The sequence below is a fragment of the Rodentibacter trehalosifermentans genome, from assembly GCF_002000545.1.
In the GTDB taxonomy this organism is placed as follows: Bacteria; Pseudomonadota; Gammaproteobacteria; order Enterobacterales; family Pasteurellaceae; genus Rodentibacter; species Rodentibacter trehalosifermentans.
This window is the reverse complement of record NZ_MLHL01000021.1, coordinates 1-57671: the sequence shown is the minus strand read 5'-3', so window position 1 is coordinate 57671 and position 57671 is coordinate 1. Positions and strand designations below refer to the sequence as shown.

Genomic DNA, 57671 nt, shown 5'->3' with positions numbered 1-57671 from the left:
TATCCTCCGATATGGGGAGAAAATGGGTAGTGGATTGTTTACGTTATTGGGTGGAACAATGCCACGTGGACGGTTTCCGATTTGATTTAGCGAGCGTACTTGGGCGTGATAAACCCGATTTTAATGCTTCAGCCCAACTTTTTGCGGATATTGCCAATGAGCCGGGTTTACAAAAGGTTAAATTGATTGCCGAGCCTTGGGATATTGGTGATTACGGCTATCAAGTGGGTCATTTCCCAAGCTATTTTGCCGAATGGAATGACCGTTTCCGTGATGATCTCTGCCGTTTCTGGTTGTGGAAAAGTGGTGAACCGGGAGCGTTTGCACAACGCTTTGCCGGCTCTAGCGATTTATTCCAAAAAAACGACCGCTTGCCCCATTGTTCACTCAACTTTATCACCGCTCACGATGGTTTTACTTTGCAAGATTTAGTGAGCTATAACACAAAACATAACGAAGCCAATGGTGAAGATAATCGGGATGGTCGCAACGAAAATTACAGTTACAACCACGGAGTGGAAGGTTCAACGGAAAACTTACCCGAGCCGCAAAAAAGTGCGGTGGAAAATGACCGCACTTTTGCCCAAAGTGGTTTACTGATGAGTTTGTTGCTTGCCAATGGTACACCAATGTTGCTGGCGGGTGATGAATTCGGAAATACTCAATTCGGTAATAACAATGCCTACTGCCAAGATAATGAGATCACTTGGCTGAAATGGGCTGATTTTAATCAAGATTTATTTGAACTCACCAAAAAAACCATTGCATTACGCAAGCAAATGGTGAGTTTAACGCAAGATCAATGGTGGTCGGTTGATAACGTGCAATGGCTCAACATTCACGGTCAGCCGATGAGCCTTGAAGATTGGCAAGATCGAGAAACCAAAGCATTACAGGTAGTTTTAGATAATCGTTGGCTTTTGTTGGTTAATGCCAAAGCCGAGGGGCAACGTTTTTGTTTGCCTCAAGGGAAATGGAAGACCCGAATCGGTACAAATAATTTGGCACTCGCTGCACAGCACGCCGAGCTTTCTGCGATGGGATGTTGTGTGTTGAGTAGTGAATAACAATAATATTATGGAGATCTTTATGAAAACTCGCGACTTAAACAAGTATGACCTGGTCAAAAATACCTTAGTATTGATTTTAGCGGGAGGACGGGGTTCGCGTTTACATGAATTGACCGATAAACGAGCCAAACCGGCACTTTATTTCGGCGGTAACCGCCGCATTATCGACTTTGCCCTTTCTAACTGTATCAATTCCGGTTTAAACCGCATTGGCGTCGTCACCCAATATGCCGCTCACTCTTTGCTTCGCCATTTGCAAACCGGTTGGTCATTCCTGCCGCAAGAACGCGGGGAATTTGTGGATATGCTCCCTGCCCGTCAGCAAATTGATGATTCCACTTGGTATCGTGGCACAGCGGATGCTGTGTATCAAAATATGGCGATTATTCGAGATCATTATCGTCCGAAATATGTGCTGATTTTGGCCGGCGACCATATTTATAAACAAGATTATAGTGTGATGCTAATGGATCACGTTAATAGCGGGGCGAAATGTACCGTCGGTTGCATTGAAGTACCACGTTCGGAAGCTCACGAATTCGGTGTGATGGCGGTGAATGAAAACTTAAAAGTGAAAGCCTTTGTGGAAAAACCAAAAGATCCGCCGGCTATGGTGGGTAAGCCGGATGTTTCCCTTGCTTCCATGGGAATTTATGTCTTTAATGCCGATTATCTTTACGAGATGCTTGAACGCGAAGTGAATACCCCTGAAACCAGTCACGATTTTGGTAAAAACGTCTTACCAAGATGTTTGGAAGAAGAAACCCTCTATGCTCATCCGTTCAGCCGTTCTTGTATGGGGCGCAATACCGAAGGCGAAATTTACTGGCGTGATGTGGGCACACTTGATAGTTTCTGGCAATCAAATATTGACTTGGTTTCCGAAAATCCACAGCTTGATATTTATGATCAAAGTTGGCCGATTCGTGGTAATCCGATTCAGGCGTATCCGTCCAAGTTCTTTTATAAACATTCCAAAGTGCATCCGGTCGATAATTCACTTATCGGTGGAGGCTGTGTCATTACCGATGCATCAATCAGTAATTCTGTACTATTTGATCGTATTAAAGTGGAGTCTTTCTCAAAAGTAGAACATTGCGTGGTATTACCTGAAGTGACGGTTGGTAAAAATTGTGTGCTGAAAAACTGTATTATTGATCGCCATTGCGATATTCCGGACGGCATGCAAATCGGCGTGAATTTAGAAGAAGATCGTAAACGTTTCCGCATCAGTTCAACCGGTAAAGTAATTTTAGTCACCCCGAAAATGCTTAAGAAACTGGAGGGGGAAGAAATTGCCTCAGAACCACATTTGGATTAACAGGTAGATATGCCGTGGGTATCAACACCCACGGTTAAATATCATCATTCCCTTTGGGGTATTTAAAAGCGCGGTCAATTTTCACCGCACTTTTGCAAGTCACCGACATTATGTCGCTGTTGCACAAAGGAAAAATATAGGGATGCACTGCGTGCGTTCTTTATAAAATCTAATGATTTCAATATGTTAAAGATGAACACACGCAGTGTGTTCTTACAAACTATTATGGAAAATGAGATGAAAATATTACACGTTTGCTCGGAATTTTATCCGTTACTAAAAACAGGCGGATTAGCGGATGTGCTGGGGGCATTGCCACAAGCACAAAATCAAATCGGGTTGGATGCCCGCATATTATTACCTGCGTACCCCGCTATTGCGGCAGGTATTCCAAATACACAAATTGTTGCAGAATTTGACAATTTTGCAGGGCACATTGTTTTGCGTTATGGAGAATACAATGGAGTTGGTATTTATTTAATTGATGCCCCTCATTTGTATCATCGTGAAGGTAATCCTTACCACGATATTTATTACAACGATTATGGCGATAACTATAAGCGTTTTGCCTTGCTTGGTTGGGTTGGCGCAGAACTGGCGACAGGCTTAGACAGTTGGTGGCGTGCGGAAGTGGTTCACGCTCACGATTGGCACGCAGGTTTATGTGCCGCCTATTTATTCAATAAAGGCCGCCCGGCAAAATCCGTCTTCACTATTCACAACTTAGCCTATCAAGGGCAATTTTCTTATCATCACTTATATGAAATTGGCTTGCCTTCCGGAATGTTCCATGTGGACGGCTTGGAGCTTTACGGACAAATTTCATATCTCAAAGCAGGGTTGTACTATTCTGATGCGGTGACGGCGGTAAGCCCGACTTATGCAGAAGAAATTACCACACCGGAGTTTGCCTACGGATTGCAAGGTTTACTTGGCGGACTAAAAGCAGAGAATCGCTTAGTGGGCATTTTAAACGGTGTGGATGAAACCATTTGGCATCCGAATGTAGATGGTTACATCCAACATCATTACAAATTGAAATATATGGCAGGCAAAAAGAAAAACAAAGCCGAATTACAAGCCTATTTCAATTTACCGCAAAATGAAAATATCCCAATCTTTGTAATGATCACCCGTTTAACGGAACAAAAAGGCGTAGATTTGCTGATTGAAAGTGCGGACGAAATTGTCAAACAAGGCGGGCAACTGATGATTTTGGGGTCAGGTGCACCACATTTGGAAGCCGGTATCCGTCATCTCGCTGAAACCTATCCACAACATATTGCAGTGAAAATTGGTTATGATGAAGCCCTTTCCCACCTGATGGTCGCAGGCGGTGATGTCATTCTTGTACCAAGCCGCTTTGAACCTTGTGGGCTAACCCAACTTTACGGCTTGCAATATGGCACGCTTCCTTTGGTTCGCAAAACCGGTGGATTGGCTGATACCGTGGTGGACAGCACATCCGCTACGATAAAAGATCGCACAGCAACCGGTTTTGTGTTTGACAACGCAACACCTGAAGCGCTACGCCACGCCTTGCAACGTGCTTTTGCCCTTTGGCAAAAACCGCGTGCTTGGTCAATGGTTCGCACCGATGCAATGGAACAAGATCTCAGCTGGCAAAAATCGGCGAAAGATTATTTGGCATTGTATCAACGGCTATAATTTACTATGTTGGTTTCCAACAAATGGTTTACGCATACAGTGTTTGAGGATTTTTTTCTCAAACACTGTAATTTTGGTTGTTTTTTGTATAAGAATGACTAGAATTTAGGCGTTTTTGTGGGGCTAATTTTAGCATCAATGAATAGGGATATTTGAAAAGTGCGGACGTTTTTTATGATGTTTTTAAAAGTGATCGCCATTAAATGGAGTTTTATTGTTTGATTATCCCCCTCTCACTACTGTCATTTCTACTTTTTATAGAGGTTTAACGTTATGATAATGGATAATTTTGATTCTCCATTTCTTTATAATCGTCCTGAATTGGATATTCAGGCATTAAAAAAATCTATCGTTTATAAATTAATTTTTTCTATCGGTCGTTCACCGCGCGAAGCCAGCCAACGGGATTGGCTCAATGCAACATTATATGCGGTGCGCGATTTGGTTACTGAGGGCTGGATCAGTACCGCCCGTCAAGCCCGTGCAGACGATGCCCGTCGGGTTTATTACCTTTCTATGGAATTTTTAATCGGTCGCACGCTTTCCAATGCACTGATTGCAGAAGATGTTTACAGTTTAACGAAAGAAGCGTTAAATGAATTAAATGTTGATTTAGAAGAAATTATTGAAAAAGAAGTGGATCCGGGATTAGGAAACGGGGGTTTAGGTCGTTTGGCTGCTTGCTTTATGGACTCTATCGCCACACTTTCTTTACCGGGTATGGGCTATGGTATTCGCTATGAATACGGGATGTTCCGCCAAAAAATTGAAAATGGTCAGCAAGTAGAACGCCCGGATGCGTGGTTGGAAAAAGGTGCACCATGGGAATTTTTGCGCCCGTCAAAACGTTTCCATGTTGCTTTTGGTGGAAACATTCATTTTGAAGGCAAAAAATGCGTGTGGAATCCACAAGAAAATGTGACCGCACTTGCCTACGATCAAATGATCCCGGGTTATAAAAACGATTCTGCAGCGACCTTGCGTTTATGGTCTGCCCATGGCGGAGAAAATTTTGACCTTGCAGAATTTAACCGTGGGGAACATTTGGCGGCGGTAGAAGCCAGAGCTGCCAGCAAAAACTTATCACGGGTGCTCTATCCTGATGATTCCACTTGGAACGGGCGTGAATTGCGTTTACGCCAAGAATATTTCTTAGTATCCGCCTCATTACAAGATATTATTCGCCGTCACAAACGCACCCACAACAGCCTTGAAAATTTAGCGGATAAAGTGGCGATTCACTTAAATGATACTCACCCTGCATTAGCCATTCCCGAATTAATGCGTGTATTAATTGATGAAGAAGGTTTTGAATGGCAAAAAGCATGGGATATGACCTGCCGTATTTTCTCTTACACTTGCCACACTCTGATGTCTGAAGCATTAGAAACTTGGCCGGTTGAGATGATGGCGAAAATTTTGCCTCGCCACTTGCAGATGATTTTCGACATTAACGATCATTTCTTAGAATATGTACGCACTTATATCACCACGGATAATGAATTTATCCGCCGTGTGTCGCTTATTGAAGAAGGGCATCAACGTAAAGTACGTATGGGATGGCTATCCGTGGTTGGTTCACACAAAATCAACGGCGTAGCGGCAATTCACTCTGACTTAATGGTGACTTCGACCTTCGCAGACTTCGCACGCATTTATCCGGAACGCTTCACCAATGTCACGAACGGCATTACTCCTCGCCGTTGGCTGGCGGTAGCGAATCCACAATTAGCCGCATTATTCGACAAATACATTGGTACGGAATGGCGTTGTGATCTCAGCCAAATCAAAAAATTAGAAACTTTTGCCCATGAAAAAGCATTCAAAGAAGCAATTGCCGATATTAAATATGCCAATAAGGTGAAACTTGCCGATTATGTGAAACACACGCTGGGTATTGAATTGGATCCGAATGCGCTATTTGACGTGCAGGTAAAACGAATCCACGAATATAAACGCCAAATGTTGAATGTGTTACACATTATTGCACGCTACAATGCCATGATTGCCACCCCTGAAAAAAATTGGCAATCTCGTGTATTTATCTTGGCAGGAAAAGCCGCCTCCGCCTATTATGCGGCAAAACAAACTATCCGCCTGATTAATGATGTTGCGAATGTCATCAACAATGACGAACGTTTGCAAGGCCGCTTAAAAGTGGTGTTCATCCCAAATTACAGCGTAAGCCTTGCCCAACTGATTATTCCTGCGGCAGACATTTCCGAGCAAATTTCCCTTGCCGGCACGGAGGCCTCCGGTACAAGTAATATGAAATTCGCACTCAACGGCGCATTAACACTGGGTACGCTTGATGGTGCAAACGTAGAAATTTTGGAAAATGTAGGCGAAGAGCATATCTTTATCTTCGGTAACACCGTAGAGCAAGTGGAACAATTGCGCCGTGATGGTTACCGCCCGTTTGATTATTATCAAAACGATGCAGAATTACGCACCGTGGTAGATCAAATTACCTCTGGTGTATTCTCGCCGGATGAGCCTCAACGCTATTTATCGTTGTTGCAAGGTCTGCAATATCACGATTATTATCAAGCCTTTGCCGATTTCCGCAGCTACGTGGAAGCACAAAATACGGTAGATGAGAAATACAAGCAACGTGATCAATGGATTGAAAGCACCATCCAGAATATCATCAATATGGGTTTCTTCTCATCGGACAGAACGATTCTTGAATACGCCAAAAATATTTGGAAAATCGAACCGATTAAAGTCAATTAAAGCAAAACTTTAATGAGGCACCAAAAGTGCGGTCAAAATTGACCGCACTTTTTCTTTTACGCCTTATTATCTTTCTTCGTCTCAACCTCCATCAGAGATGGGCATTAGCAGTGGAATAATAAAAAGTGCGGTTGATTTTTTTCTTATTTTATGAACAAAAATTTGTTCAAATTTCATTCTTCATTGACTAAAAAATGTGATCTTGATCGGATATTTGAATATTCGCAATCGTTTTCCATTGACAGAAAAAAGGCTTTTTGCAATGATCCAAACCGCCTATGTAGGCGGCTTGACATTTTAAATAATGAAAAGTTCAGTCTTGGTCGTTAACAAACCAATAAGGAATAACAATTATGAAAAAAACACTAGCAGCATTAATCGTCGGTGCATTTGCCGCCTCAGCAGCGAATGCGATAGATGTCTATACAGACAAAGATACAAACCTTGAGCTATACGGCAGACTTCAAATCATGTTAGAGAAAGGTAGCAAAAAAACTACTGACGCTAATGGCTCTTCTACAAAAAAATCACAATCTGCATTACGTAACGCTGGTTCACGTTTCGGTTTTAAACTTAAACACAATTTAGATAACGATTTCTACGCATTAGGTCGTGTAGAATTCCGTTTTGACGATACCGAATCTCGTGATAAGTTCGGTAGCATTTACGCCAAACGCGCTTATTTAGGTTTAGGTAGCAAGCAATATGGTGAATTAACATTTGGTCGCTGGGTAGTTATCGCCGATGATTTAAGCCAATCCCATGACTATGAATATGGAATCATTCCAAAGGGCGATTATATCCCAACTGATGGTACTGGGGTTGTTCGCTATGACTATTTTGGAATTGATGGCTTACAATTAAGCGCAAACTATAATTTTGGTCAGAAACATGATGCAAAAGGTCGCGATTTGGCAAAATTAACAACGCCGGAGCCCTATCTCAAAAGTGCATTTGGTGTGGGTGCAATCTATGCGGTAGATAATTATGATCTTCGTTTTGCTTATGGTCATACCAACTATGAAACTGGCGTTGCAAATGAGACTCATCGCAAAGATGGCTTCCTTACCTCGTTAAGCTATAAATTTGGAGATTTCAAATTAATCGGCGATTTCGGTTATGCTCATGAAAAAGATTCAGGTGTAAAAATTGATAAATACTATGTTGCACCGGGCTTTGAATACCAAGTGCTTCCAAAATCAAAAATCTATGGTAACTACCTATACGAACATTCAAAAGCAAAAGAAGACAGCAAAGAAAAGAAACACGGTTTCTTACTTGGTGTTGACTATAAATTCCATAAACAAGTTCTCGTGTATGTAGAAGGTAAATATGAACGTACTAAAGAGTACGACTACAATGCCAATGGTGGTTATGACTACAGCGGTAAAAAAGATGACAAAGCTATCGGTGTAGGTATGCGTGTAGTTTGGTAATTTGAATTTGTTTTCAAATCTTTAACAAGGCGAATCGAAAGATTCGCCTTTGTTTTTTCTATTTATTTATGTTGTATGGTGAATGAATGAGTGCAATACCTGAATTTTTTGTCAAATTCATCATATCCCGTTTCTTTTAATAGCATATTATGCCCTCTTCAGTTGATTGGCGTCACAAAAACAATATCCTAGTTAATTAATAACCAAAAACTATGCGATAAAAAACCGCACTTTCGTTGCCAAAAGTGCGGTTGAATTTTAAGGTATTTTTATATTAATGAGCCGGTTTCGTTTCGTCTTCTTCAAAAACCGGTAATGGTTTGTGTTCCGTTGCCACATAACTATAAATAACCGGAAGAACAAACAAGGTGAAGATAGTGCCGATAGATAAACCAGCTACGATCACAATCCCAATACTAAAGCGTGATACTGCCCCTGCTCCTGTTGCATAAAGCAATGGAATCAACCCTGCCACCATGGCGGCTGTCGTCATTAAAATTGGACGTAAACGCACTTTAGCGGCGGCGGTGATCGCATCAATACGGTTTTTACCGTGCAATAATTGCTCTTCTTTCGCCACTTCACACATCAAAATACCGTGTTTGGTAATCAAGCCCACCAAGGTAATTAAGCCCACTTGTGAGTAAATATTCAAGGTTGTGCCTGAAATACCAAAGAAAGACAAGAAGTTCAGTGTCAATAATGCCCCACTCACGGCCAATGGCACAGAGATCATGATCACAAGCGGATCACGTACTGATTCAAATTGAATCGCTAATACCAAGAAGATGATAATGACCGCCAACGCAAAGGTCACCACCAACGCATTCCCTTCTTGCACTAACTGACGGGATTCCGAACGGAAATCGTAAGTATAGCCTTGTGGCAAGGTGGTATCCGCCTGCTGTTGTAGCCATGCCACAGCATCCCCTGTTGAGGTTCCCGGCATAGGTACGGCTTGAATGGTCGCTGCATTTAACTGGCTAAAACGTGGTAAAGAAGTCGGCTGGGTTTCCAATTCCATACTAATCAAGCTGCTTAATGGCACAGATTCACCATTACTTGCCGTGAGGTAGTAATTTTTAAAGCTTTCCGGCGAGAGGCGATCATCACGTTTAACCTGTGAGATCACTTTATAAGCCCGTCCGTCAATATCCACACGGGTAATAGTAGCACCGGAAAGGAAGCTTCCTAAGGTATTACTAATTTGCTGCATCGTAATGCCATAGGTACCGGCTTTTTCTTTATCCACTGAAATCGTCATTTGCGCGGTGTCGTATTTCAAATCAAGATTGGTATAAACAAACTTGCCTGATGCCCGCATCGCTTCTAAAAACTTCTCAGCCGTATTGGCTAGCGCGTTATAATCCTGTGCCGTTTTCAACACGATAGCAACCGGAGGGCCTTGTTCCCCTGTATCAATTTCAGGGAAGTTAAAGGCAGAGACCGAGACTTCAGGAATGGATTTTGCCTTGGTATTCAACTCGTTCATAATTTCCGGTTGTTTGCGTGAACGGTCTTTCCAATCCTTTAATGTCACAATATTAAGAGATTGATTAGAACTTGGTGCACCCGCAATACTCATACCAAACCACACTTCCGGGGTATCCATAACGGTTTTCATATAAGGTTGCATCGCATCTTGGATATAATCCACGTTCACATTAGAAGGTGCAGAACCAATGGCGATAAATGCCCCTTTGTCCTCATTAGGTGTTAGTTCACTGGAAAGTGAGTTAAAAAGGAACGGCAGTATCGCAAAAATTGCCACCGCAAACGCCACCATGGCTTTGCGATTTTGCATCACAATATCCAACATATAGTTATACACATTATTCATTTTAGATAAGGTGTGCTCAACTTTACGTTCCATCCAAGTTGGCTCGGCATTAGATTTCAGCAATTTACTGGTCATCATCGGCGAAAGGGTTAACGCCACAATACCGGAAATAAAGACCGAGCCAGCCAAGGTGAGGGCAAACTCTTTAAATAATGTACCTGTAATACCGCCCATCAATGCCATTGGCGAGTAAACCGCAATCAAGGAAATGGTCATGGAAATCACGGGTAAGGCAATTTCACGCGTACCAATAATCGCAGCTCGGAATGGGGTTTCCCCTTCTTTAATGTGACGGTCAACGTTTTCCAATACTACAATCGCATCGTCCACCACCAAACCAATGGCAAGAATCAACGCCAATAATGTCATCAAGTTAATTGAGAAATCTAAACTTTGTAACATCATTAGCACCCCGATCAAGGAAATCGGAATGGTGATAACCGGAATGATAATGGCACGCAGTGAACCGATAAACATCAAAATCACTACTAATACGATAACGGTCGCTTCAACAATCGTTTTAACCACTTCATTGATGGAACTGTTAATCGCAATGGTACGGTCGTAAAGAATATCCGATTCCATACTGTCCGGAAGCTGTTTTTTAATGCTGTCATAAAGCGGACGGATTTTTTCCGCCACCGTCAACGGGTTGGCAGAAGAAGTTGGATTGATCCCCAATACTACCGATTCGCCACCGTTTGCGGTCGCCCGTGAATTATCACTTTCTTTATTAAGTTCAACGGTGGCAATATCACGCAAACGCACTAAATCATCGCCATTAGAAGCCACAATCAAATTGCCTAACTGCTCGACAGATTTTGTGGTGGTTTCCACCTTATTACGATAACTCACATAATAACCGTTATCACTCCCTGCTGCTGTTTGAATGTTATTGGCAGAGAGTGCCGACATTACCTGTGAAGCAGAAAGATTTTGTCCCGCCATTTTTTGCGGATCGAGCCAAATACGCATCGCATATTCTGCCGCACCAAAGATTTGGACTTCCGCCACCCCTTCAATGGTAAAGAACTGAGGCTTGACGACCCGGTTAATATAGTCCGTCACTTGGCTTGAATCTAACTTGTTAGAGCGGAAACTAATATACATAATCCCCGTTCCCCCTGATGAGGAAGCCACTGTGGGATCTTCAATACCGCTTGGCAATTCCGAACGCACCGCATTTACTTTTGCTAATACATCCGCCAATGCCCCTGCCGGGTCTGTATTTAATTTCATTTTAACGGTGATCGTAGAAGAGCTTGGCGCACTTGATGAAGACATATAGTCAATATTATCAGCCTGAGCAATAGACTCTTCCAATTTAGAGGTCACGAAAGCTTGGATCAGATTCGCATCAGCCCCCGGATAAGCAGTGGTTACGGTAATCACCGTGGTTGTCATTTTAGGATATTCACGCACTGCTAATTTCGACACTGCCTGCAAACCTAAAATAATGATAAGCAAACTAATCGAAATCGCTAAAACAGGGCGACGAATAAAGATATCAGTAAATTTCATTCGTATTTCCTAGCCTATTAAAGATTGGTTTTCTTCGCAGGTTCCGTTCCACCAACGATATCTTTCTTAATCCATTCAACAAGGCTGCCATTACCAATACCTTGTTGACCACCGGTAATAATTTTATCCCCGACTTTGACTTCATCGCCTTGTAACTGGGAGTAAATACCTTGACGGTCTTTAGTAAATACCGTGATTTGTTTTGCACGATAGAGGCTGTCTAATTTCGGGTTATCGGCAAATTTTGCTTTATCTTCATCTGATAAAGGCTCAAGTAAATAAGAAATTTCACCGTACATGTTATAGCTGACCGCAACTTGTGGCACCACGATTTGATTGGTTTCTGTCGGTAAAGCAATACGCAAACGAGAGAACATACCGGAAAGCAATTTCGCCCCATCTTCAGGATCAAAGGTTGCTTGAACATCTACTAACCCTGTTGATGAATTAATTGCCGGTTCAATTGCCGTAATGCGGGCAGAGAAGGTTTCGCCTTGGCGGGCATCGGTGGTTGCCGTTACACGTTGGCCAAGATGCAATCTATCCAACTCATTTTGTGAAATGGCAAAATCAATTTTCATCGAACTGGTGTCTTCGACACGAACAATTTCCGTACCGATATTCACATATTGACCGACATTGACTTTGACAATACCCGCTTTACCATCAAATGGCGCCACAATTTGACGACGTTCAATGGTCGCTTTTAAGGATTCGATATTCGCCACTTGCGCATCATAAGCCGATTTCGCATTATCGACTTCTTGGCGGGAAACCGCACTGCTTGATAATAAATTGGCATAACGTTGATAGGTTTGACGCAATGCAGGAAGCTGAGCTTGCGCAGCTTGAAGGCTTGCACGTTCCACCGAACTGTCAAGTTCGACCAATAAATCACCTTTTTTAACAAGCTGTCCGTTTTGCACCAACACCTTCGATACCGTTCCGGCATTTTGCGCACTCAGCATCGCCCCTTGGTTTGGGCGCACAAGCCCAGTGGTATTGATCACCGGTGTCCACTCACTTGCCTTCACTTCCACGGCTGTCACCGGGCTTGAAGCCTCCAGCATATTGGCAATGGCCTTACCGATCATAATGCCCCGTAGCACATTAAAACCGATAACACCGGCAAAAATTAAAACAAACACTACTAAAATAATTTTCATAAAGAAAACATGTGAGCGTTTCGGTCGGGTTGTTTGAGTTTGACTCATTTGTTTAAAACTCCGTAATACAAAAAATAATGCTTATTTCTGAATTGCCCGCCAAGAGCGTTCAATCACAGATTCTAAAATTTCATGAGTGAGTTCCACATTTAAAAACTGAATATCCGATGCCATCGTCATTGATGTTTTTAAACTCAGTTGGAAAAGCACATCATCAGGTAGATCAGCTAATTCGTCCGCTGCTTTCGCCTGCAAACAAAAACGATCCCAACAACTATTGTCAATTTCCCGACAAAGGTCGGCAAAGTTGGGTAAAGATTGATATTGATTCAAGTTCGATAAAACCGTGGGATTTTCTTGTAAAAACAGCCAGATATTCCACCACATTCTTCGATACTGTTGAAAAAAGGATTCCGATTCGTCAAAATCCTTCTCTAGTGCTGCGACAAAGAGCGCAAACACACGCCGAGCAAATTGTTCTAACAATTCATCTTTATCTTTAAAATAAAGATAAATCGTTCCGACTGCAATCTTGGCTTCTTTTGCCAATTTTTGCATCGAAAGTTGGTTCAAACCTTCTTTTGCCATTAGGCAATCTACTGCTATAAAAATTTGCTCGGCAAGATCTAACTTAGCGTGCCGCATATATAAAAAGTCTTAGGTTTAAAAATAAAAAGGGAACATTTAAGCCCCAGAATGAACGAGCGTTCATTTTAGAGATTTTTCATTTTTTAGCAAGTTAAAAACACAAAAAAGTGCGGTCATTTTTCACCGCACTTCTCTTTATCACAATTAGACCGAGTATCCCTCGATTACACCACAATCTACATCCCGATAATCACACAACCTGCCACAGATTTTGCTTTATCCTGTGCCTGAGAAGCCGCATCTCGACTTGCAAAGGGGCCAACACGAACCCGATTCCATTCACCATTGACCATCACTTGCGCATTAATACCGGACATCACTAAACGACCCTGTAAATTTTCTGCTTGAGCCCGGTTTTTAAAAGCGCCACATTGCAAACCAAAGCGTTTCCCCTCACCGGATCCCGCGGTTGCAGCCGGTTTGCTTTCCTCTGTTTTGGTTTCTGCTTTTTTCGCCGTCTCCACCTTCACCGGTTCAGGCTTTTTCACAGGTTCTGTTTTCTTCGTGGTTTCCGGTTGTTTTTTCACTTCTTGTTTCGGCGTCTCTGCCTTTGCCGTTATGGCTTGTTGTTGGGCTTTTTCAGCCTCTTCTGCTTTACGTTTTTCTGCTAATTTACGCGCTTCCTCCGCAGCTTTTTGTTCTTTTTCCATTTGAATTAAGACTTGGCGCTGCTCTTCCGTTAAACGCATATTTTTTTCGACACTCGAAGGCTTATCATCCACTGGAACCGTGCGGGTTTCCAACGCTTTAATATAGCTCCACACCTCTTCCGGTCGATTTGGTAACACACTTTTGGGTGGTGTTTTTTCAGGCTGTTTTACCTCTGAAACAACAGGGGCAGGGGTTTTGGTTTTTAAAAAATAAAGCCCAATCCCAAAAGCAAGCAATACGCCTAATGCGATGCCTATCAATACATTTTTATTTGTTGCCTTTTTTTTCTTATTTGAACCACGGCGGGCTGCAAAATCTCGATGTGCCACGATAAATCCTAAACGTTAATGATGTTTAACTCTGCTGAAAATTTGCCAAGTTTACTGAAAAATATGGAGATTTTCTAGCTAAAATCCTGAGGATCCACATCTAAAATTAACCGCACTTGGCTATTTTTTTCTAAATCTGCCTGTTGATACGCCAGCAATACCTTTTGTAGCGCTAGGCGGGAGGGGTGTTGTAAAAGCAATTGCCAACGAAATTGTCCGGCTTTTTTGCTCAAAGGGGCAGGCATTGGCCCTAAAATTTGTAATCCCTCAATGGTTTTGGCTTGAAAAAAATCCGCAATCTTAATTAAACATTCCTCCGCCAGTTCACTAAAACGGGCCTGTGCTTTAAATAACGCTTGAAAACTAAAAGGCGGTAATCCCATTTTGTGACGCAAACCTAAGGTTTCTTGTGCAAATGCCGAATAGCCTTCTGCCAATAAGGTGGTAAGTAACGGGTGATCCGGATAATGGGTTTGCAACACCACTTCCCCTTGTTTCTCAGCCCTACCGGAACGGCCTGCGACTTGAACATAAAGCTGTGCCAAACGTTCTTCTGCACGAAAATCCAAGGAAAATAGCGCACTATCAACATTAACTAAAGCTACCAAGGTTACATTCGGAAAATGATGCCCTTTTGCCAACATTTGCGTACCAATTAAAATTTGGCTTTTTCCTTGTTGAATGTTCTCTAAATAATCTTCTAATGCCCCTTTTCGAGATGTGCTGTCTCGGTCTATACGCGCCACCGAATAAGCAGGAAATTGTGCTTTCAGGGTTTCTTCCAACTGCTCCGTACCAAGCCCTGTCGTCACTAAATGGGTTGAACCACAATCGCCACACTGACGTGGTATCGCTTTTTGCGAACCACAGTGATGACAACGTAATACCCGTTGATGTTGATGATAGGTATAAGGTTTTTCGCAATGAGGACATTGTGCAATCCAACCACATTCGTGGCAAAGCAAAACCGGGGCAAATCCCCGACGGTTGAGAAATAATAAAACCTGATTGCCTTTTTCAAGGTGATGCTTCATTCGTGTTAATAAAGGTTGCGATAAACCGTTTTGTACCGATTGATTTTTCAAATCAATAACAAACTGACGAAGTGCCGTTGCATTACCCGCTCTTTTTGACAAAACCAAATGTTTATATTTACCGTTTTGTACATTATTAATGCTTTCTAAACTTGGCGTTGCCGAGCCCATTAATACAGGAATATTCAGTTTTTGAGCCAGCACAATTGCCAGATCACGGGCATGATAACGCCAGCCGTCTTGTTGTTTGAAAGAACTATCCTGCTCTTCATCCAAAATAATCGCACCCAAATTGGCAAATTGAGTGAATAATGCCGATCTTGTCCCTATCACCACCGCACTTTGCCCTGTTTTTGCCCGATTCCACACATTAAGTCGTTGGGTATCATTCAAATGGGAATGAAGCACATCTATTTCCACATTAAAACGGGCTTTAAAACGTTGAACGGTTTGCGGGGTTAAGCCAATTTCCGGCACCAATACCAACACCTGCTTGCCGGATTTCAATATTTCTTCAATATATTGCAAATAAATTTCTGTTTTGCCTGAGCCTGTTACCCCTTCCAGTAACCACACATTGAATTCACGTTGAAACATCAATTGACTAAAGGCTAAGGCTTGCTGTTTGTTTAAAGTCAGACGGTTATCGACATTCACTAAGGGTTTATCACCCAAAACACTTTGCCAGCTTTTTATTTCCTCCGGCACGACGATCTCTTGGATAAAATGTTTAGCTTTTAATGCCGACCAAACAGAAGAGCTCACCTCGCCCTCGCCTTTTTCCCAATCCTTTTCAAACAAATATTGCAAGACTTCCGCTTGTTTTTTCGAACGTTTGAGTTCATCACGCCACAGGGCATGTTTTCCCTCCTCCGTGATACGCCAAAAAGTGCGGTCATTTTTCACCACATTTTCACCGTTACGCAATTTCACCGGCAACGCCTGAAACAGCACTTCGCCCAATGCGGCTTGATAATAATTCGCCGCCCACTGTAACCATTGCCAACTCACCGGGGAAAATAGGGATAGCGAATCCAACGGTGCAATAATTTCCTTTAATTTTTCCTTCGGTATCGTTGTCGTTTCCGACAATTGCACAACAATCGCCACTTTTTTTTGCCGACCAAAAGGCACAACCACACGGGCTCCCACCTCCAAAGAAATGTCATCGGGCAGCCAATAATCAAACAAACGGGGAAGCGGCACAGGCAGTGCGACACGGACAATTTTCATAATCACCTTCAGGAAAAAATTTGGCGTATTATACGGGAAAAGATAAGGATTTCGTGTATAATCGCCGACAATTTTACACATTCATTTTGTAATCAAAAACTTATGATATCAACCTTTGCCGACCAAAAACGTAAAACCATAGAAACCGCTGAATTTACCGAAGATGGGCGCTATAAACGCAAAGTACGCAGTTTTGTGTTACGCACGGGGCGCTTAAGCGAATTTCAAAAAACCATGATGAATACGCATTGGGGAGAATTAGGTTTAGATTATCAAAACACGCCTTTTGATTTTGCCCGTGTTTATGGTAATGCCAATCCGGTGATTTTAGAAATCGGTTTCGGTATGGGGCAATCTCTTGTGGATATGGCCTATGCCAACCCGGATAAGAATTATCTTGGGATCGAAGTACATACGCCGGGTGTGGGTGCCTGTATTGCCTACGCCGTGGAAAAAGGGATAAAAAATCTTCGCGTGATTTGCCACGATGCCACGGAAATTTTACGAGACAGCATCGCAGATAATACCTTAGGCGGGTTACAACTTTTTTTCCCCGACCCTTGGCATAAAGCAAAACACCATAAACGCCGTATTGTTCAACCGCACTTTGTCGAAAACGTAGTAAAAAAACTGAAAGACAATGGCTTTATTCATATGGCAACAGATTGGGGAAATTATGCCGAACAAATGCTTGAAGTACTCAGTGCCAATCCTCATTTGACCAACACCTCAGAAAACGCAGACTATATCCCGCGTCCTGATTTCCGCCCCTTAACGAAATTTGAGGCGCGTGGCCATCGTTTAGGTCATGGCGTATGGGATTTATTCTTTACGAAAAAATCAGTTTGATTTTATAACGGCATCTGTGAAAGACGGATGCGCCATTAAATTTCTCACAACCCTCTAAATAGGAGAACCTCAAAATGTCTAAATCTTACAATCAACGCCAGCGTAAAAAACTTCATCTTGCCGAGTTCCAAGAATTAGGCTTTTTGGTGAATTTCCAATTTGCTGAAGGCACTTCAATTGATACGGTAGATGAAGTTGTTGACCGTTTTATCACCGAAGTGATCCAACCAAACGGGTTGGCTTATGAAGGCAGCGGCTATTTACACTGGGAAGGATTGGTGTGCTTGGAAAAAATCGGTAAATGCGATGAAAGCCACCGTGAAACCGTAAAAAAATGGCTTGAAAGCAACGGCTTACAACAAATCGAAATCAGTGAATTATTTGATATTTGGTGGGATTACCCTGCTTCAAAAGCCTAAGTTTTTTAACGAAAAACAGCATAAAACGGTCACACCTTTTATGCTGTTTTTAATTAACGGTATGAGACCGTAAAATTAATAAAAAAAACGACCGCACTTTACATCAGGTTTCATTTATCCCCTAAGGCTTGCCCCAATACCTGACTTATTCTTATGAGAGGGGAAAAAAGACAAATTCCCGACATTGAAAGGTCACACTTACGGTTGCGTTTAAAGGTAAATCCGCACTGTCATAAACAATAAGATGAATACCGTTAATCGCAATTTGATAGCGATAGTATTGACCTAAAAAAAGTTTCTCAACAACACGCCCCTCACCTGCCTCATCTAATTTGAGCAGAATTTGTTCCGGTCGAAGTAACCATTCATACCGCCCAATGGCATAATCCATTTCAGGAAAAAGATGATAAGTCCCAATCGGACTTTTAAGATGTTGTCCCCCTTGAATTTCACACTCAAGATAATTGGTGCTGCCGAGAAAATCTGCCACAAAGTGATTAATTGGCGTGTGATAAAGCTGAGTCGGTGTGCCGATTTGCACAATTTTTCCTTGATCCATCACCGCAATTTTATCGGCAAAAGCAAAAGCTTCTTCTTTGCTGTGTGTCACAAAAATAGCCGCCACTTTTTGATTTTTTAAAATCTGTTTAATTTCCTGAATCATCGCATAACGTGTTTGGCTATCGATGTTGGAAAAGGGCTCATCTAATAAAAGTAACGCCGGTTTACAAGCTAAAGATCTCGCAATAGCGACCCGCTGCTGTTGCCCACCTGAGAGTTCATGGGGAAAACGTTGTTCAAAGCCTGCCAATTTCACAACATTCAGCATTTGTTGGGTTATGATTTGCTGTTCATGTTTCGTCAATTGACCCAACCCAAATTGGATATTTTCTGCGACGGTTAAATGGGGAAAGAGGGCATAATCTTGAAAAATCAAGCCGATTTTACGTTGCTCCACCGGAATAGGGTTCATCACCTTTCCTGCAAGTTTTACCCAACCTTGTGAACTTGGAATTAACCCGGCAATGGCTTTAAGTAGCGTTGTCTTACCACAGCCGCTTGCACCGAGTAAACAAACAATCTCATTTTCTTCAACATCAAGATCAAGAGATTTTAAAATCAGGTTTTGTTCAAACCTGCAGCTTAATTGCTGCACTTCAAGTAATTTCATTTAACGCTCTTTTTGTGATTGAGAAATCAGCGAGCGAGTGAGCCAAATCACAGGGATTAAGCCAACCAGCACCAAGATAATTGCCGGCATTGCTGCCCGCTCTAGCTGTTCATCCGAAGTAAAAGTGAAAACATAGGTCGCCAGCGTATCAAAATTGAAAGGACGAAGTAGTAATGAAGCATTCAGCTCTTTCATACTTTCAATAAAAACCATTAACGCTGCCGTGATCATTCCCTTAGAAATGAGTGGAATATGAATCTGCTTAAACATAGTTACCCCACTTTTTCCCATAGTTCGGCTTGCCATATCTAATGTCGGGGAAACATTTTCCAAACAGGCACCAAGACTTCCAATTGCCATCGCTAAAAAACGAATGGTATAAGCCAACACTAAAGCAAAGATCGAGCCGGAAAAAATAAGCCCAATGGGTTTTAATGCCAAGCTTTTGAGCAAACCATGCAGTTGATGATCCGCAAAAGTCAACGGAGCAAGCAAGCCAATTGCCAACACCGTCCCGGGAATAGCATAACCAAAACTCGATAAGGAAAGGGAAAGTCGGGTCATTTTGCCAAAAAATGGGCTATTTGAAGATAACCGGTGGGCAAAATGTAACAACAGGGCGACACATACCGTTGTGACTGCCGCAATCGAGGAGACCTTTAAACTATTGAGGGCAAATTGAATAAAATCCCAATTCCAAGATTGTTCAAAATAATCTATCGACCAGAAAATCAATCGGCCGAATGGAATAAAAAATGCGATAGCCAATAGCCCCCAGCACCATGCAAATGCCAAACCGCCACGCCAGCCGGTTAATGTTTTAGCTTGTGTTTTTTTCTCATAACCCCGTTGATAGCTTTTCTGTTTACGGCGACTATATTGTTCTAGGCTGATAAAAAGAAAAATCATCAGCAACATAAAAATTGAGATACGGCTTGCCGTGCCAAGATCGTGAAAACTCAGCCACGAATCGTAGATGGCGGTGGTTAATGTAGGCAACGCAAAATAAGCAACAGTGCCAAAATCGCCTAGGGTTTCCATGGCAACCAATGCCATTCCCACGGCAATAGCAGGGCGAATAAGCGGAAAAGTAACACGGCGAAAAATTTGCAAAGGCGTAGCACCTAGCATTTTTGCACTCTGCTGCAAATTTTCCGATTGCTCTAAAAATGCCACACGCACAAGGAGAAAAATATAAGGATACAACACTAAGGCAAGGACAAAACAGGCGCCATAAAGCGTTCTAATTTGAGGAAACCAATAGTCTTGCGGGGTTTGCCAGCCAAACATATGGCGCAATAAGGATTGAAAAGCACCCGAATAATCAAGTAAATCCGTATAAAGATAAGCGATTAAATAAGCCGGCATCGCAAGGGGTAGGCAAAGTAACCACTGTAATGAACGCTGTCCCCAAAACTGAAAATTAGCCACCAACCATGCCGAAGGGAGAGCGAAAAATAACGCCAAGGCGACAGTGCCTATGACCAATAATACGGAATTAATCACATAGCGACCCAGCATCGTGTTCCAAAGATGAATCAGATTATCCGTCTCACCCTCTAAGGCATGGTAGGCAATGGCGAGCAAGGGTAATAGAATAAAAAGTGCGGTCAAAATCGCAAATAATTTCCAAGCTAGATGACGGGTCATTTAAAGGGGTTTCCCATACAAATTCGTGATTTAGCAATCCGAAACAAATATTATTAGCGCAAAAAGAAGATTGATTAAGAATAAATCATTTTAGGCAGTAAAACGAGCCTTAACAAATTTTTAGAAAATCTCATTTTGTTAAAAGCCCGTTTTATTTTAATCAAGAAAGCTTAATCATTAAAATTCATCAAATTTGACTTCATCGACTAATTTTAACGCTTTCTCATAATTTTTGGCGATGGTTTCTAATTTTAAGCTATCCGGAGTGAATGTCCCCCAGCCTTTTACTAAGTCGGAAGGCTCAACACCTGCTTTAACCGGGTATTCGTGGTTAAGCTGTGCATAAAGTTTTTGGGCTTTTTCACCACTTAAATACTCCACAAGTTTTATCGCATTTTCTTTATTTGGTGCATATTTTGCCAATGCGACACCACTGATATTGACATGTGTGCCATATTTTCCGGCCGGGAAGTTGATCACGGCAGCTTCAGCCCAAGCTTTTTGTTTTTCATCGTCTAACATTTTACCGTAGTAATAGCTGTTACCGAGTGAATAATCACAAATTCCTTCTTTAATCGCTTTCACTTGGTCACGGTCGCCACCTTGCGGTTTCTGGGCAAGATTTGCTTTTAAACCTTCTAAGAAAGCCTTGGTTTTCGCTTCACCATAATGTTCAATCATAGAAGCAAAGAGCGAAACGTTATAGGCATTTTTACCTGAGCGCACGCAAACTTTGCCTTTAAATTCCGGTTTGGCTAAATCTAAATAATCAAAACCCGCCGGTAATTTTCCTACCCGATCTTTAGAGGAATAAATCGCTCTAGCACGGGTGGTTAAACCATACCATTTGCCCTCAGAATCACGATATTGCGCCGGAATATTTTCATCTAAGATCTTAGAGGTGAAAGGTTGTGCCAAACCTTCATTAACAATTTGCATGACACGGGAAATATCCACGGTTAATAACACATCTGCCGGACTTAATTCACCTTCTTGTTTGACACGTTCCACCAAACCTTTGTCAGCAAAAATCACATTGACTTTAATGCCCGTTTCTTTTTCAAAGTCTTTAAGCATCGGTTCAATAAGATAAGGTTGACGATAAGAGTAAACATTCACTTCATTGGCTGCCAATGCTGAAGCAGAAAGCAGTGCAGAAAGAGAAAGTGCAAAGGTGGTCAATTTTTTCATGGGGTTTCCTCCGTAAGAAAGGGGTGATTGTGTGTTAATAATGTGGGGATTCTAAAAGGTTATCCCACTCCCGTCAATAATAATTATTCTCATTTTAATGTTGAGGTGGTATCAATCCTCTGTCATTCTTCCCTTTATGAAAAAAATAAGCGGCGCTATTTCGCCGCTTATTCATCAATCATACAAAGGAATTATGCCGGATAAACCGGAAGACGTTTACAAATGGCTAAGACTTTCTCTTTCGTTGCCTCAATCACCTGCGCTTCGTTTTCTTTACCAAGCGCATCTAAAATATCACACATCCAACCTGCTAAATCACGGCAATCTTGTTCATTAAAACCACGACGGGTAACAGCAGGGGTTCCCACTCGAATACCGGAAGTCACAAAAGGTTTTTGCGGATCATTTGGCACAGAGTTTTTATTCACGGTAATATTGGCTTTACCTAATGCCGCATCAGCGGCTTTACCGGTTAAGCCCTGTTTGATAAAACTCACCAAGAACAGGTGGTTTTCCGTACCATTTGAGACCACATCATAACCACGTTGTTTAAACACCTCGACCATCGCTTTTGCATTTTTCAATACATTGGCTTGATAGACCTTATATTGCGGTTCTAGGGCTTCTTTAAAACATACCGCTTTTGCTGCAATAATATGGACTAATGGGCCGCCTTGGTTTGCCGGGAATACGGAAGATTGTAATTTTTTATAGATTTCTTCATCACCACAAGAAGAAAGAATTAACCCACCACGAGGTCCACCTAAGGTTTTATGGGTGGTTGTGGTGACAACATGGGCATGAGGTAACGGGTTTGGATAAAGACCTGCTGCAATTAACCCTGCAACATGAGCCATATCCACAAACAAATAGGCCCCGACTTCATCGGCAATTTCACGCATTTTCGCCCAATCCACCACTTGAGAATAGGCGGAGAAACCGGCAACAATCATTTTTGGTTTTGCTTCCAATGCTTTTTGACGCACATCTTCATAATCAATTAAACCGTCTGCGGTAATACCATAAAGCACCGAATTATAAATTTTACCGGAGAAGCTCACTTTTGCACCATGTGTTAAATGTCCACCATGTGCCAAGTCCATACCGAGGATGGTATCACCTGCATTAATTAATGCCCCATACACTGCAGCATTGGCTTGCGAGCCGGAGTGAGGTTGCACATTAACATAATCTGCCCCAAATAATTCTTTGGCACGATCAATGGCAAGTTGTTCCACAATATCGGCATACTCACAACCACCATAATAACGTTTGCCCGGATAGCCTTCTGCATATTTATTAGTGAATTGACAGCCCTGTGCTTCCATCACTCGCGGACTGGCATAGTTTTCAGAGGCAATTAATTCAATATGCTCTTCTTGACGGCGATTTTCATCTAAAATCGCCTGCCATAATACCGGATCATAGTCAGCGATATTCATATTTTTAGTAAACATGGTGTTCTCCTGTTATGTGATTTGCGATCTATAGTGTAACCGCTTATTGATTTAAATTTAATTAAAATTTCATTCATATTTTTCATTATGATGATGAATATTCATCATTTTATCCAATCAGTGGACATAGGTCTCTTTACCATCCGATTCAATCTTAAGATAACCCGCATCGCCACTGAGAATATTGCCATTTACCACACCTTCCAAACAATTGCCTATTTGATAATCGTATCCCATCGTATTGATCAATAAACTAGATAATTGATAATGGAATGTACGCTGACAAGAAGAAAAAACCGTTGAGGTGGTTTTTTGTATATCTTTATTTGGACTATACACTACTAAAGGAACAATATAGCTGTCTTGGTCTAACGTACCTTGTTTATAAGTATCACTTTTAACATATTGCCCATGATCTGAAGTATAGACAATCAGCCAATCATCAGAATTTCGTGCAGAAAGATGCTGATATACGACCGAAATAAAACGATCCGTATTTAAAATCGTATTATCATAATTATCTATTGCCTGAATTTGCCCAAAGACTTTCTCTTTTTCATCGAGCAAAGCGCCATAAGGAATATGGCTTCCACGATGATGTAACACAATAAAATGATTCCCCTCCTCTAAATTAATCTTTTTAAATTCAGGTAATAATTTATTATCCGGCATGGATTCTCGGAGGGAATAGCCCTCATTATCCGGAAATCTCATTTTATCAACCCAAGCACCGCCTAAGAAATTCATCATATGCATATCATCACGGGCTTGTGCCGAATAAAAATAGGTATTAAACCCCTGCGTTTTGGCTAAATTAAATAAATTCGTATCCCCTTTTGCAATTTGTTGCATTCCATTTGGATAGGGAATTGCATTGAAAAACATCGGTAATGAAATGGCAGTCAACATCCCGCCGGAATAAGCTTCTTTCATCACGACACCGGTTTCATTCTTAAAACGGGCTAAAAACGGTGAGGTCTCTCTTTCATACCCAAAAGCACTAAAATGACTGGCGGTGGCACTTTCTCCCATAATCAAAATAATATTTCTTACTTTAGGTAAGGCTTGAGTTTTGTTAGGTCTGTTTTGATGATAGAGCGGAACATCGGATAAAGAGAAAAGTTCATAGGGCAAAATGCGGCCAATAAAATAACCAACGGAGAAATAATTCGATTTTAATCGAGAATAAACCGTATTAGGGGAAATAAATCTTTCGTGAGATTTTGTGGTATAGGCACGAACAAAAACATACATCATTAAAATATAAAAGACAGCATCAAATACCCAAGAGAATTTATATCGCTTTCTTTTAATAAAATTTAAACTCAAAAATACGGCAACTTCGAACAAGCCGAATAATAATGGATAAATAAATCGATCAACCATCGTTATGCCGGCTTGCGTAATTTCTTTCACCTCTTTAAAGGCGAGTGAATAACTGACAGGGCCAATCCAAGACTGATATAAGGCATAATGCACATTATTGACTAAAACACTTATTGCAAACAGTGTCGCCACCAATATTCGGGTTATTCGATACTTGGAATAAACAAACAAGACCACGAATAAACAAACGAAAAGATAGCTTTCAGCATAGCGTTCTATGCTTGGAATATGAAAGATCTTACGATAAAGGATTTCTAGAATAAGCAGTAGCGCCGAATAACATAATGCTATGATCAATTGTTTCATAAAATAGTCTAAATCATAAAAATTGGGGCAATATTCTCGTTTATTGTTAGCGGTAGATAAATCACAAGAGAATGATTATCTACCGGATAAGCTTAGTGATTTTTCTGTTCACGTTGTACCGCACGGTAACCAATATCACGGCGATAAAAACGCCCATTCCATTGGATTTGTTCGGCAAGTTTCAGTGCTTTTTGTTGCGCTTCAAATACGCTATCACCTAAAGCCGTCACACATAACACACGGCCGCCATTGGTTAGCAATTTCCCTTCTTTCGCTTCCACTCCGGCTAAGAAAACTTTTTCATTTTCAACCGCACTTTGTGGCAGACCGATGATTTCATCACCTTTGCGGTAATCCCCCGGATAACCTTCAGCCGCAAGCACAATACCCAGTGATGCCTTAGGGTTCCATTGGGATTGCATTTCATCTAACTTGCCTTCACAGGCCTTAAGACAAAGTTCCACTAAATCGGATTCTAAACGCAACATAATCGGTTGGGTTTCCGGATCACCAAAACGGCAGTTAAACTCAATCACTTTCGGCTGACCGTTTGGCATAATCATTAACCCGGCATATAAAAACCCGGTGTACACATTGCCTTCAGCCGCCATACCGTTAACTGTTGGATAGATTACCTCTTTCATAATACGATCGTGAATTTCCGGGGTGACAACAGGTGCTGGTGAATAAGCCCCCATTCCTCCGGTGTTCAACCCTGTATCATTTTCTCCCACCCGTTTATGATCTTGACTAGTTGCCATCGGCTCAACATTTTTGCCATCCACCATCACGATAAAACTGGTCTCTTCACCGTCCAAAAACTCTTCAATCACCACACGGCTACCCGCTTGCCCAAAAGCATTGCCTGATAACATATCACGCACCGCCTCTTCTGCTTCCTGCAAAGTCATCGCCACGATAACCCCTTTTCCTGCTGCCAAACCATCGGCTTTCACCACAATGGGGGCGCCTTTTTCACGCAAATACGCCAATGCCGGTTCGACTTCAGTAAAATTTTGATATTCCGCTGTAGGAATATTGTGACGGGCTAAAAAATCTTTAGTAAAAGCTTTCGAGCCCTCTAATTGTGCAGCCGCTTGGGTTGGTCCAAAAATTTTTAATCCTGCTGCACGGAACGCATCCACCACTCCGATAACAAGCGGCGCTTCAGGCCCTACAATGGTCAAGTCGATTTGATTATCTTGGGCAAATTGAACCAGTGCTGAAATATCGGTAACCGCAATATTCACATTTTCAATATTCTGTTCCAACGCTGTTCCTGCATTACCCGGTGCGACAAACACTTTCTTAGCCAATGGAGATTGTGCAACTTTCCAAGCTAGCGCATGTTCACGACCACCGTTTCCGATAATTAAAATATTCATAATGTGTCCTTGTGTATTGAAATTTTGAATTCCCCCTGGTTTAAATTCCCCCGCCCCTCTTTACAAAAGAGGGGGAGATAGTCAGTTACCTGCTGGGGCAAATCCCGATATGAATTAGTGTCTAAAATGCCGCATTCCGGTTAATACCATCACCATGCCATGTTCATCAGCCGCATCAATCACTTCCTGATCACGCATGGAACCGCCCGGGTGAATGACACACTGAATACCCACTTTTGCGGCGGCATCAATACCGTCACGGAATGGGAAGAAGGCATCAGATGCCATCACACAACCGGCGACTTCCAGCCCTTCATCTTGCGCCTTGATACCGGCAATTTTAGCGGAATAAACTCGGCTCATTTGCCCTGCGCCAATGCCAATGGTTTGGTTATTTTTGGCATAAACAATGGCATTGGATTTCACAAATTTCGCCACTTTCCAGCAGAATAATAAGTCTTTGAGTTCTTGTTCGGTAGGCTGACGTTTGCTCACTACTTTTAAATCGTCCAAGCCGACCATACCTAAATCCGCATCTTGTACCAATAAACCGCCGTTTACCCGTTTAAAATCTAAACGTTGAGTGCGATGTTGCCATTCACCACATTCCAGCAAACGAACATTTTTCTTACGCTTCACCACTTCAACGGCTTCTGCCGAAACTTTCGGCACAATAATCACTTCCACAAACTGGCGTTCCACAATTTCTGTGGCAGTTTTTTCGTCTAATTCACGGTTAAAGGCGATAATTCCGCCAAAAGCGGAGGTAGGGTCGGTTTGATAGGCTCGATTATAGGCTTCTAAAATATCTTTACCTAATGCCACGCCGCAAGGGTTGGCATGCTTGACGATTACACATGCCGGTTCGTCAAATTCTTTCACACATTCAAGGGCGGCATCGGTATCTGCAATATTATTGTAAGAAAGGGCTTTGCCTTGTAATTGTGTTGCGGTTGCCACACTGGCTTCTTTGACATTGAGATCCACATAGAAAGCGGCGTTTTGGTGGGCATTTTCACCATATCGCATGGTTTGTTTACGTACAAAATTTAGGTTTAAAGTCCGTGGAAATTGACCGCACTTCGCATCAATATCCTCTTCTGCAGCCACATAATAAGGCTTCACAAGCTGACCGAAATAATTGGCGATCATTGAATCGTACTGTGCGGTATGTTCAAAGGCTTTGATGGCAAGATCAAAACGAGTTTCCAAGGTCAGGGTGTTTTGATGTTGATCCATTTCGGCGAGAATAGCATTGAAATCTTGATTATTGACGACGATAGCAACATCTTTGTGATTTTTTGCCGCAGAACGCACCATTGTTGGGCCGCCAATATCAATATTTTCTACCGCCTCTTCCAAGGTGCAACCTGATTTTGCAACAGTTTGTGCAAAGGGATATAAATTAACCACCACCATATCAATGGCTTCTATACCATGTTGCTGCATAATCGCATCGTCTGTTCCACGGCGACCCAAGATCCCTCCATGAACCTTAGGATGTAAGGTTTTCACACGTCCGTCCATCATTTCAGGAAAGCCCGTGTAATCGGACACTTCTGTCACAGGCAAACCATTTTGTTCTAAAAGTTTTGCGGTACCACCTGTTGAGAGTAATTTTACACCACGTTGTACAAGCCCTTGGGCAAATTCTACAACACCGGTTTTATCTGAAACACTTAATAAAGCCTGACGAATAGGACGAGCTGTCATTACATTTTCCTTTCATAAAGAGGTTAAAAAAATAAGCGCGCAGATTATAACGCAAACGGTTGCGTAAATATAGAAAAGATTAAAGAAAATCCGTGGAAAGAAGTGCGGTCAAAACGGAAGATATTTTAAAGAAAAGCCCACATATCGTGGGCAAATTGGAGGTATAAAGAATAAAATCTATATTAGTTTTTCTTAAATTTATTGTCTAATGCCAATGCACCACTGCCGGCAAAAACAAAGTAGAAGAAAACAACAGAATAAAGTAATGCGAGTTCACCACCGTTTGCGAGTGGGAAAAATAATTCGCCTTTTGCCGCATGCATAAAGAAATAAGCGTATGCCATTTGACCGGATAAGATAAAAGCAGCAGGGCGGGTAAATAGGCCTAACAAGACTAAAACGCCCCCCACAATTTCAATGATGCCACCAACAATCATTAATGGATCGCCAACCGCACCATTGCCACCGGTCATCGAGATGGGAAATTCCCAAAATTTAGCCGTGCCATGTAAGATAAACATATAAGCCGCCACAATGCGTAATAACGCTAAAGCATAGGGACGAAATTTTTCAAGATTATTCATAAAGTTTCCTTATTTAAAGATGAATGAAAAGGTGCGCAGATCATAACGATTAGCGTTTTATCAAACAAGTAGCCAGTTTGAAAAAGACTTTTTCCTTTCAGTTAAAAATACGTTAATTTTCAATTTTATTTAGCCAATCTAAAAAGCGATCGGCTTCCATAAAACCGGTGATGCGGCTCCCTGAAATTTCATTACCTGAACGATCTAAAAATAAGATTGTCGGTAACCCTAACACCTGATAACGTTCCATGATGGCTTTATTTTCTGCGCTGTTTTTTGTCATATCCACTTGCAACACCAGCATATTTTCAAAGGCATTCTGTACATTTTTATCACTGAAAGTATAACGTTCAAATTCTTTACAAGCCACGCACCAATCCGCATATAAATCTAACAAAGCGATACGGTGAGGATTTTTCGCTAACAGCTCATCTAATTCTTGTAAATTTTGAATACGCTGAAATGGGGTATGAGAAATCACCGTATTTTTGACCGCACTTTGCTGATCTTGCCATACAAGCTGTTGCAAAGGCTGCACCGCCACCATGGCACAAAGCAATGAAAGCACTTTGACGCCATAACCCAAACCACGTTTAGGCATTTGCAAAGCAAACCAAAGGAAGAATGTCGTTGCCAATAATGCCCACAAACCACTCTCCCAGGTTTCAGGCAAAATACGGGAAAGCAAAAATACCGGTAGAGCAAGCATCACAAAACCAAAGGATTGTTTGACCGTATTCATCCACTCCCCTGATTTCGGCAAAATTTTATTACCGAATAATGTGATGAGCATAAGTGGAATGCCCATCCCCAGCGCCAACAAATAGAGGGTTATCCCACCGGTAAGCAGATCACCACTTTGTGCCACATAAAGCAATGCACCGGAAAGCGGGGCAGAAGTACAAGGTGAGGCGACAAGGCCTGCAATCATCCCCATTAAAAACACCCCACCGAACGCACCGGAAGTTTGTTTTTGGCTTAACGCATTGAGCTTAGTTTGCAAAGAAGCCGGTAATTGCAGCGTGAATACCCCAAACATGGATAATGCCAATAACGTAAACAACACAGAAAGCGCAATCATGACGTAAGGATGTTGTAATGCGATTTGAAATGGTAAACCTATTGCCGCAACAGTAAGCCCCAACAAGGTATAAGTGAGCGCCATTCCCTGCACATAGAGAAAACTAAGAAAAAACGCACGCAACGTATTCGGACGCTGTTGCTGACCGATAACAATGGAGGAAAGCAAAGGCAACATCGGTAAAACACAAGGTGTGAACGCTAATCCAATGCCGAGTAAGAAAAAGCCGAACACCGCATATTTACTGTGGAACAAACCTGCAGCTAAGCGGTCTTGTTCTGCCAAAAGTGCGGTAGGATTTATCGGTGTTTTTTCTTGCGCTGAAACAATAGGTAAGTCGCCCACTTTCAAGGTTTTGACTTCCGGTGGATAGCAAAATCCTTCTGTACATCCTTGATAGGAAAGCTCAATATTCTGATGCGCTTCAAAAGTTTCACCGGAGAAATAAGCCACGAAAGGTTGAGTGAAAACGGCAACACGCCCAAAATAAGGATCATCGTGTATTTCAGGGGAGAGATTAAAATTAACGGGAAGTTGTGCGATTGAGCCCTCCAGTTTTGCGGCGATTTTATCTTGATAGAGATAATATCCCTGTGCAATATCCCACTGAATTCGCAATTGTTTTTTATCAGAAGAAATTTGAGCTGAAAAAGGAAAGGCTTCATCAACCTTAAGAAAACCTGTGGACTTAAATAATCCCCCCCAGCTTGTTAATACCGTGAAAATGAGTATCAAAAAAAGAAGAAATTTTTTCATAGAAGAAATGATAAATTGGCGTGGGAAAATTCTAACACAAAGCCATTTGAAAGCCCAAAAGTATGATTTAGATCATAAAAATAAAAAGATCAGCAAAAATAACCGCACTTTCCCATTGTTACAACAATGTTACAAAGATAGAATAAGTCATTTTCTTAAATAACCAGAAAAGGGTGAAAATATGGCAACGCCACAAGTTCTTCTTGTTGAAGATGAAACCGTTACCCGAAATGCCTTAAAAGGTATTTTTGAAGCGGAAGGCTATTCCGTTCTTGAAGCGCAAGACGGAGCTGAAATGCATGAAATTTTAAAAAATAATACAGTAAATCTGGTTGTGATGGACATTAACCTGCCCGGAAAAAATGGACTTTTATTAGCGCGTGAATTACGTGAATATGCCAATTTACCTTTAATTTTTTTAACCGGACGCGATAACGAAGTCGATAAAATTTTAGGGTTGGAAATTGGTGCGGATGATTATCTTACCAAACCGTTCAATCCTCGTGAATTAACTATTCGTGCACGCAATTTGTTACACCGTGCAATGCCGCAATATGAAAAAGAAAACAATACTGAACGTGAGTTTTATCGTTTCAATGGTTGGACATTGGATTTAAACAGTCATAGTCTGATCACACCGGAGGGAGTCGAATCTAAACTTCCGCGTAGCGAGTTCCGTGCAATGTTACATTTTTGCGAAAATCCGGGGAAATTACAAACCCGTGAAGAATTGTTAAAAAAAATGACCGGGCGCCCACTAAAACCACAGGATCGGACCGTAGATGTCACAATTCGCCGCATCCGTAAACATTTTGAAGATCACCCGAATACACCTGAAATTATCGCCACAGTTCACGGTGAGGGTTATCGTTTCTGTGGTGAAATTGAATCGTAAAAACGATTTTTCCTTCCTTCTTTAAGGGTGAATCTAGTTCACCCTTAAGCCTAAGCCTCAAAAAACGACAAAATGTGAATAAATGGGTATTCAGGAAAAATAGCAATAGAATTAGCAATGGCACAGTTACTGGCAGCAGCGGCAGACAAATCAATCGGGCAACGCATTCAACAAAAAAGAAAGGAATTTGGCTATTCAGCAGAAAAGTTATCGGAATTGATCAATTTATCCCAACAGCAACTTTCCCGTTATGAACGCGGTGTCAGTAAAATCAATGTAAACCATTTGATTGACATTGCGATCTTGTTTAACACCCCCATCAGCTGGTTTTTTCAAGATTGTATGCCGGACACATTAATGAAAAAAGAGTTAAAAGAGATGGAAATCAATCAAAAATGGGAAAACTTATCCAGCGAGCAAAAACGAGCCTTTGTGGCATTTTTAGATACATTGAAATAATAGTGAAAATCCGTTTGTTAGATCGGTTTGCCATTTCAGCTCAAAGACCAATCCTTTTAACTTTTGCCCGACTTTGCTATCAAGAGACATATTCGGTAAAATCAGCAAAAATTAAAAAATACGGAAAATTATGACAAAGAAAAAACTAAAACCGGGTTCAAATACCATCGCGCTCAACAAACGGGCACGTCACGATTATTTTATTGAAGATGAAATCGAAGCCGGGCTTGAATTACAAGGCTGGGAAGTAAAATCCATGCGCGCAGGCAAAGCCAACATTAGCGACAGCTACATTATTTTCAAACAAGGGGAAGCCTATTTATTCGGGGCGACAATCCAGCCTCTCAGTTTGGCTTCAACCCATATTGTTTGTGATCCCACCCGTACCCGAAAACTATTACTCAATAAACGAGAATTGGAATCTCTTTTTGGTAAATCCAGCCGTGATGGTTTCACCATCGTCGCCCTTTCGCTCTATTGGAAAGGCGCTTGGGCAAAAATTAAAATTGGGCTAGCGAAAGGTAAAAAACAACACGATAAGCGTGATGATATTAAAGATCGGGAATGGAAGCTGGCAAAAGAACGAATTATGAAAAATGCCAACCGTGGGTGATATTCTCTCCATCGCTCCAAAAACAAAGTGCGGTCGATTTCATTGTTAAAATCGACCGCACTTTTTTAGGAAGAATTAGGGTTTATAGATAAACTCAATCCCTTTGTCATCTTCTTCTGTCCAATCATCGTCCCAATCGTCCTCATCATCAAATTGATGTTCTGCCAATTGTTCTTGGTGATAATCTTCCCATTTGAATTTCACCGCTTCCGGCGCAACCTCTGTCTCTTCCGTATCACGAGGGTGAGCCTCAATAAAATCCATAATATCACGGCAAAGTGAAGGAACATTCTGACCTGTTGCCGCAGAAATTAAATAATAATCCTCATCCCAGCCTAAACGTTCCGTAATATCTTTTGCACGAGCTTGTAATTCTTCATCGGTCATCGTATCAATTTTATTAAAGACTAACCAACGGGGTTTTTCCGCTAATTTTTCGCTATATTGGAACAACTCCGATTCAATGATCGCCACATTATCTGCTGGGTCTGAGCCATCAATCGGGTTGATATCCACAAGATGAATTAACACACGGCAACGTTCCAAATGTTTTAAAAAACGGATCCCTAAACCGGCCCCTTCTGCCGCCCCTTCAATCAAACCGGGGATATCGGCAACCACAAAGCTTTTCGCTTCATCCATTTTCACCACGCCAAGGCTTGGCACTAAGGTGGTGAACGGGTAATCTGCGACTTTGGGTTTCGCCGCCGATACCGCACGAATAAAAGTGGACTTACCAGCATTTGGTAATCCCAACATACCAACATCGGCAAGCAGCATTAACTCCAACAATAAATCCCGCTTTTCTCCCGGCGTTCCCATGGTTTTTTGACGTGGCGCACGATTAACAGAGGATTTAAAACGGGTGTTACCAAGCCCATGGTATCCGCCCTTTGCCACCAGCATTTTCTGCCCGTGTCGGGTTAAATCCCCCAAGGTTTCTTTGGTGTCATTGTCAATGGCTCTCGTTCCGACAGGCACCGGTAAAATAATATCTTTACCACGGCGGCCGGTACAATCGGAACTTCGTCCATTTTCCCCTCGTTCTGCGGCAAAACGCTTGTTAAAGCGATAATCGATGAGGGTATTGAGGTTCTCGTCAGCGATGAGGTAAACATCACCACCATCACCACCATCACCGCCATCCGGCCCACCTTTAGGGATAAACTTTTCCCGACGGAAACTCACACAACCGTTTCCCCCATCTCCTGCTTCCACCCGAATCAACGATTCATCAATAAATTTCATTAAAACTCTCCCAAATTTAACCGCACTTTTTGATTATTTCACTTTGTGCGACGGTAATAATTTATGCCCAATAGCCGATAAAATTGCTCCGCATACTACAATAAACGCCCCGATATAGCTAATGCTATTTAATTCCGGCGCATTGAAATGCTCGGGGCTGATAATATGTGCAATATGTGAGAAGAAAATAGTAAAAAGAGGAACCAAGGTCACGACAACACTTACTTTTGACACATCCCAGCGGTTTAATGCCTCGGCATAAGCCCCATAACCAATCAAGGTATTCAAACAACAGTAAATAAAACAAGCTAATGCAAAAGGCGTGAGTGCGCTCACTTGGGAAAAATCCGCCATTGGGGTGAACACCATTGCACAGCCGAAATACATCATAACGAGAATTTGTTGCGAGCTAAATTTACGCAACATTAATTTTTGCACCATGCCATAGGCAACCCATACTAATGCGGCACTTACACTGAGTATGACGCCGGTTGAATATTGATTTATCCCAACGAAAGTTTCAAAACGGTCGTTAAAAAATAACCCAAGACCTATCAATAAAAGCAAGATGCCCACTTTTTGATGCCCCCCTAAGGTTTCTTTGAAGATAAGCACACCGCAAATCAACATACCAAAAGAGGAAAGGTGAATAAAAATTTGGGCAATTGAGGGTTCGATATAGTTTAAGGAGGAACTAAATAGCAAAAAATTACCGGCAAGCCCAAATACACCGATGATTGCCAACCAGCCATAACGCCCGACTTTTCTTGCTTCGGGGAGTGTCTTTTTGTAAGCCAGTAAAAACAATAAAGCAAGAGTAGCAACCACAAAACGATACCACACGATAGTTTGAGCATTCATGATTGATAGCACTTGCTTTAAGGCGATAGGTAACGATCCCCAAGCCATTGCGGCAATGAGTGCAAACATGAAACCGAATAAAGGTTGTTGTTTCATATTTCTCACTTACAAAGGTTAAAAAAGACAAAACGCCCCACAAAACTGCGGGGCGTTCAATTCGATTAATGTTTTAAATTACTCAGTAACAATACTTACGTATTTACGGCTTTTTTCGCCTTTTACTTCAAATTTAACTTTACCATCAGCGGTAGCGAATAAAGTATGATCTCTACCCATACCTACGTTCGTACCGGCATGGAATTTTGTACCACGTTGACGAACAATAATGCTACCCGCTAAAACAGACTCACCACCGAAACGTTTAACCCCAAGGCGTTTAGCTTCAGAATCGCGACCATTACGAGTTGAACCACCAGCTTTTTTAGTTGCCATCTACTTGCTCTCCTCTGAATTATGCTTGAATCCCAGTGATTTTCACTTCAGTGAACCACTGGCGATGACCTTGTTGTTTACGACTGTGTTTGCGACGACGGAATTTAACGATTTTAACTTTCTCGCCACGACCCTGTGCCACAACTTCAGCAATTACTTTTGCGCCGGCTACAACCGGTGCGCCGATTTTAACATCTTCACCGTTAACGACCATCAACACCGAATCGAACTCAACTTTTTCGCCGGTTGCAAGCTCAAGTTTCTCTAAACGAACCACTTGACCTTCGCTTACACGGTGTTGTTTACCGCCACTTTGAAAAACTGCGTACATAAATACTCCGCTTAACTGTGCTTCGCTGCCCTTAGGCAGTATGCACTTCAAAATTCATATAAAATAGGTCGCAAATTCTACGGAAAAAACAATCTCCTGGCAAGAATTTATTTACAATAAAATAAAAAAATTCCCTTTTCTGATTGATTAATTTTAGAAAGTACAAAAATTCAGGTAAAATGCACCGCATTCTTTATTTGATAATTAACGATAAACAATGGAAAAACAAGACCTCATGACGATGCATACCATTCAGCAATTAGCCGATCCGGATATGCAAAAAGTCAATCAGAATATTCTTGCCCAACTCAATTCTGATGTGGCATTAATTAGTCAACTTGGTTTTTATATCGTTCAAGGTGGTGGAAAAAGGATCCGACCGTTGATCGCTGTGCTTGCTGCACGTTCTTTAGGGTTTGAAGGATTGCAAGCCATAACTTGTGCCACTTTTGTCGAATTTATCCACACCGCATCCTTGCTACATGACGATGTGGTCGATGAATCCGATATGCGCCGAGGGCGTGCCACAGCGAATGCCGAATTTGGTAATGCCGCAAGTGTATTAGTGGGAGATTTCATTTATACCCGCGCCTTCCAACTTGTTGCACAACTCGAATCCTTGAAAATCCTTCGCATTATGGCAGATGCCACAAATGTATTGGCAGAAGGGGAAGTGCAACAATTAATGAATGTCAACGATCCGCAAACCACCGAAGCGAATTATATGCGGGTGATTTATAGCAAAACCGCCCGTTTATTTGAAGTGGCAGGACAAGCCGCTGCCATTGTCGCCGGCGCCACGGAAGCCCAAGAAAAAGCGTTGCAAGATTATGGGCGTTATCTTGGAACGGCATTTCAGCTGGTGGATGATGTATTAGATTACAGTGCTAATGCCCAAGATCTCGGTAAGAATGTGGGCGATGATTTAGCCGAAGGCAAACCAACCTTGCCGTTATTACATGCGATGCATCATGCTAATGCACAACAGGCCGCCCTCATTCGAGATGCCATTGAACAAGGTGGCAAACGTGAAATTATTGATGAGGTGCTAGCGATTATGGCGCAACATAAATCGTTGGACTATGCAATGGAACGGGCAAAACAAGAAGCGCAAAAAGCCGTTGATGCGGTTTCTATTTTGCCTGAAAGCGAGTATAAACAAGCGCTGATTTCCTTGGCATATTTATCTGTTGATCGAACTTATTAATCTCCCCAATGACTTTATGAATAACGAAAATATGACAGGTTTCCAACCTAAAAACCGCACTAAAAAAGCGAAAAAAGATCCAAATGCCCCTTTTATCCGTGAAAAACTTGAGCTTCCCAATGGGCATAACAAACTCCTGCTTCATTCCTGTTGCGCCCCTTGTTCCGGTGAGGTGATGGAGGCCATTTTAGCCTCCGGGATTGAATTTACGATTTATTTCTATAATCCCAATATTCACCCATTAAAAGAATATTTGATCCGTAAAGAAGAAAATATTCGTTTTGCTAAAAAATTTGGCATTCCTTTTATTGATGCTGATTACGACCGACAAAATTGGTTTGACCGAGCCAAAGGAATGGAATGGGAACCGGAGCGAGGTATTCGCTGTACCATGTGTTTTGATATGCGCTTTGAAAAAGCGGCAGAATATGCCCATCAACACGGTTTCCCGGTATTCACCAGCTGTCTTGGTATTTCCCGCTGGAAGGATATGAATCAAATTAACGGCTGTGGTCATCGGGCGGCAGAAAAATACGATGATGTCATTTATTGGGATTACAACTGGCGTAAAGAAGGCGGCTCACAACGTATGATTGAGATAAGCAAACGTGAACGCTTTTACCAACAAGAATATTGTGGCTGTGTTTATTCATTAAGAGACAGTAATAAATGGCGTGAAGAAACGGGGCGTCAGAAAATTGAAATCGGAAAGCTCTATTATTCCCCAGATTAAAATGCCAGAAAAAATGACCGCACTTTTCCATAAAAAAGTGCGGTTATCATTTACATTCATACAAAATAAAAGGAAGAAAAATGGAACAAAATCAAGTCGAAAGATTTCCGCTACTCATTACCGGCATACTCAAATATGTGTTAAGCACATCACTTATTGCACTTGCGATCGTATTGATTATTGCGTTGGCTAAGATTACCTATTCTCTTGCCTTAATGGTGCTAACTCCTTCCACAACGGTTCCTTATGCGTTGGCAGAACAAGCGGTCATGTTTTTCTTGTATTTTGGGTTTATCGGTTTAATTGTGCAATATTTTAAAAGCGGTTATCACTTTCCGCTACGCTACTTCATTTACGCCGGTATCACAGCAATGTTGCGTTTAATTATTGTGAAACATGAAAATGCGGTCGATACCATTTTATTTGCCGGTGCCATTTTGATTATGGTCATTGCTCTTTGTTTAATGCTTTATTCCAATAAATTGAGAAATATTTAAAATGTCCCCTCAAAAGTCGGACTAGTGTGCTTGTGTGTCTAACTTTTGAAGGAACAAAGTGCGGCCAATTTTACAAAAGTTTTATTTTTTTGAGGCTTCGTAGAGTTTCATCGCTTCCGGAAGTAAACGTTGTAAATTTTCTTGGCGATCTTCATCTGTCGGGTGGGTAGAGGCTAGAGCCTCTAATGCCCCCTTGGAACCACCGGAGGCCTTTTTCATTTTATCCCATAAACCAGGGGCAGCTTGTGGATTAAAGCCTGATTTTGCCATCAGCAATAGGCCCACTTCATCGGCTTCGGTTTCTGCACTACGGGAATAAGGTTTATCTAATGCAAAATCTTTGGTTAAGCCAATTGCGACTCCACTTAAATCAGACCCGACCACAGTAGAAAGGGCAATATGACCCAATTGTGCCGCAATGCCGGTAGCCATACCGAAATTCGCTTTCGCTTTACCATGCTCTTTTAGGGCGTGTGCCATTTCGTGCCCCATGACGGTGGCAATTTCATCATCGTTGAGCTTTAAGGTATCTACTAACCCCGTATAAAAGGCCATTTTCCCGCCCGGCATAGCCCAGGCGTTTAACTCTTTCGATTTAATGACGGTAATCTGCCAGTTAAAAGGTTGACCGGTTTGGTTTTCTTTATTGGCATAAGGCACCATTTTGTTGAAAATTCGATGAATACGTTTTGCCGTTTGAGAGGTGGTATCTACCGCTCCTTGAGTGCGAATTTTACCCATTTCTTGGGCATAGCTTGAGGCCGCTTGTTGATTAATGGAAGCGGAATCTGCACAGGCATTAAGCACTAATGCGGCGACAGAAGCAAAGGCAAAGGATTTGATGTATTTTTTCATTTTTAATTCCTCTTATGGGTATCAACTTTAGAGATGGCAAAATTATAAGAAAAGTCCGATCACCTTGTCTAATAAAAAACCATTGAGTTTTTGATTTGCACTATTATAATAGTGCAAATTTTTGCTATTAGAGAATAAATTATGACACAACAAAAATCCCCTTCTTTATTAGGCGGTGCCATGATTATTGCCGGCACGGCCATTGGTGCAGGTATGTTGGCTAACCCCACTTCAACCGCAGGCGTGTGGTTTATCGGCTCACTTCTTGCGCTGATTTATACTTGGTTTTGTATGACCACTTCCGGTTTAATGATTTTAGAAGCCAATTTGCATTATCCCACAGGGGCAAGTTTCGACACCATTGTCAAAGATCTGCTTGGTAAAGGGTGGAATGTGGTTAATGGGTTATCTGTTGCCTTTGTGCTTTATATTTTAACCTATGCCTATATCACCTCAGGGGGTGGTATTACACAAAATTTATTCAATCAGCTGTTGAGTAGTAGCGAAAGTGCGGTTGATATTGGGCGGACTTCCGGCTCACTGATTTTTTGCTTGGTTTTAGCGGCGTTTGTCTGGCTTTCAACCAAAGCGGTCGATCGTTTTACCACAATATTAATTGGTGGGATGGTTATCGCCTTTTTTCTTTCTACCGCAGGCTTGCTCGGTTCAGTAAAAACAGAGGTTTTATTTAATACGGTGGCACAAGGCGAGCAGCAATATCTACCTTATTTATTGACCGCACTGCCGGTGTGTTTGGTTTCCTTCGGTTTCCACGGCAATGTACCAAGCCTTGTGAAATATTATCAACGTGATGGCAATCGGGTGATGAAAGCCATTTTCACCGGTACCGGTTTGGCACTCATTATCTATATTCTCTGGCAGCTTGCGATTCAAGGCAATTTACCTCGTGCAGAATTTGCACCGGTGATTGAAAAAGGCGGTGATGTTTCCGCATTACTTGAAGCATTACGCCGCTATATTGAAACGGATTATATTGCAGTAATGTTGAATTTCTTTGCTTATATGGCAATTGCCAGTTCTTTCCTCGGAGTTACATTGGGATTGTTCGACTATATCGCGGATTTGTTGAAATTTGACGACAGCCTAATGGGAAGAACAAAAACCACCTTGGTCACCTTTTTACCTCCTTTATTATTAAGCCTTCAGTTCCCTTATGGTTTTGTGATTGCTATTGGTTATGCGGGGTTAGCAGCAACCATTTGGGCCGCTATTGTGCCGGCATTACTTGCAAAGGCAAGCCGCCAAAAATTCCCGAACGCTACTTATCGGGTTTATGGTGGCAATGCGATGATTGGTTTTATTATCCTCTTTGGTGTGCTTAATATTGTGGCGCAAGTGGGGGCTAATTTAGGCTGGTTTGCAAGTTTTATGGGATAATCCTATCCCATTGTATTCTAAGGGCGTAGGATTATACGCCCTTTTACATTTTGGCTTTCACCAACAGGAATTATCCATGAAGAACAACACCAGCGTTTATGATAGGGAAAACTTCTTTGAACGTTATCAAAAGCTTCGTGAAAACCCGATGAGTTTGAATGAAATCGTAGAAAAACCGACAATGCTTTCTCTTTTGCCCGATCTTCAAGGCAAAACGTTATTGGATCTTGGCTGTGGTAGCGGTGGGCATTTAGCACTTTACTTAGAGCGGGGCGCAAGAGCAGTCGTGGGAATGGATTTATCCGCCAATATGTTAAAACAAGCACAAACAGATTTGGAAAAGTGCGGTCAATTTCACGGGCGTTTTTCTTTATATCAACTTGCAATGGAAAACCTTGCAGATTTGCCTGAGGAAAATTTTGATGTTATCACCAGCTCTTTTGCTTTTCATTATGTGCAGGATTTCTCTGCGTTGTTGACAGCGATTTTCAAAAAATTAAAACCAAAGGGAACATTGGTGTTTTCTCAAGAACACCCTATCACCACTTGCCATAAAATGGGGGAGCGTTGGGAAAAAGATGAAAACAAACAACAGGTGGCATACCGCTTGAACCATTATCGTGATGAGGGTGAACGGGAAAGAAATTGGTTTAAACAGCCTTTTAAAACCTATCACCGCACCACTGCCACCATTATTAATCATATTATTTCCACAGGTTTTCAAATTGAACAGATGGCCGAACCCATGTTGGCGGAGCACCCTCAATGGCACGCTGAATTTAAAGATTTGCAGCATCGTCCGGTGTTGCTTTTCATACGAGCAAAGAAAATGCGGTAAACCCAAAAATAAACTAGAATTTAACCGCACTTTATGGTATAAATCGCACCGCTCTTTTTTCCGTAAAAAAGAGTGAATTTTTAACTTAAATAACACACACATATCATTAAGGCTTCATCGGGGTGCCAAACGGTCGATGAGCTGATATGTGGAGGCTCAACCCCAATAAAAGGAAAATATTATGGCACAAGTTTCAATGCGTGAAATGATCAACGCAGGCGTACACTTCGGACACCAAACCCGTTACTGGAACCCACAAATGAAACCTTTCATTTTTGGTGCGCGTAACGGTGTTCACATTATCAACCTTGAAAAAACCTTACCTTTATTTAACGATGCATTAGCTGAATTAACGCGTATTGCGAGCAATAACGGTAAAATTTTATTCGTAGGTACAAAACGTGCGGCATCAGAAGCAGTGCAAGCTGCAGCATTAGACTGTCAACAATATTATGTAAACCACCGTTGGTTAGGTGGTATGTTGACTAACTGGAAAACAGTGCGTCAATCAATTAAACGTTTAAAAGATTTAGAAGCACAATCTCAAGACGGTACTTTTGACAAATTAACCAAAAAAGAAGCATTAATGCGTAGCCGTGAGATGGAAAAACTTGAATTAAGCCTTGGCGGTATCAAAGATATGGGTGGTTTACCGGATGCATTATTTGTAATCGGTGCCGATCATGAACATATCGCAGTGAAAGAAGCCAATAATCTTGGTATTCCGGTATTTGCAATTGTTGATACCAACTCTACACCGGCGGGTGTTGATTTTGTTATCCCGGGTAACGATGATGCGACCCGTGCGATCCAACTTTACTTAACTGCGGCAGCAGCGGCAGTAAAAGAAGGTCGTGGTAACGAAGCGGCTGTTGCGGAAGAATTAGCCGCAGCGGATGCAGAATAATTCAAGTTATCAAAATAAGGCATAGCCCTTATTAATCAAAACGATTAATTGGCACAGGGGCGAGAAATTGCCCCTGTATTTTTATCTAAAAAGTGTGGCAAAAATCACCGCACTTTCAGACAGAGGATTGGAAAAATGGCTGAAATTACAGCAGCACTTGTTAAAGAACTTCGTGAACGTACCGGCGCAGGTATGATGGAATGTAAAAAAGCATTGGTTGAAGCTAACGGCGATATTGAGTTAGCTATTGATAACATGCGTAAATCCGGTCAAGCAAAAGCGGCGAAAAAAGCAGGTCGTGTAGCGGCAGAAGGTGTGATCATCGCTCGTGTTGAAGCAGGTTTCGGTGTGTTAATTGAAATGAACTGTGAAACCGATTTCGTGGCAAAAGATGCCGGTTTCTTAGATTTAGCCAATGAAGTCGCAGATTACGCTGCGGCAAACAAAGGCACCACTATCGAGCAATTACAAGCACAATTTGAAGAAAAACGTGCTGCATTAGTGGCAAAAATTGGTGAAAATATGACAATTCGTCGTGTTGCTTACCTTGAAGGCAATGTGATCGCTCAATACTTACACGGTGCGAAAATTGGGGTATTAGTGGCAGGTGAAGGTTCTGTTGAAGAACTGAAAAAAGTGGCTATGCACGTTGCTGCATCTAAACCTGAATTCGTTAATCCGGAAGATGTTTCTGCTGAAGTGGTGGAACGTGAGCGTCAAATTCAAATCGACATTGCTATCAACTCAGGCAAACCGAAAGAAATCGCAGAGAAAATGGTTGAAGGCCGTATGAAGAAATTCACCGGCGAAGTATCTTTAACCGGTCAAGCGTTCGTTATGGATCCTTCTCAATCGGTAGGCGACTACTTAAAATCAGTGAATACGAAAGTGACTAACTTCATCCGTTTAGAGGTCGGTGAAGGGATTGAGAAAGTCGAAGAAGATTTCGCCGCAGAAGTAGCGAAAATCACAGGTGGTAATGCTTAATTTCCCCTCTTTTGAAATATAAATCAGATATTGATTTGACCTTGAAAATGTATTGATTTAACTTAAGGACTAAGCCTTATTCTATGACTTAGTCCTTTTCTATTGCACCTACTATCTCTGAATCTCCTCAAATATTTCAAAAAACTTATTAAGTTTACTTATCTAAAAAAGTTTCCTACTATCCTATACTCAAATTATTTCTATAATATTGATACTTTATCATGCAAACTCTTTAAACAAAAATCAATTTATTTGATAGATATTAAAATAATACTTTTCATATTTTCTCACTCATTAAGCCAATTTTATTTTTATATAGAAAGAATAAAACCAGTGATAATAAATATTGGTTTTTATATATAGAGAGATAGTAAAATTATCTGATTGCAATTGCTTAATTATTATGTCTTATTTCTCAAAAAATTAAAGAAAACTCAACAGTACTTGGAAGTAAATTACATTTGTATTCAGTAAGATAAAATTATTCAGATAACAAAAATTTTATTTGAATATAGTTAATTGAATTTTATGAAACTTTTTAGAGATATTAATTAGTTTTCTTTAATTTCGGAAAGTTAAAATTGATTTTCCTAAGGAACATAATGTTATTGATGTGAACATATGTAATTCTATTTTTGGTGAGCTTATACATATGTATATTATGAATCATTAAGAAAATTTGTGATGTATATCACAAAACCAATAATTTCCTTTAAATTATTGTGATAAATATCACATACTAATAAATTATATCTTGAAAAAGTAGTGACTATAGTTATTTTATTGCTATTAATTAAGCTTTTCATATGTTATTTCTATTTAATAATGTTCATAAAAGGAGACTCTTAATATGAAATTTCATTTATGCAAAAAACTCAGTATTACTACTATCATTCTATTTATTATAAGTTTTTCCTTACAAGCTAAAGACTTAATTGTATCAACTTCTGCAAGTGTAGGATCTCTACAATATAATACAACTAAACATTTTGTCGATATAACCAATGAAAAATTATCTGCGGCTAAGTTAGATTATCAATTGAAATTTTTTGGTTCTGGGCAATTAGGATCTGATAAAGATACACAACAAAAATTAAAATTAGGCACAATTGATATTGCATTGTTATCTTCTACACTTGCAACCAATATTCCACAAATGGCTATATTTGAATTACCGTTTTTAATTACTAATCGTCGGCAATTAATTGAAATAGAGGAACAAGTTTTTTATCCATATATTGCACCTGAAGCAGAAAAAAAAGGGTATAAGGTAATTGGTCTATGGGAAAACGGTTTTAGGAATATAACAAATAATGTTAGACCTATAACTAAACCAGAAGATTTAAAAGGATTAAAAATTCGTACTCCAAATAGTTCGTGGCGTTTAAAAATGTTTAAAGAATGGGGAGCTAATCCGACACCATTGCCATTTGGTGATGTATTTATTGGTTTAAGAACCGGTGTCATTGATGGGCAAGAGAATCCACTAACCAATATTTATGCTGCTAAATTACAAGAAGTTCAAAAATATTTAAGTATTACTAATCATGTATATTCTCCCTCATACTTAACCGTAGGAGTTAATTCATATAAAAAATTGCCTCAGGAGGTAAAAAATATTATTGAATTATCTTCAAAAGAAACTCAAAGTTGGGCATACAAAGAAGCTGAGAAATCAGATACAGAATTGATTAAAAAATTAATTGCTAGTGGAATGCTGTTAAATGAGGTTGATACGGCATCCTTTATTGAGGCAAGTAAGCCTATTTATCAGGAGTTTATATCATCAGTTCCCAATGGAAAAGTATTATTAGATAAGACACAAGAAGTGATTAAACCATAGAGATAGAATAGATTTTTTCAGGAGGGATTTATATGGAAAGATTATTTAATCTAGTAAGAAAGATATTAACAATAATATCATCTACAATATTAGCTGTATTAACTATCATTATTATAACATCAATATTTTCTCGTTTTATTGGAATATCGTTATATTGGTATGATGAAGTATCATCAATTTTGCTTGCGTGGTTAACCTTTTATGGTGCTGCTTTATGTGCCTTAAATCGTAATCATATGGGATTTGGTAATCTTATTGTTTCAATGCCGTACAATATTAAGAAATATATTTTTTTCTTAAATGAAATTATTGTAATCAGTTTCTTTATCACTCTAGCTTGGGCTGGGTTTTATGTATTATCTATATTTGGCGATGAAACCTTGACTAGTTTAAGTTTTATTACTCAAGCAATGGCACAATCTGCATTACCAATTGGATGTGTTTTATTTATTATTGCAGAGATTATTTCAATGCCAAAAGCATTTAAATCTATTTTAGAAAATAAAACTCAAGATGATGAAGAAATAGAGCAAGCTTTACGTAACGTTAACAATAGTGTTGATATTAAAATGGCTAAGGAGAAATTATCATGATAGCACTTATCGTACTGCTTAGTTTGATTCTGTTAGTAATGATTAATGTACCTATTGCAGTTGCTATTGGTGTAGTATCGTTGGTAGGAATGTTAATTACGAACAATTTTGGTGCTGTATATAATGTGGCGTTATCTGTGTTTGATGGCGCATCTAATTTTTCGTTATTAGCAATTCCTCTTTTTATTTTAGCTGGTTCATTAATGAACACAGGAGGAATTTCAGTTCGTTTAATTAACTTTGTAAATGCTCTTATTGGATTTGTTCGGGGTGGGCTGGCAATGGTAAATGTTGGTGTATCAATGATTTTTGCTGAAATATCCGGTTCATCAGTAGCAGATGTAGCGGCTTTAGGATCAATTCTGATTCCGGCAATGAAAAAACGTGGATATAGTGGTAGTTTTTCAGCAGCAGTCACATCCTCTTCTGCTTCATTGGCCGTTATTATTCCCCCATCATTACCAATGATTATTTATGGTGCTATGGCTGATGTATCTATATCTAAGTTATTTATTGCTGGATTAGCTGCTGGAGGAATAGCCTCTTTAGGTATGTTTGTGGTTTGTTATTATTATGCAGTTAAATATAATTTACCTAGAGAAGAATCTTTTAGTTTACGTAAATTATGCTCTTCCTTCAAAGAAGCATTTTGGGCATTGACATTACCTGCTATCATTTTAGGTGGCATTATCTCTGGCTTTACTACGGCAACTGAAGCAGCTGGTTTGGCAGTATTGTTGGCATTTCTTATAGGTTTTTTTATCTATAAAGAATTGAGTATTTCATCTTTATTTAAAGCGTTGGTTGAAAGTGTAAATGGAACTTCAGTAGTAATGCTTTTAGTTGCAACTTCAGCTGTTTTAGGATTGTTTTTAACTGAACAAGAAGTTCCGCAACATATGGCATCAGCTATTTTGGGTGTATCGGATAATAAATATATTGTACTAATGATGCTCAATCTGATGCTGTTTATTATTGGTATGTTTTTACATGGTGCGGCAGCAATCATTTTGGTTGTTCCTATTGTGATGCCACTGATTATTCAATTAGGGATCGACCCTATACATTTCGGTATAATTTTGACGCTTAATATTGCCGTAGGACAGCAGACACCACCTGTAGCGAGCGTATTGATTACAGCTTCTTCAATCGCTAAAAAAGATATTTGGAGTGTTACTAAGGATAATTTATGGTTTATTTTAGTCTTACTTATAACACTGCTTGCTGTTACTTATATTCCTTCATTGACTATAGGAATGGTTAATTTTGTGTATTAATTTGTAGATAATTAATTCCTCCTGAATTTGGAGGAATTAAACTTTATAAGTTTTTCTATCTCTCCCTTTCTCTTTTTTCTTAAGCTCCAATGCTGATATATAGTTATATATCTTTACAACGTTTTTAGGGGAGCACTTCAACGTGAAATTTCATACTAGATCTGTGATATACCTCACAAATTTATAATTTAAATTACATAAAGTTCTATTTTGTGATGAATATCACTTTTTTTTCTTGAAAAATTTGTTCTAATTCTAGAACAAAAGTTAATTTATTGTTCTTTTGTTTAGTCGGTGTAATCTTAAGAATAGTTGATTTTCACGAGGATATTAGTATGCAGAAACCTACAGTTGCAATGGTTTTGGGAGATCCAGCTGGTGTTGGACCAGAATTAGTTGCTAAATTATTAGTTCAAAATGAACAAAGACAAAAAGCAAATGTTTTACTGATTGCAGATCCTGATGAATTGCACAGAGGTATGGATATCGCTCAAATTAACTTTAAATATGAGCAAATTACAGAAGAACAGTTACCAGATTATTCTTTTAAGGATGGAATACCTGCTTTAATTACACATAAGGGCTCCCATCCATTGCCTTTTGAATATGGTAAAGCAACAGCTCAAAGTGGGGTGTATATATTAGAAACTCTCAAGCGGGCGGTCGATTTTGCTCAAGCGGGGTATATTCAATCTATTTGCTTTGCCCCACTTAATAAACAAGCAATGCATAAAGGTGGTTTGCAATACAGAGATGAATTACATTGGTTCGCAGATCAAACAAATTATCATGGATTTGTTTGTGAGTTAAACGTTGTTGATAATATTTGGGCTGGGCGTGTAACTTCTCACATTCCATTTAAAGATATTGTGCCTAATTTATCTGTTCAAGGAATCGTCGACGGAGTCCGTCTTCTACACAAAGCTTTATCTCAAGCTGGAGTTCAAAATCCTAAAATAGCAGTTCAAGCTTTAAATCCGCATGGAGGGGAAGGTGGGGTATTTGGTGATGAAGAAATTACTATTATTGCCCCAGGGATAGAGAAGGCTCGTGAGTATGGGATTGATGTTTATGGTCCATTTCCAGGAGATACAACAATGCGCGAAGTTGAACGTCTAAAAATTGATGGTGTGCTTTCTATGTATCATGATCAGTTTTCGACAGCTCTTAAATTACTTGGTTTCGAACGAGGTGTTACGGTTCAAGGAGGTATCCCTATTCCTATCACTACCGCTAATCATGGTACTGCATTTGATTTGTATGGCAAAAATGTGGCGATTCCAACGGCATTTGAAGCTGCTTTTAATATTGCTGTTCGTATGGGAACAGGCGTTTTATCTTCAAAATAGGAGACTAAGCTATGAGTAGAAAACCCAAAAAATTACTGAATAACCCAAGTGATGTTCCACTTGAACAGTTAGAAGGTTTATTGCACGCCTGCAACGGAAAATTAACAAAAGTCGAAGGATACAGTGGGGTAATTTGTAGTGATATCCAATCTGATAGGGTCATTGTTGTAACTGGTGGAGGAAGCGGTCACGAACCAATGTTTGCTGGTTATGTAGGAAAAGGTTTAGCTGATGCTGCAGCATTGGGTGAAATATTTGCTTCTCCATCTCCGGATATCATTATTGAAACAACTAAAGCCGCACAAAAAGGCAAAGGAGTGCTCTTTGTTTATGGTAATTATGCTGGTGATAATATGAATTTTGATATTGCAGCAGAATTATTAGAAGAGGAAGGTATTCAGGTTAAAACTGTTCGTGTAACTGATGATATCTCAGCCGCACCATTATCAAAAATGAATGATCGTCGAGGGGTCGCTGGAGATATGTATGTTTTAAAAATTGCGGGTGCAGCAGCTGAGTCCGGATATGATTTAGAAGAATTGTATGAGGTTACTGCAAAAGCTAATTTTAACACACGGACAATGGGAGTCGCTTTAGGTGCTTGTTCGATTCCTCAGACGGGGAAATTCAATTTTGAATTGGCTGATGATGAACTTGAATTGGGTATGGGCATTCATGGAGAACCGGGTGTTAGAAGACAGAAAATGACATCGGCAGATGAAATAAACGGAGAGATTATTGAAAATTTATGTGCCGATATCAATTTGCAAGCAGGAGATAAGGTATGCGTAACAATCAATAATTTAGGAAGCTCTACATATACCGAATTATTAATTGCAAACCGGAAAGTTCATCAGGAATTAAATGCTCGTAACATACAGGTTTATGACACGTTAATCGGTGGATACTGCACTTCACAAGAAATGGCAGGATATTCAGTTACCGTATTCCGTTTAGATGATGAATTGCAAAAACTTTATGATATGCCTTGTGACAGTTTTGCGTGGAGAAAATAGTATGAATGTATCAGAAACTAAAAACTTATTGCTTTATATCGCGGAAAAAATGGTTGAAAGTGAGCCTGTTTTAACTGAGCTGGATTTGAAAATAGGAGATGGCGATCATGGTTTAGGTATGCAACGTGGTTTTGCTGCAGTAAGAGATTTATTAAAGACAGAGACCTTTCAGCCTAAAGATATTGGCGAATTATTTGTAACCGTTGGTACGAAAATGATGTCTAGTATGGGAGGTGCTTCTGGTGCTATTTTCGGTACATTGTTCCGAGCTGGTGGAAAAGCTATCGCGGGTACAGAAACTTTTGACACTAAGATATTGACCCAATTTTTATCTGCGGGTAAAGAGGGAGTATTTAACCGAGGAGGAGCGAAACCAGGCGATAAAACAATGATGGATGCATTAGCAGCAGCAACATCAAAAGCTATTGCTGTACAAAATGAAAGTCTGGTGGATGCTGTAGACCTAATCGCAATAGCGGCAGAGCAAGGAGCCGAAAGTACGAAAGACCAAATAGCTGTTTTTGGTCGAGCAAAAAGTCTAGGAGAGCGCTCTTTGGGGCATGTGGATCCAGGTGCTGTTTCTATGTCATTTATTCTTAAATATATGTCAGAGTTTATAAAAAATAACAAATAACCATGAAATAAGGCTTAGCATGTCCTAAGTCTTATTTTAATGAGGAGAGTACTATGAAACAAAATAAAGCGTCTAATGTTCGTTGGTTTGTATTTGGTATTATCTTTTTACTGGTTATGGTTAACTTGATTGACCGAATATCGCTCTCTATCGCAATGCCTACTATTGCTAAAGAATTCGAGTTGTCTCCTACAATGCAAGGTATTATTTTAAGTAGTTTCTTCTGGGCCTATGCTCTTTTACAAGTACCGGGAGGGTGGTTAATTGATAAGTATGGACCTCGTAAGATGATTACCGGTTCTACAGTATTGTGGGGGGTATTTCAAACTCTTGCGGCGTTTTCAACTGGTGGGGTGTCGCTTTTATTGTCGCGCTTTATGCTTGGGGCTGGAGAAGCTCCTCTTTTCCCGGCTGGGGGAAAATTAAATTCAACATGGTTATCTTCTAAAGAACGTGGGCGTGGTGCGGTTATTATGGATTGTGGAGGACCTTTAGGTGCAGCGCTTGGCGGCATTATTATTGCTTATATGATTGCCGCTATCGGATCTTGGCGCATAGTATTCGCTATTATTGGGATTATTACTATGTTATTAGGCGTTGTCACTTGGCGATATTTACGTGATACACCACAAGAACATAAAAATGTGAATGAAGAAGAATTAAAAATTATCAAAGCTGAAACAGTAAGTAATACAGAAAGTGCGGTCATAAAAGAAGATGTTTCTAAAAGTATAGGCGTTTCAAAAATTTCATTAATCGCTATTTTGTTTGGTCGTGCTGCTTGGGCAATGATGTTCTTTGGGTTGCTCACTTGGGGACCAAGTTATTTAGCACAAGTCAGAGGATTTGATATTAAAGGTGTGGGAAATGCGACATTTATTATTTTCTTATTTGGTTCTTTGGGTTCATTGTGTGGAGGTTTTTTCTCTGATTCATTAGTCAAATGGGGCGTTACTCAGCGTATCGCAATTAAAGGTGTCTTGACTATTTCGGGAATCAGTACATTAGTCGCATTTTCTCTCCTGCCACATATGAATGACCCAGTCATTGCTATCGCAGTACTTTCTATTGCTGCTTTTTTCTTAATGTGGGGCAGTTTGTATTGGAGTTTTCCAGCTCTACTTGCACCAAAGAATAAAGTGGGTCTTGTTGGCGGTATTATGAATATGGCTGGTAGTTTAGGGGGAATTATTGTACCGATTTTAGTTGGTTTTATTCTACAAAAAACAGATAACTACGATAATGTACTATTCTTCTTTGCAGGGTGTTCCATAGTATATATTTTGGGCACGTTAAGTATTCAGTTAAGTAAACAAAATAAGTAATAAGGATGGAAATGTATGGAATATAACTTATATGATGGTCCGATGATTGATGCACATCAGCACTTTTGGCAACCGCAAATCAATCCGCATCCGTGGTTGGCTCCTGGTGTATTGATTCCATTTAGATATGGTGATTATACATCCATCAAACAAGAGTATTTACCACCTGATTACTTAAAAGATGCAACTCCTAAGCATAATGTTATTGCAACAGTTTATGTTGATGCAGAATGGGATCCTCAAGATCCTATGGGAGAAACAGCTTATATTCATACAATTGAAGAAAAATATGGAATGCCTAATGCGGTTGTTGCTCAGGCATGGCTACAAGCAGATGACGTTGAACCTGTACTGAGAGCGCAATCAGCATTCCCATTAGTAAGAAGTGTTCGTCATAAACCGGCGGGAGCATTATCTCCACAAGAAGTTCAGAAAGGTGTAAGAACCTTGATGAGCGATAGCAAATGGCGTAGTGGCTATGAGTTATTAGAAAAATTTAATTTAAATTTTGATTTGCAAACGCCTTGGTGGAATTTACATGAGGCGAAGCAACTGGCTTTAGATTTTCCAAATACGCTCATTATTTTAAATCATACTGGGTTACCGTCAGATCGCTCTCGAGAAGGGCTGGCTGCTTGGCATAAAGCAATGAGCCAATTATCAGATATTCCTAATGTTGTTGTGAAAATTTCAGGTATTGGTTTACCCGAAAAGCGGTGGGATATTGAAGATAACCGATGGATTATACAAGAGACAGTTAAAATATTTGGCATAGAACGTGCTATGTTTGCCAGTAATTTTCCAGTAGATAGTTTATGTGGAGAGTTAGAAACTATTTTTACTGGGTTTAAAGAGGCAGTTAAAGAATATAGTTATGATGAACAACATAAAATGTTTTTTGCAAATGCTAAAAAGTATTACAAAATTGATATTTAGTAATATTGTAAAAGAGTGGGAGTAAAAATGGCTAATCTAACAAATTTATCTGTTAATACATCTATCTATGATGGATATGATTTAGATACGACTTTTAGTTCAATTAGAAAGTGCGGCTTTAAATATTTTGAATTAGCATATAACCAAGGGTATATAGGAAATTTACACCAAGGTTTATTTAGTGTTGATAATGCAAATACTATCAATGCTCTTAAAGTAAAATATGGATTAGATACAAATGCTCTCGGATGTACTATGGATCTTTCTGTTGATGGGTTTGTTGACATTTTTATTCCTAGAATTTATTTTGCCAGTTTAATTGGAGCTAAATATATAAATGTTTGTACAACCAAATTAGAAAATAAATTTAAAATGATTAATAATTTAAGATTATTAAGACCCATACTAGAAGAAACAGGTTGTATTCTTTGTTTAGAAAATGGTGGTGATTATAATTTCAACGCATTTATTACTATAGAGGAAGGACTATACCTAATTAATGAATTAGGAGATGATATTTATTCAATAAATTTTGATCCAGGTAATATGGTAACTTATAAAAAAGACTTAGATGTATTATCTCAATCTTTTACTGCATTAGATTACTCAGGATATTTTCATATTAAGGATGTTAAGATTTCGGATAATAAATTCGAATTTATATCTATAGGAGATGATGGATTGATAAAGTATAAGGATATTCTTTTAAAATTAAAAGATAAAGGTATACCAAGTAGTTTAGAAATCCCCTTGAAAATTTATAGAGAGCTTGATTCTATGCCGAAAAAATATGATAAGGAAGTTCCTTTAAGTCTTATTGAAGACACTCTAATAAAATCAAAAAAATATATTGAATCTTTATAATTAAAAGAGGTTAATTATGAACTTGAAGGAAAGTAATTTATTAACAGAAATTGCTATTGCATATTATGAGCATGAACTTACTCAAGAAGATATTGCTAGAAAGTTTAATATTTCTCGAATTAAAGTAGGTCGTTTATTAAAAAAAGCAAGACAAGAAGGTGTAGTAGAAATAAATGTTAAATATCATCCCGTTTTTACATCTCAGTTAGAGCAACGGTTAATAGAAGTATTTGGTATTCAACGCGCTTTAATTGCAATAGATGAACATAATGAAAAAGAACAAAGAAAACAGGTCGCCTCTTTAGTGAGTTCATATCTTTCAAATATTTTAAAAGATGGTATGACAGTAGCCGTCGGACAAGGACGGAACGTCGCTGCAATAGGAGAATACGTAGGAATACCATCAGAGAAAAAATGTAAATTTATTTGTGGTATTGGAGGAGTTCAACATATTGGAGATCCTGTAGATGCGGATAATATTTGTAGAAATCTAGCAAATAAATTTAATGGAATGAATGAAACTTTATATGCTCCAGCATATTTAGAAAATAAAGATTTTAGAGATATTTTTATGAGTAATGGAGTTATTAAAGAAACACTAGATAGAGCTCGTAAAGCAGATATTGCTTTAGTGGGTATTGGAGATATGAATGAAGATAGCTACATGGTTAGACTAGGATGGTTTACTGCTAAAGAAGTAACTGAAGCTAAAAGAAATTTGGGAGTTGTCGGTGATATTGCTGGATATGGCTTTTTTAATATTCAGGGTGAACCTGTTGATACTGTAATGAATAACAGAGTAATTGGGTTAAGCTTAGAAGATTTAAAAGCGATCCCTTGTGTTATTGGTATTGCTTCTGAAAATACGAAAGCAATGGCAATACTTGGTGCTTTGCGCACAGGCATTATTGATGTAATAGCAACGAGTGCTAGTAACATTAACATAATCTTAAATTTAGCAAAAGAGTAGTTATAAAAAAACAGGAGACAAAAATGAAAATTGCAATAGGGTGTGATGAGGCTGCATATCGTCTTAAGATTGAGTTAATAAAATATCTAGAGTATCTAGGTATTGAATATGATGATTTTGGTGCAGATGAAGGCTCAGTAGTGTTATATCCAGATATTGCTGAAAAAGTAGCTTTAGCAGTTTCTGAAGGCAAATATGAGCGAGCTATTTTAACTTGTGGAACAGGAATTGGAATGGCCATTACAGCTAATAAGATTCCAGGAGTAAGAGCTGCCGTATGTCATGATGTTTTTTCAGCTGAGAGGGCAAGAAAAAGCAATGATGCACAAATTATCTGTTTCGGGGAGCGAGTCATAGGGGTTGAGCTTGCAAAATCATTACTTAAAGTTTGGCTTGATTCAGAATTTTCAGGAGGTGGTTCTACACCTAAAGTTGAGAAAATTAACATAATTGATGCTAAGTATCACAATATTTGATTTCTTAGTTTAAGTTATTGATTAGCAATAAAATTATATATTTGGGGTGTCCTTATGAAAAAAATAAATGTTATTTCTACAGCTATTTTATTTTCAGTTGTTTCAGGTTCAGTACTTTCGGCTGGAACACATACTTTAGCACTCAGTCACTATGGTTCACCAAATGATACAGTGACTAAGGCAACTGAATTTATGGCTAAACGAGTGGCTGAACTCTCTGATGGTCGAATTACTATCAAACTACATCCGAACAGTGAACTAGGACCTTCAGGCACACAAATCGATGGAACTAGAATGGGAACTATTGATATTGTTGTTGTCGGTAATCCTTATTACACAACTTTTAATGAAGAGCTTAATTTATTGGATTTACCATTTTTATTTAGAAATGAAGTTCATGTAGAAAAAGTATTAAGCGGTGAAGTTGGTGATATTCTTCTAAAATCATTAGAAAAATCGGGATTGAAAGGATTGGCGTTTTATGAAATTGGATTTAGAGATATCACTAACAGCAAGAAACAGATTAAAACAGTTGCTGATTTATCTGGTTTGAAATTACGGACTACACCAAACCCCGCTCATATTGCGGCATTTAAAGAATGGGGCGTAAATCCAACACCTATGCCGTTCAATGAAGTTTATTTTTCTTTAAAAACAGGTGTAATTGATGGACAAGAAAACCCTGTTCACCATATTTATAATAATAATTTGCAAGAAGTGCAGAAATATTTATCTTTAACAAATCATGCTTATACAGCAGCGCCTATGGCTATGAATTTAGATCGTTTTAATTATATGGACAAAGAAGATCAGGATATTCTTTTACAGGCTGCAAAAGAAGGTGCTGAGTTAGAGAAAAAACTTAATATAGAAGAGAATAAAATTTATCTTGGAAAATTAAAAGAACAAGGTATGGAGATTGAGGAAAATCCAGATATATCTTCATTTCAAATAGGAGCAAAAAAAGCTTGGGATGATTACGCTAAGAAATTTGGAAACAATGTTCTAAATAAAGTTATTGATCTCAAATAAGTTAATGTTACATAAAGGAAAAGGAGGCTGATTTATGGTTGATAATTATGAAAAATTTATTAGTAAGACATTTTTATCATTAGGATGTCTCTTTTTTCTTATTATTGTTGTTATGACATTCATTCAAGTTATTACAAGGTATATCGTTAATATATCTTTCCCATGGGCAGAGGAGTTTTTACGTTTTAGCTATACCTGTATGATTCTATTTGGAATTTTGACAACTGCTCAAATACAGGTTCCATTATTGAGAATAATGATATTTGAGCGATTCAAATACGGCTGGCTGTTATCATCGGTTTTATATATTGTTATGCTAATTTGCTTATTTTTATTAGTAAAAGGTGGGATTAAGCTCTATGAAATGAATATAAATAGCTACTATTCAGCCTTTAAAATATCTATTTCATGGATATATGTTCCATTTATCCTTTGTCTAATTCTTGAAATGGTAAGAGTAGTCATTGCATTTATATCTTTAGCTAAAACGAGAAAAGTGAGGGAGTTATAATGTCATTTATTGTATTACTTGGTATCATGTTTATTCTGACTGTTTTGGGATTACCACTATTCTACAGCATTATTTTTGCATCTATTGTCACTTTATTTATGTTCTTGCCTTATGTGCCGGTAACTATTGTTGCACAGCAAGTTATGCAAGGATTAGATACGAACGCTTTACAAGCATTAGCTTTCTTTTTCTTAGCTGGAGAGTTAATGAGCGTAGGAGGTATTACTTCCAGAATTATCCGCTTTGTTACCTCATTAATTGGACGTTGGAAGGGGTCATTAGCATATATCAATATCTTCTCTAGTTTATTTTTTGGTTCTATTAGTGGGTCTGCTGTTGCATCGACGGCTGCTATTGGTAGTTCTTTAATCCCCGAAATGAAAAAGAATGGATATCCCGCACCATTTGCTGCCGCCCTGACACAATCCGCCTCAATTATTGGGCCTATTATCCCTCCAAGTGTTCCTATGATTGTATTTGCAGCTTTGGCTGGAGCAGGTGTTTCGGTCGGAAAAATGTTTATGTCAGGAATTATTCCGGGCATTATGATTGCACTGATATTGATTTTAGTGACATTAATTCTGAGTAAAATATATAAATATGGCAATAAATCTGTAGAGTTCAATCTTAAAGAAGTTAAAGATAGTGCAAAAGATGCAGTTTGGGCATTGCTTTGTCCTATTATTATTCTTTATGGCATTATTTCTGGTGTATTTACAGCAACTGAAGCAGGAGCTGTATCAGTAGTATATGCTTATTTAGTCGGAACTTTTATTTATAAAGAACTCAGTATTGAGCGATTGAAAAAAGCTCTAATCTCGTCTCTAAAAGGAACGGTTACTGTCATGTTGATTGTGGGGGCGTCATCTATCTTTGCTTGGATAATTGCTCGTTTACAAATTAGTCACCAGGTCGCAGCATGGATTTCTTCAATTTGTGATCACCCCCTCGAAGCGCTGATATTGATAAATATCATCGTATTGTTCATTGGTATGGTGATGGATCCTACCGCAGCATTAACAATTTTAGTTCCCGTTTTTATGCCGATTGTTAGTCAGTTTGGCATTGATCCTATTCATTTTGGTTTAGTAATTATTTTAAATTTAATGATAGGTTTGGTTACGCCACCTGTAGGTTATCTAATATTTTTGTCAGCAAATATAGCCGAATGCGAACCTATGAAAGTACTGAAAGCCAGTCTTCCATATTTGTTAGCCCTCTTTGCTCTATTAATTTTGTTAATTATTGTTCCGGAATTTAGTACGTTTTTGCCGAATCTATTTTTTGCATAGGAGCTAAATAATGAATAAATGGATTGATTTATCTATGCCAATTTCAACTAACCATATTCGTTGGAAAAGTGCGGTCGAAAAAAAAGGTAATTTTGATAATGGAGATTTATTTGAAGCAACACAGCTACAAGTTTCTTGTCATGCTTTTACACATATGGATGCATTAAGCCATATACAGAAAGGTGCCTATAATATATTAGATATTGCGCCTGAAATATTTATTGGTGACTTTCATGTTTTAGATTTATCAAACAGAATCACTGATAACTTTGCAGTTACAGCAGAGGTTCTTAAATCTATTTGGCCTAATCAGCAAAAATATAAAAAATTTATTTTTAAAACATGCTGGGATACTCATTATAGCTATAGCTCTCAAGAGTTTTGGGGGAATGCCCCCTATATTACAGATGACGGTGCTGCTTATTTGGCATCTCAACAAATTGAAATTATCGCTTTTGATTTTCCACAAGATTATCCTATTCGAGGTTGGTTAACAAATACAATGGAAAAACCGTTAAGCAAACATGTGACACATCATCATCTATTAATAAAAGGTGTGACATTAGTGGAATATCTCTGTAACACTAAAAGCATTACCAGCTCAGAAATTGAAGCATTAATGATCCCGATCGCAATAGAGAATACAGATGGAGCACCCTGTCGAGTATTGATTAAAAATAAAGGGGCTGAC

Annotated in this window: 51 protein-coding genes (1 of these 51 running past the window's edge); 32 read left to right on the top strand and 19 right to left on the bottom strand. The window is 39.7% G+C overall.

From position 1 onward, the window contains the following. From glgX to BKK52_RS04865, 5 genes are all read left to right on the top strand, one after another. Positions 1-1067, top strand: partial view of a glycogen debranching protein GlgX gene (glgX, locus tag BKK52_RS04885; RefSeq protein WP_077478082.1) — the 3' portion only. Its footprint begins 910 nt before the window's first position; 1067 of the gene's 1977 nt are visible here — the last part of the coding sequence; its start codon lies off the left edge, out of view; it ends in the stop codon at positions 1065-1067. A 22-nt stretch (positions 1068-1089) separates the two neighbouring features. Continuing rightward, entirely contained in the window at positions 1090-2391 is a 1302-nt protein-coding gene (gene glgC, locus BKK52_RS04880) for a glucose-1-phosphate adenylyltransferase (protein WP_077474248.1), read from the top strand. A gap of 237 nt (positions 2392-2628) precedes the next feature. Beyond that, entirely contained in the window at positions 2629-4059 is a 1431-nt protein-coding gene (gene glgA, locus BKK52_RS04875) for a glycogen synthase GlgA (RefSeq protein WP_077420982.1), read from the top strand. Between the two features lie 273 nt (positions 4060-4332). Next, complete coding sequence (locus BKK52_RS04870; RefSeq protein ID WP_077478080.1) at positions 4333-6795, top strand: glycogen/starch/alpha-glucan phosphorylase; 2463 nt, start codon at positions 4333-4335, stop codon at positions 6793-6795. Positions 6796-7148: 353 nt separating this feature from the next. Next, positions 7149-8231, top strand: a complete 1083-nt coding sequence (locus BKK52_RS04865; RefSeq protein ID WP_077478078.1) for a porin — start codon at positions 7149-7151, stop codon at positions 8229-8231. A 274-nt stretch (positions 8232-8505) separates the two neighbouring features. Here BKK52_RS04865 and acrB read toward each other — a convergent pair whose 3' ends face one another. The 5 genes from acrB to priA form a co-directional block, all read right to left on the bottom strand. Beyond that, positions 8506-11592 (bottom strand): multidrug efflux RND transporter permease subunit AcrB, encoded by a 3087-nt coding sequence (acrB, locus tag BKK52_RS04860; protein WP_077420985.1) that lies wholly within the window; start codon positions 11590-11592, stop codon positions 8506-8508. A gap of 17 nt (positions 11593-11609) precedes the next feature. Next, on the bottom strand, positions 11610-12806 hold the full coding sequence (gene acrA / locus BKK52_RS04855) for a multidrug efflux RND transporter periplasmic adaptor subunit AcrA (RefSeq protein ID WP_077474250.1): 1197 nt from the start codon (positions 12804-12806) through the stop codon (positions 11610-11612). Between the two features lie 33 nt (positions 12807-12839). Further along, complete coding sequence (gene acrR, locus BKK52_RS04850; RefSeq protein ID WP_077420986.1) at positions 12840-13403, bottom strand: efflux transporter AcrAB transcriptional repressor AcrR; 564 nt, start codon at positions 13401-13403, stop codon at positions 12840-12842. A 179-nt stretch (positions 13404-13582) separates the two neighbouring features. Then, positions 13583-14386 (bottom strand): cell division protein FtsN, encoded by an 804-nt coding sequence (gene ftsN / locus BKK52_RS04845; protein WP_077420987.1) that lies wholly within the window; start codon positions 14384-14386, stop codon positions 13583-13585. 74 nt (positions 14387-14460) lie between these two features. Beyond that, positions 14461-16653 carry a primosomal protein N' gene (gene priA, locus BKK52_RS04840; RefSeq protein ID WP_077478076.1) on the bottom strand — a complete coding sequence of 731 codons (2193 nt, stop codon included), beginning with the start codon at positions 16651-16653 and terminating at the stop codon, positions 14461-14463. A 102-nt stretch (positions 16654-16755) separates the two neighbouring features. On the opposite strand from priA, the gene trmB reads away from it, so the two are divergent. After that, the gene (gene trmB, locus BKK52_RS04835; RefSeq protein WP_077420989.1) at positions 16756-17502 is read left to right on the top strand and encodes a tRNA (guanosine(46)-N7)-methyltransferase TrmB; all 747 of its coding nucleotides are present in this window, start codon (positions 16756-16758) and stop codon (positions 17500-17502) included. A gap of 74 nt (positions 17503-17576) precedes the next feature. Beyond that, positions 17577-17921 carry a YggL family protein gene (locus BKK52_RS04830; RefSeq protein ID WP_077420990.1) on the top strand — a complete coding sequence of 115 codons (345 nt, stop codon included), beginning with the start codon at positions 17577-17579 and terminating at the stop codon, positions 17919-17921. Between the two features lie 151 nt (positions 17922-18072). Here BKK52_RS04830 and BKK52_RS04825 read toward each other — a convergent pair whose 3' ends face one another. The 9 genes from BKK52_RS04825 to BKK52_RS04785 form a co-directional block, all read right to left on the bottom strand. Further along, positions 18073-19092, bottom strand: a complete 1020-nt coding sequence (locus BKK52_RS04825; protein WP_077478074.1) for an ABC transporter ATP-binding protein — start codon at positions 19090-19092, stop codon at positions 18073-18075. Further along, positions 19093-20742 carry an ABC transporter permease gene (locus tag BKK52_RS04820; protein WP_077478072.1) on the bottom strand — a complete coding sequence of 550 codons (1650 nt, stop codon included), beginning with the start codon at positions 20740-20742 and terminating at the stop codon, positions 19093-19095. Positions 20743-20919: 177 nt separating this feature from the next. After that, positions 20920-21933 (bottom strand): Fe(3+) ABC transporter substrate-binding protein, encoded by a 1014-nt coding sequence (locus BKK52_RS04815; RefSeq protein ID WP_077420993.1) that lies wholly within the window; start codon positions 21931-21933, stop codon positions 20920-20922. Between the two features lie 191 nt (positions 21934-22124). Beyond that, positions 22125-23390, bottom strand: a complete 1266-nt coding sequence (gene glyA, locus BKK52_RS04810; protein WP_077420994.1) for a serine hydroxymethyltransferase — start codon at positions 23388-23390, stop codon at positions 22125-22127. 117 nt (positions 23391-23507) lie between these two features. Next, positions 23508-25082 (bottom strand): phosphoethanolamine transferase, encoded by a 1575-nt coding sequence (locus BKK52_RS04805; protein ID WP_077478070.1) that lies wholly within the window; start codon positions 25080-25082, stop codon positions 23508-23510. Between the two features lie 92 nt (positions 25083-25174). Further along, a complete protein-coding gene (gene purD / locus BKK52_RS04800; protein WP_077478068.1) occupies positions 25175-26467 on the bottom strand; it encodes a phosphoribosylamine--glycine ligase in 1293 nt (430 codons plus the stop codon). Between the two features lie 114 nt (positions 26468-26581). Continuing rightward, the gene (gene purH, locus BKK52_RS04795; RefSeq protein WP_077478066.1) at positions 26582-28180 is read right to left on the bottom strand and encodes a bifunctional phosphoribosylaminoimidazolecarboxamide formyltransferase/IMP cyclohydrolase; all 1599 of its coding nucleotides are present in this window, start codon (positions 28178-28180) and stop codon (positions 26582-26584) included. Positions 28181-28362: 182 nt separating this feature from the next. Beyond that, positions 28363-28764 (bottom strand): DoxX family protein, encoded by a 402-nt coding sequence (locus tag BKK52_RS04790; RefSeq protein ID WP_077474254.1) that lies wholly within the window; start codon positions 28762-28764, stop codon positions 28363-28365. A 112-nt stretch (positions 28765-28876) separates the two neighbouring features. Further along, positions 28877-30601, bottom strand: a complete 1725-nt coding sequence (locus tag BKK52_RS04785) for a protein-disulfide reductase DsbD (protein ID WP_077420998.1) — start codon at positions 30599-30601, stop codon at positions 28877-28879. A 181-nt stretch (positions 30602-30782) separates the two neighbouring features. Between BKK52_RS04785 and arcA the strand changes: the two genes are divergently transcribed. The 3 genes from arcA (at position 30783) to smpB (ending at position 32568) form a co-directional block, all read left to right on the top strand. Continuing rightward, positions 30783-31496 (top strand): two-component system response regulator ArcA, encoded by a 714-nt coding sequence (arcA, locus tag BKK52_RS04780; protein WP_077420999.1) that lies wholly within the window; start codon positions 30783-30785, stop codon positions 31494-31496. A 117-nt stretch (positions 31497-31613) separates the two neighbouring features. Next, positions 31614-31955 (top strand): helix-turn-helix domain-containing protein, encoded by a 342-nt coding sequence (locus tag BKK52_RS04775; RefSeq protein ID WP_077421000.1) that lies wholly within the window; start codon positions 31614-31616, stop codon positions 31953-31955. A gap of 130 nt (positions 31956-32085) precedes the next feature. After that, positions 32086-32568 carry an SsrA-binding protein SmpB gene (gene smpB, locus BKK52_RS04770; protein WP_077421001.1) on the top strand — a complete coding sequence of 161 codons (483 nt, stop codon included), beginning with the start codon at positions 32086-32088 and terminating at the stop codon, positions 32566-32568. Positions 32569-32643: 75 nt separating this feature from the next. Here the strand turns inward: smpB and cgtA are convergent, their stop codons facing one another. The 4 genes from cgtA to rplU all read right to left on the bottom strand — a co-directional run bounded on the left by cgtA (position 32644) and on the right by rplU (position 35440). Next, a complete protein-coding gene (cgtA, locus tag BKK52_RS04765; protein ID WP_077421002.1) occupies positions 32644-33816 on the bottom strand; it encodes an Obg family GTPase CgtA in 1173 nt (390 codons plus the stop codon). A gap of 33 nt (positions 33817-33849) precedes the next feature. Continuing rightward, on the bottom strand, positions 33850-34773 hold the full coding sequence (locus BKK52_RS04760) for a DMT family transporter (RefSeq protein ID WP_077474258.1): 924 nt from the start codon (positions 34771-34773) through the stop codon (positions 33850-33852). 78 nt (positions 34774-34851) lie between these two features. Further along, complete coding sequence (gene rpmA, locus BKK52_RS04755; protein ID WP_077414656.1) at positions 34852-35109, bottom strand: 50S ribosomal protein L27; 258 nt, start codon at positions 35107-35109, stop codon at positions 34852-34854. Between the two features lie 19 nt (positions 35110-35128). Further along, positions 35129-35440 (bottom strand): 50S ribosomal protein L21, encoded by a 312-nt coding sequence (gene rplU, locus BKK52_RS04750; protein WP_077421004.1) that lies wholly within the window; start codon positions 35438-35440, stop codon positions 35129-35131. Positions 35441-35657: 217 nt separating this feature from the next. On the opposite strand from rplU, the gene ispB reads away from it, so the two are divergent. From ispB to psiE, 3 genes are all read left to right on the top strand, one after another. Next, a complete protein-coding gene (gene ispB / locus BKK52_RS04745; RefSeq protein WP_077474259.1) occupies positions 35658-36647 on the top strand; it encodes an octaprenyl diphosphate synthase in 990 nt (329 codons plus the stop codon). A 16-nt stretch (positions 36648-36663) separates the two neighbouring features. After that, positions 36664-37380 (top strand): epoxyqueuosine reductase QueH, encoded by a 717-nt coding sequence (locus tag BKK52_RS04740; RefSeq protein ID WP_077421006.1) that lies wholly within the window; start codon positions 36664-36666, stop codon positions 37378-37380. An 80-nt stretch (positions 37381-37460) separates the two neighbouring features. Continuing rightward, positions 37461-37877, top strand: a complete 417-nt coding sequence (gene psiE / locus BKK52_RS04735; RefSeq protein WP_077421007.1) for a phosphate-starvation-inducible protein PsiE — start codon at positions 37461-37463, stop codon at positions 37875-37877. Between the two features lie 81 nt (positions 37878-37958). Here the strand turns inward: psiE and BKK52_RS04730 are convergent, their stop codons facing one another. Continuing rightward, complete coding sequence (locus BKK52_RS04730) at positions 37959-38732, bottom strand: M48 family metallopeptidase (RefSeq protein ID WP_077478064.1); 774 nt, start codon at positions 38730-38732, stop codon at positions 37959-37961. A gap of 141 nt (positions 38733-38873) precedes the next feature. Between BKK52_RS04730 and mtr the strand changes: the two genes are divergently transcribed. From mtr to BKK52_RS04635, 19 genes are all read left to right on the top strand, one after another. Then, positions 38874-40130, top strand: coding sequence for a tryptophan permease (gene mtr / locus BKK52_RS04725; RefSeq protein ID WP_077474261.1), 1257 nt, complete (start codon positions 38874-38876; stop codon positions 40128-40130). Between the two features lie 76 nt (positions 40131-40206). Further along, on the top strand, positions 40207-40968 hold the full coding sequence (locus BKK52_RS04720) for a class I SAM-dependent methyltransferase (protein ID WP_077478062.1): 762 nt from the start codon (positions 40207-40209) through the stop codon (positions 40966-40968). 181 nt (positions 40969-41149) lie between these two features. Continuing rightward, the gene (rpsB, locus tag BKK52_RS04715) at positions 41150-41875 is read left to right on the top strand and encodes a 30S ribosomal protein S2 (protein ID WP_077421012.1); all 726 of its coding nucleotides are present in this window, start codon (positions 41150-41152) and stop codon (positions 41873-41875) included. Between the two features lie 135 nt (positions 41876-42010). Beyond that, positions 42011-42862 carry a translation elongation factor Ts gene (tsf, locus tag BKK52_RS04710; RefSeq protein ID WP_077421013.1) on the top strand — a complete coding sequence of 284 codons (852 nt, stop codon included), beginning with the start codon at positions 42011-42013 and terminating at the stop codon, positions 42860-42862. An 850-nt stretch (positions 42863-43712) separates the two neighbouring features. After that, positions 43713-44705 carry a TRAP transporter substrate-binding protein gene (locus BKK52_RS04705; protein ID WP_077421216.1) on the top strand — a complete coding sequence of 331 codons (993 nt, stop codon included), beginning with the start codon at positions 43713-43715 and terminating at the stop codon, positions 44703-44705. A gap of 32 nt (positions 44706-44737) precedes the next feature. Next, entirely contained in the window at positions 44738-45298 is a 561-nt protein-coding gene (locus BKK52_RS04700; protein ID WP_077421215.1) for a TRAP transporter small permease, read from the top strand. Beyond that, positions 45295-46575 (top strand): TRAP transporter large permease, encoded by a 1281-nt coding sequence (locus tag BKK52_RS04695; RefSeq protein ID WP_077478060.1) that lies wholly within the window; start codon positions 45295-45297, stop codon positions 46573-46575. The genes BKK52_RS04700 and BKK52_RS04695 overlap by 4 nt, the downstream gene beginning before the upstream one ends. Positions 46576-46910: 335 nt before the next feature. Beyond that, positions 46911-47924, top strand: coding sequence for a 4-hydroxythreonine-4-phosphate dehydrogenase PdxA (locus BKK52_RS04690; protein WP_077421213.1), 1014 nt, complete (start codon positions 46911-46913; stop codon positions 47922-47924). A gap of 11 nt (positions 47925-47935) precedes the next feature. Beyond that, positions 47936-48940 (top strand): dihydroxyacetone kinase subunit DhaK, encoded by a 1005-nt coding sequence (locus tag BKK52_RS04685; protein WP_077421212.1) that lies wholly within the window; start codon positions 47936-47938, stop codon positions 48938-48940. Position 48941: 1 nt separating this feature from the next. Continuing rightward, on the top strand, positions 48942-49574 hold the full coding sequence (dhaL, locus tag BKK52_RS04680; protein WP_077421211.1) for a dihydroxyacetone kinase subunit DhaL: 633 nt from the start codon (positions 48942-48944) through the stop codon (positions 49572-49574). Positions 49575-49627: 53 nt separating this feature from the next. Further along, positions 49628-50899 (top strand): MFS transporter, encoded by a 1272-nt coding sequence (locus BKK52_RS04675; RefSeq protein WP_077421210.1) that lies wholly within the window; start codon positions 49628-49630, stop codon positions 50897-50899. A 15-nt stretch (positions 50900-50914) separates the two neighbouring features. Beyond that, positions 50915-51835, top strand: coding sequence for an amidohydrolase family protein (locus tag BKK52_RS04670; RefSeq protein WP_077421209.1), 921 nt, complete (start codon positions 50915-50917; stop codon positions 51833-51835). A 27-nt stretch (positions 51836-51862) separates the two neighbouring features. Then, on the top strand, positions 51863-52699 hold the full coding sequence (locus BKK52_RS04665; protein WP_077478059.1) for a sugar phosphate isomerase/epimerase family protein: 837 nt from the start codon (positions 51863-51865) through the stop codon (positions 52697-52699). Positions 52700-52715: 16 nt separating this feature from the next. Next, complete coding sequence (locus BKK52_RS04660; protein ID WP_077421207.1) at positions 52716-53669, top strand: sugar-binding transcriptional regulator; 954 nt, start codon at positions 52716-52718, stop codon at positions 53667-53669. A gap of 23 nt (positions 53670-53692) precedes the next feature. Then, positions 53693-54145 carry a ribose 5-phosphate isomerase B gene (gene rpiB, locus BKK52_RS04655; RefSeq protein WP_077421206.1) on the top strand — a complete coding sequence of 151 codons (453 nt, stop codon included), beginning with the start codon at positions 53693-53695 and terminating at the stop codon, positions 54143-54145. Positions 54146-54199: 54 nt separating this feature from the next. Continuing rightward, entirely contained in the window at positions 54200-55177 is a 978-nt protein-coding gene (locus BKK52_RS04650; RefSeq protein ID WP_077421205.1) for a TRAP transporter substrate-binding protein, read from the top strand. A gap of 34 nt (positions 55178-55211) precedes the next feature. Continuing rightward, positions 55212-55688, top strand: coding sequence for a TRAP transporter small permease (locus BKK52_RS04645; protein WP_077421204.1), 477 nt, complete (start codon positions 55212-55214; stop codon positions 55686-55688). Continuing rightward, positions 55688-56980, top strand: a complete 1293-nt coding sequence (locus BKK52_RS04640) for a TRAP transporter large permease (protein ID WP_077421203.1) — start codon at positions 55688-55690, stop codon at positions 56978-56980. Before BKK52_RS04645 ends, BKK52_RS04640 begins: the two co-directional genes overlap by 1 nt. Before the next feature lie 10 nt (positions 56981-56990). Further along, a partial coding sequence (locus BKK52_RS04635; protein ID WP_143531386.1) for a cyclase family protein occupies positions 56991-57671 on the top strand: 681 nt, incomplete at its 3' end.

Excerpts from the sequence above, each read along its gene's own strand:
- BKK52_RS04695 (WP_077478060.1), top strand. The coding sequence starts at position 45,295 with ATGATAGCACTTATCGTACTGCTTAGTTTGATTCTGTTAGTAATGATT.
- BKK52_RS04805 (WP_077478070.1), bottom strand. The coding sequence starts at position 25,082 with ATGAAACAATTGATCATAGCATTATGTTATTCGGCGCTACTGCTTATT.
- acrB (WP_077420985.1), bottom strand. The coding sequence starts at position 11,592 with ATGAAATTTACTGATATCTTTATTCGTCGCCCTGTTTTAGCGATTTCG.
- BKK52_RS04690 (WP_077421213.1), top strand. The coding sequence starts at position 46,911 with ATGCAGAAACCTACAGTTGCAATGGTTTTGGGAGATCCAGCTGGTGTT.
- rplU (WP_077421004.1), bottom strand. The coding sequence starts at position 35,440 with ATGTACGCAGTTTTTCAAAGTGGCGGTAAACAACACCGTGTAAGCGAA.
- BKK52_RS04775 (WP_077421000.1), top strand. The coding sequence starts at position 31,614 with ATGGCACAGTTACTGGCAGCAGCGGCAGACAAATCAATCGGGCAACGC.
- rpmA (WP_077414656.1), bottom strand. The coding sequence starts at position 35,109 with ATGGCAACTAAAAAAGCTGGTGGTTCAACTCGTAATGGTCGCGATTCT.
- glgC (WP_077474248.1), top strand. The coding sequence starts at position 1,090 with ATGAAAACTCGCGACTTAAACAAGTATGACCTGGTCAAAAATACCTTA.
- glyA (WP_077420994.1), bottom strand. The coding sequence starts at position 23,390 with ATGTTTACTAAAAATATGAATATCGCTGACTATGATCCGGTATTATGG.
- BKK52_RS04790 (WP_077474254.1), bottom strand. The coding sequence starts at position 28,764 with ATGAATAATCTTGAAAAATTTCGTCCCTATGCTTTAGCGTTATTACGC.
- dhaL (WP_077421211.1), top strand. The coding sequence starts at position 48,942 with ATGAATGTATCAGAAACTAAAAACTTATTGCTTTATATCGCGGAAAAA.
- trmB (WP_077420989.1), top strand. The coding sequence starts at position 16,756 with ATGATATCAACCTTTGCCGACCAAAAACGTAAAACCATAGAAACCGCT.
- BKK52_RS04815 (WP_077420993.1), bottom strand. The coding sequence starts at position 21,933 with ATGAAAAAATTGACCACCTTTGCACTTTCTCTTTCTGCACTGCTTTCT.
- tsf (WP_077421013.1), top strand. The coding sequence starts at position 42,011 with ATGGCTGAAATTACAGCAGCACTTGTTAAAGAACTTCGTGAACGTACC.
- smpB (WP_077421001.1), top strand. The coding sequence starts at position 32,086 with ATGACAAAGAAAAAACTAAAACCGGGTTCAAATACCATCGCGCTCAAC.
- BKK52_RS04785 (WP_077420998.1), bottom strand. The coding sequence starts at position 30,601 with ATGAAAAAATTTCTTCTTTTTTTGATACTCATTTTCACGGTATTAACA.
- BKK52_RS04665 (WP_077478059.1), top strand. The coding sequence starts at position 51,863 with ATGGCTAATCTAACAAATTTATCTGTTAATACATCTATCTATGATGGA.
- BKK52_RS04730 (WP_077478064.1), bottom strand. The coding sequence starts at position 38,732 with ATGAAAAAATACATCAAATCCTTTGCCTTTGCTTCTGTCGCCGCATTA.
- purD (WP_077478068.1), bottom strand. The coding sequence starts at position 26,467 with ATGAATATTTTAATTATCGGAAACGGTGGTCGTGAACATGCGCTAGCT.
- BKK52_RS04720 (WP_077478062.1), top strand. The coding sequence starts at position 40,207 with ATGAAGAACAACACCAGCGTTTATGATAGGGAAAACTTCTTTGAACGT.
- BKK52_RS04670 (WP_077421209.1), top strand. The coding sequence starts at position 50,915 with ATGGAATATAACTTATATGATGGTCCGATGATTGATGCACATCAGCAC.
- BKK52_RS04675 (WP_077421210.1), top strand. The coding sequence starts at position 49,628 with ATGAAACAAAATAAAGCGTCTAATGTTCGTTGGTTTGTATTTGGTATT.
- purH (WP_077478066.1), bottom strand. The coding sequence starts at position 28,180 with ATGACAGCTCGTCCTATTCGTCAGGCTTTATTAAGTGTTTCAGATAAA.
- acrA (WP_077474250.1), bottom strand. The coding sequence starts at position 12,806 with ATGAGTCAAACTCAAACAACCCGACCGAAACGCTCACATGTTTTCTTT.
- BKK52_RS04700 (WP_077421215.1), top strand. The coding sequence starts at position 44,738 with ATGGAAAGATTATTTAATCTAGTAAGAAAGATATTAACAATAATATCA.
- psiE (WP_077421007.1), top strand. The coding sequence starts at position 37,461 with ATGGAACAAAATCAAGTCGAAAGATTTCCGCTACTCATTACCGGCATA.
- mtr (WP_077474261.1), top strand. The coding sequence starts at position 38,874 with ATGACACAACAAAAATCCCCTTCTTTATTAGGCGGTGCCATGATTATT.
- arcA (WP_077420999.1), top strand. The coding sequence starts at position 30,783 with ATGGCAACGCCACAAGTTCTTCTTGTTGAAGATGAAACCGTTACCCGA.
- BKK52_RS04825 (WP_077478074.1), bottom strand. The coding sequence starts at position 19,092 with ATGAAATTACTTGAAGTGCAGCAATTAAGCTGCAGGTTTGAACAAAAC.
- cgtA (WP_077421002.1), bottom strand. The coding sequence starts at position 33,816 with ATGAAATTTATTGATGAATCGTTGATTCGGGTGGAAGCAGGAGATGGG.
- priA (WP_077478076.1), bottom strand. The coding sequence starts at position 16,653 with ATGAAAATTGTCCGTGTCGCACTGCCTGTGCCGCTTCCCCGTTTGTTT.
- BKK52_RS04830 (WP_077420990.1), top strand. The coding sequence starts at position 17,577 with ATGTCTAAATCTTACAATCAACGCCAGCGTAAAAAACTTCATCTTGCC.
- rpiB (WP_077421206.1), top strand. The coding sequence starts at position 53,693 with ATGAAAATTGCAATAGGGTGTGATGAGGCTGCATATCGTCTTAAGATT.
- BKK52_RS04705 (WP_077421216.1), top strand. The coding sequence starts at position 43,713 with ATGAAATTTCATTTATGCAAAAAACTCAGTATTACTACTATCATTCTA.
- ispB (WP_077474259.1), top strand. The coding sequence starts at position 35,658 with ATGGAAAAACAAGACCTCATGACGATGCATACCATTCAGCAATTAGCC.
- BKK52_RS04650 (WP_077421205.1), top strand. The coding sequence starts at position 54,200 with ATGAAAAAAATAAATGTTATTTCTACAGCTATTTTATTTTCAGTTGTT.
- BKK52_RS04760 (WP_077474258.1), bottom strand. The coding sequence starts at position 34,773 with ATGAAACAACAACCTTTATTCGGTTTCATGTTTGCACTCATTGCCGCA.
- BKK52_RS04820 (WP_077478072.1), bottom strand. The coding sequence starts at position 20,742 with ATGACCCGTCATCTAGCTTGGAAATTATTTGCGATTTTGACCGCACTT.
- BKK52_RS04865 (WP_077478078.1), top strand. The coding sequence starts at position 7,149 with ATGAAAAAAACACTAGCAGCATTAATCGTCGGTGCATTTGCCGCCTCA.
- BKK52_RS04640 (WP_077421203.1), top strand. The coding sequence starts at position 55,688 with ATGTCATTTATTGTATTACTTGGTATCATGTTTATTCTGACTGTTTTG.
- BKK52_RS04660 (WP_077421207.1), top strand. The coding sequence starts at position 52,716 with ATGAACTTGAAGGAAAGTAATTTATTAACAGAAATTGCTATTGCATAT.
- acrR (WP_077420986.1), bottom strand. The coding sequence starts at position 13,403 with ATGCGGCACGCTAAGTTAGATCTTGCCGAGCAAATTTTTATAGCAGTA.
- BKK52_RS04645 (WP_077421204.1), top strand. The coding sequence starts at position 55,212 with ATGGTTGATAATTATGAAAAATTTATTAGTAAGACATTTTTATCATTA.
- BKK52_RS04740 (WP_077421006.1), top strand. The coding sequence starts at position 36,664 with ATGAATAACGAAAATATGACAGGTTTCCAACCTAAAAACCGCACTAAA.
- glgA (WP_077420982.1), top strand. The coding sequence starts at position 2,629 with ATGAAAATATTACACGTTTGCTCGGAATTTTATCCGTTACTAAAAACA.
- BKK52_RS04685 (WP_077421212.1), top strand. The coding sequence starts at position 47,936 with ATGAGTAGAAAACCCAAAAAATTACTGAATAACCCAAGTGATGTTCCA.
- BKK52_RS04870 (WP_077478080.1), top strand. The coding sequence starts at position 4,333 with ATGATAATGGATAATTTTGATTCTCCATTTCTTTATAATCGTCCTGAA.
- rpsB (WP_077421012.1), top strand. The coding sequence starts at position 41,150 with ATGGCACAAGTTTCAATGCGTGAAATGATCAACGCAGGCGTACACTTC.